This window comes from Desulfovibrio sp. GTC20076, assembly GCF_055385905.1.
The window spans coordinates 542,843-600,513 of the sequence record NZ_AP039366.1 but is presented as its reverse complement, the minus strand read 5'-3'; the positions used below and the strand labels follow the sequence as shown (position 1 = coordinate 600,513).

Below are 57,671 nucleotides of genomic sequence, written 5' to 3'. Positions count from 1 at the left end.
TTGATCATCCCTGCCCACCAGCACAATATCGTTGGGCCACTTGAGCAGTACGGGCCAGCCAAGAAGCCGCAGGCTGCCCGCCAGCAGAAAGGCCGCGGCCGGGGCCGCCGCCGAACCGTCAAAAGGCGCCTCCAGCGGCAGGCGCAACGCCGCGTAAACATTACCCGGCGGCGAGTGCCAGGTGCGGCGCAACTGCCCCCGCCCGGCTGTCTGTGCGGCGCACTGCACACTGTCCCAGGGGGCCAGACGCCCTGCGGCAGCCATGTGCATGGCCGTATCAAGGCAGGACCCCAGGCAGCCGAACCGCCAGATCGACGGTTCGTGAAAAAGCAGTGGCGAAGCAGGGTTGGCGCTTCCCTCACATGTCTGGCTATGGCATACTTCAGCCATGGAACTCTACCTCGTTGGCGGCGCTGTGCGCGACATGCTGCTCGGGCGTACGCCCGTGGAACTGGACTTCGCCTTTACCGGCAGCATGAAAAATTTTCTGGCCCGCCATCCGGATGCCAGGCTCGTGGGCAAAAGTGTGCATGTCTGCCTGTGGCGCGGCAGGGAATGTATGCCCCTGCGCGGCGGAGACATCGAAGAAGACCTTGCGGCCCGCGACCTTACCATCAATGCCCTGGCGCTCGACAACGTGGGCAGGCTGCACATGCACCCGCAGGCCCTTGAGGACCTGCGGCAGCAGATACTGCGCCCCGCCTCGCCTGCGGCCTTTGCGGCAGACCCCACTCGCATATTCCGGCTGGCGCGCTTTGCCGCGGCATGGCCCGGCTGGCGCATTGACCGGAGTGCTTTTGAGCAGATGCGCGCCCTTTCTGCTCAAACACTTGCCGCACTACCCGCGGAACGTGTGGGACGCGAAACCCTCAAGGCTCTTGCAGCGCCAGCTCCTGCGCGTTTTTTCCGGGTGCTGGCCCAGGGCCATGCCCTGACCCCCTGGTTCACGGAGCTGGCAACCGCTGCAGGCATACCCGCCGGACCAAGGCGCTGGCACAGCAATTCTGTTCTGGGACACAGTCTGCGCATTATGGATCTTGTGACCGGAGATCCCGTGGCAGCCTGGATGGCCCTTTGCCACGATCTCGGCAAAATCCGGACAGATCCTGCGCTACTGCCGCACCACTACGGCCATGAGCAGCGCGGCGTTGCCCTGGCTGCGGGGCTGGCCCGCCGCCTGCGTATGCCCGCGCGTTTTGCCAGGGCCGGAACACTGGCCGCCGCCGAGCATATGAAAGGCGGCATGTATGCGGATCTGCGGCCCGGCACGAGACGCGACCTGCTCTGGCGCGTTCATGCGACAGACCTTGATTCCTCTTTCTGGCGGCTGGTGGATGCGGATCGGGGCAGCCCCGTCAGCACCGTTGCCCTGGCACACCTGGCCGTTCTGCTTACTGTAAAACTGCCCGAAGACTGGCGCGACAAGGGAAAGCTTTCAGCAAAAAAACTACGCGACCTGCATTGCCAGGCCCTGGCAGAACAGCGTTAGGGTTCTCTGCGTTCGCGAATATATGCTCACAAAAAACCTGGGCGTTCACTGCGGCACATGACCACAAAACAGACAGTGAGACTACCTGTTTCACCCCCAGAACCGTTGACGGCGGCTTCGCGTTAGGCTTCTGTGACGGGCGCCTGCCGCAGCCGTCAAAACAACTCTCAACACATTGCTCCGGTGCTTGCTCTGGCTTGCCGTTTTGCGGCAGCCAAAAGCCGCCTGCGGCAGATGTACGGGCATGCCTGTTTACATATTCCAAAACATTTCAGCAAGATGCATGGTATCACAGCCCTTAGGTACTCCGACACGCCTCTTCGTCACACAAGGCTGCCCAGGCAGCCTCCATATGGCGCTCACAAAGAGCATCCATAACCGGGCCGTGGTCCAGGCCTCGCAAATGGCCCATACCGTGAGCCAAAAGCCGCACGGCATGTTCGGCCGGGTCCTGCCCGTACAGCAGACATTCCCGCCGCAGTGTATCCAGGGAAAGCAGCAGAGCGCCGGGAGAACCGGACCCGCCGGGAAAAGAAAGAATATTGGTGGGTCCCGTACAGCCGAGATGCCCGGCATTGGCCCTTGCTACTGACGCATCATCCAGCAGATACAGCTCCACCCCTTCAGGGGCCTGCGCCTCACCCGGCGCAGACGGCACAGTCAGCATGGCATGCAGGGCGGTACGCATCTGACGCCAGTGCAGCGGCGCAAGCGCGCATCCTGACGGATAGCGGCGAAAAACACGCACGGCTTCCGGATGCGGCTTCACCGCGTGCCATTGCCCGAAGGCCCGTTGCGGGAAATTCCGGCCACCGGACCGTCCTCTTCCGTTGTATCTGTCACGGCGAGTTTTTCTGCAGCAGGCATACCAGCCGCATCAGGTGCTTCACGCAAACCCGGCGCATGTTCCCCTGCGGCCGCAGGCAACGCGCCCGGTGCTTCCGCCACCCTGCCCGCGTCTGCCGCAACCGGCCCACCGGAGAGACTGCCGGAGGCAACGCTGTCCGCGCTGGCACGGGAATGCTGCCGCGTCTGGCCCGCCGGGGCCGCTGCCGACGTGGCGGGCTGCCCCCCCTTGCCCTCTGCCCGGCCTTCGGGCCTGCCCGCAGCCTTGGCTACGTCACGTATCTTGGCGTCAGGATAGGCTATGCGCTGGTGAAAAATGCCTGTAAGGATGCGCTGGAAATTCTCGCTGAGATAATGCAGGTCCTTGAAGGTCAGTTCGGATTCATCCAGCTGCCCTTCCGAAAAAATACCCTTGATGATGGTATCGATATGGCTTTTGATGCGGGCCGGAGTGGGGTCGGTAAGCGTACGGCTGGATGCTTCTACCGAGTCGGCCAGCATGAGGATGGCGGCTTCCTTGGTTTGCGGGCGCGGTCCCACATAGCTGTAGTCAGATTCTCTGGGTTTTTCGCCCATATTGAGGGCTTTCTGGTAAAAGAAGCGGATAAGCCGTGTGCCGTGATGCTGGCTGATAATATCCGCAATGTCCTGTCCGAGCTTGTAGCGTTCGGCCAGTTCCGTGCCTTTTTTGACGTGCGACAGCAAAATAAGCGCGCTCATGGAAGGCGCGAGCTTGTCGTGCTTGTTAGGACCGCCAAACTGGTTTTCAATGAAGTATTCGGGGTAGGACAGTTTGCCCACGTCATGATACAGGGCCGCCACCTTGCACAGCAGGCTGTTGGCCCCGATGGCCTTTGCGCCCGCTTCCACCATATTGGAAACCACCAGCGAATGGTGATAGGTGCCGGGAACCGTGACCATAAGCTCCTGCATAAGAGGCTGCTCAAGGCTCATAAGCTCCATAAGACGAAAGCGTGTACTGTAGCCGAAACTGAGTTCCAGTACCGGGCTGACGGCAAAAAGCAGAATAAGCGACAAAAGGCTGTTGATGGCCACGGCCGCAAGCTGCATGGGCAGTTCCGCCGGAACGGTTTGTGAAAGCAGGGCCGTACCCAGCCAGATAAGCGATTGCCCTATGGTCAGGGGAATGACGCTCCACACCACGTCCTGCCGACTTTGGGCATTGGTCACAAGCCATGTAGCCAGCATGCCGCCCAGGAACTGGTAAAGGAAGTAGTAAAACCCTTCCTGAAACATGAGCATGGTAAAGAAAGACAGCAGAAGGCCCATGGTGCAGTAACGTCTGGCAGCAAAAACCATGGCTACCAGCCCCACTGCCCCGGCTACGGGAAAGCCCAGGCTCAGCGTCTTGAGAAACGTTACGCTGTCCATGCGCAAGCCAAGCACATAGACAATTTTGGCCCCGGCGCTGAATAGGAGCAGCACCAGTGAAATGAGCAGCATGTCCTTGCAGCGTAGCGGTGTGCCGGGCTTGCCGCTGGGAGCCACAAAAAAGCCCACCGCCAGCAGCAGGGCGCAAATAAACGTCCCCGCGGCCGCGCACCAGTGCATGGGATCTGAAGCTGATTTGTACAGGGTCTGCAGCTTTATCTGCTGTTCGCGGCTTACGCGCTCGCCCTTGCGCAGCAGCAGTTCACCCTTGAGAATCTGGTAGTACACGGGTTCCACCATTCCCATAACGGCGTTGCCGCGCTTTTGCGTAGATTCGCGGTTAAGCGTGAGCGAGGCGGGCATGGTGGCGGACAGCAGGATATTGATGGCCCTGCGGGACTGCGGGTTCAGGGTAGGAACCTGACGGATGACGGAAGAAATTTCTGCAAGAAAAGACTGTACGTCAGGCAGGTTGGAAATCTCCGGGCGCAGCATCTCCGTGTTATTGTCAAGATTGCGTATGATAACGCCGCTACGGCCCACCCGAGCGGAACGGATGTCGCCCACAAGCCCTTCGGCCATGTGTTCGCGAATACTGGGCAGCAGGATTTTCAGCAGATATTCCTGCACCTGCGGCTGCGCCAGTTCGGGCAGGACCTCATCGGCCACGGGCGGCGTCAGTTCATCGGCCAGCCTTTGCAGGGGGCCGGCCTGGGTCCTGTAGTCCACGCCGTTATTGATGCTGCGCAGGACCTCCACAATACGGTTCTGAAAGGCTACATACGGCTCAAGGCTCAGATCGTACACCGGAGGCTGCAGAAACAGCACCTGCTTGCGGCGGGCCTTGGTGGCCTGCGTATCTTCTACCAGCAGGTCCCGGTCGGCAATGACATCCGAGTCCGCCACCTGACCGGCCACATAAATTCTGGGGACAACTTCAAAGTTGGCTCCCGCCAGAAGCGAAAGAGCCAGAAGAGTAAGAATGAGGGCCGCAAGCCCCCATCCACAATGATGCCGCGCCCTCAGCGCCTGAACAAGTGCCAGGAAGCTAGCTGGTCTGGCCGTCTTTTTCTGCGTTATCATAAGCGTTTACTATGGCTCCCACCAGGGGATGGCGCACAACGTCCGCTTTGCTGAAGCGGTGTACGGCAAGGCCCGGCACATGGGGAAGAATGTTCAGCGCATGGATAAGGCCCGACCGTGGGCGCTGGCCGCCGGGTTGAACCGGCAGGTCAATCTGGGTGGTGTCACCCGTGACCACCATGCGCGAACCGAAGCCCATGCGGGTGAGAAACATCTTCATCTGTTCCCGAGTGGTATTCTGGGCTTCATCCAGAATAATGAACGCATCGTTCAGGGTACGCCCGCGCATGAAAGCAAGGGGGGCCACCTCGATGGAGCCGACCTCCAGCATGGAGGCCACCTTGGGCTGCGGCATCATATCATGAAGGGCATCATACAGGGGGCGAAGGTACGGGTTTACCTTGTCCGCCAGATCGCCCGGCAAAAATCCCAGCCGCTCTCCGGCTTCCACCGCCGGGCGCGTGAGCACGATGCGCTTGACCTTGTGCTGCTGAAACATGGAAAGGGCCATGGCAACGGCCAGATACGTCTTGCCCGTGCCTGCCGGTCCTACGGCAAATACCAGCTCATGACGCCGCAGGAGATCAAGATATGTGCGCTGTGACACATTGCGGGCAGTCACTGTTTTGCGGGGGGTGTTTACAAAAACCGCATCGCGGAAAATCTGGGCCAGATTCAGCCCGGGATCAGCCCGAAGCATCTCGTACGCCCGCGTAATGTCCTGCTGGCTCAGGATGGTGCCACCGCCCAACAGTCCGTAAAGTTGTACAAAAACGTTGCACAGAATCTGTCGCACATGCTCGTCAGGGCTTTCAATGATAACGCTGGCCCCCCGGCTGGACACATGCGCACCGCTGGCCACAGCCAGCAAATCCAGATGCGCATTATGCGGCCCAAAAAGCTGATTTGCCAGGGCGGGATCGTCGAACTCAACGGTTTCGAGCGTGGAAGAATGTACTGCCATGTTCGCTCTCTAGCCTATTTTATGTGGCCTGTCCATCTTGGGAACGGTTTGTTTCATGAGTATTTTTTCAGCATACGAACACAATAACATACTGATGAACAAGGTAAAAAATATGAATTATATTTTATGGACCATATTTTGCATAAAAGCAGGCGCAGATATTTTCAAAGCAATTTTTGCCGGGAGGACTCATGAGCATATCCAGCGTTAACAGCTACAGCACGGCCATGCTGCAGTGGCAGGGCCAGCAGTTGAAAAGCACGGGCAACTCCTCCGGCAGCGCGTCCAATTCCCTGAACAAGCTGTTCAGCCCCGAGGTATCCATGACCAATCAGGTCGCCAGTATGGTCGAACTGACCAAGTACGCGATGGAATCTATGGGCCTTCCTGCTGACAGCCGGGTTACATTCAACCAGATAACCAAATACCGTGAACAGTTACTGACGACATTCAATGAAAATGTCAAAAACGGTTTCGCCGGCATGGCCGTCAGCGACCCCGAGGATATTACCTTTACCCTCAATGCAGACGGCAGCCTGAGCGCGGCAAGCCCCAATGCCTCAGACCAGAAAAATGCCCAGGCGTGGCTGGACGTCAACCCCTCGCTCGGCATGGAACTGCGCTCAAACCTGGCCGCCTCGGGCCTTGCCGCAAACACCACGGTGAGCATGAAACTGAGCGACACCGGTAAACTCAAGATCGTCAACACAGCCCAGACCGCCACACAGGCCGCCCTTGACGCCAACAGCGAACAGAGCGCCAGGCTGCGCTCGGCCCTCGTTGGCATGGGGGTGGACCTCGCCACACCCATGACGTTTGTTCTCGACAGCGAGGGCAAGCTCGTGGTCAGCGGCGAACACACGCAGGCTGACGAAATCAACAAGTGGCTGGCAGAAAATACCGGTCTGGCCGAAAATCTGGCCGGCCAGCTAAAAAAACAGGGGGTAGATGCCTCCGCAGCCAGCCTCAGGATGGGGCAGGCAGGCAATGTTCAGGTCGCCATCAACAATGGCGAGCTTGGCGACATACAGGCTGCTCTTGACAAAAGCGACCTGGGGAACACCCTTTCCAAAGGATTGAAAAATCTAGGCATTTCACCAGACGTGCAGTTCACGCTTCAGGTCAATGCCAACGGCAGCGTTACCGTTATCAGCGACAGCCCGGACAAGGCCAAGATACAGAAATTTTTTGACGATAATCCAGCGCTGGTCAAGCAGTATCAGCAGGTAGAAGCTCTTTCCGGCCTTGACGATGCCCGCAAGGCCATGCAGGCGTCGCCATCAGAAATGCGCAAACGCATACAGATAGAATCAATGGCCGCATGGTGGGCCGGATCCGGCAACGCCAGCTCGTATTTCGGGAATTATTCCAACGGCAATATGAGCGTCCTGGCAGGACTCAATCTCAACATCTGACCTGCTCGCGGGGGCAGCGCCTATGGAGACTCCACGCCAGGCTTTCAGCCTGGCGTTTTCTGTTTATCACCCGCTGCCGCCAGGCTGCCCATGCCCGCACAGACGGGCGGCAAGCGGCAAACATACTGCGCGCGACACGCTTAATCCGGAATAAATACACGTAGTTTAAACAATATTTTCATAATTTGTTGACAAGGCGTTCATTATTTATAAAACTAATCAGGTTATACGGGGCGGTAACTTCTGCGTTTTCTCATCATAATGCCTTGCCTGTCCTGATGTTATGCGGCAGGCTGCATACCCCGTACAAACAGCCGGGCCACACGGCCATGCCACGCAACACGCTGCCACGGCGGCGCGATGCAGGGGGCGTATTCTCATTTTTGCAGGGTACGCAGCCGCACAAATAAAAAGCTTCTGCGGCAAGCTCCGCCAGCACCTCGCGCACCCGCCGGGCTGGCGGTTGAAAACTCTCAAGGCACACAACTTTTCCCGCAAGGGATTTTTGGGGACGTTTATCGAAACAAATCCAAAATGTTGCTCCCAAGCAATGCCACTTTTTAGGAGGAAACCATGACCCTGAAGAAAACCCTTTTGTCCGCTCTGGCGGCCCTGCTTCTTCTTGCCACGGCCCACACTGCTCCGCAGGCTGAAGAACTGACCGGAACGCTGAAAAAAATCAAAGAAACCGGCGTTATCACTGTGGGGCATCGGGAATCCTCCGTGCCATTTTCTTACTATGACCTGCAACAGAACGTCATAGGCTACTCACAAGACTACTCCAACAAGATTGTTGACGCCGTAAAAAAACAGCTCAACATGCCCAACCTGAAAGTGCGCTTTGTACCCATTACATCGCAAAACCGCATTCCCCTTCTCCAGAACGGCACCTACGATTTCGAATGTGGCTCTACCACCAACAATGCCGACCGCCAGCAGCAAGTCGATTTTTCCAACACCCTCTTCATTGTGGGTACCCGCCTGCTGACCCACAAGGATTCGGGCATCAAGGACTTTGACGACCTCAAGGGCAAAAATGTTGCCGTTACCGCCGGAACCACCTCGGAAATGCTGCTGAACAAGATGAATGACGAGAAAAAACTCGGCATCAGCATCATCAGCACCAAGGACCACGGCGACTCCTTCCGTACCGTGGAATCCGGCCGTGCCGTAGCCTTTTTCATTGACGACGCCCTTCTGGCCGGCGAGCGGGCCAAAGCCAAAAAACCCGCCGAATGGGTTATCGTAGGAACTCCGCAAAGCTTTGAAGCTTACGGCTGCATGCTGCGCAAAGGCGATGCCGCTTTCAAAAAACTGGCTGACGATGCCATTGCCGAACTGCAACTGAACGGCGAAGCTGAAAAGTCCTACACCCGCTGGTTCAAGCAGCCCATCCCCCCCAAGGGCATGAACATGGATTTTGACATGTCCGACGAAATGAAGACCCTCTTCAAGGCCCCCAACGACAAGGCCCTGAATTAACTGTTTCTGTTTTGAAATGCGAAGCGCCAGCAGAACACTCGCTGGCGCTTCGCCGTCAGACCAGCCCGCGCTATGAGGCACCATGAAATACGTATTATCTTTATGGATGGATTTTTCTGATGCAGGCTAACTGGAACTGGGGCATATTTTTTGAGCAGGCTCCGTTCGGAAACGTCACCTACCTTAACTGGTTGATAGACGGCTTTCTGACCACTGCGGCTCTTTTTGTCTGTGCCTGGATTGTAGCCTTTATTGTAGGCTCATTTTTTGGAATTCTGCGCACTTTGCCCAGCAAGGCCCTGCGGACTGTGGGCGCTACCTATGTCGCCATTTTTCGTAACATTCCGCTTATCGTCCAGTTTTTCATCTGGTATCTGGCCGCTCCCGACCTTTTACCCCGCGATATCAGCGTATGGTTCAAGTCTGAGCTGAACCCCAACGCCCAGTTTTTCATTCTCTCAACCTGCGCGTTGGGCCTGTTCACGGGCGCGCGCGTATGCGAACAGGTACGTTCGGGCATTCTGGCCCTGTCACGAGGGCAGCGCTATGCCGGACTGGCACTGGGCCTTACCCTGCCGCAGACCTACGTTCACGTGCTGCTTCCCAATGCTTACCGCATCATCACACCGCCGTTGACCTCCGAAATGCTCAATATGGTCAAAAACACGGCCGTGGCCTCTACCATAGGCCTTGTGGAACTGACTTCGCAGGCCAATCGCCTGCTTGAGTTTTCCGGTTTTGCCTATGAGTCCTTCATTGCGGTCACGCTGGCGTATGTGTTTTTGAACTTTATCGTCATGCGGGCCATGAAGATGCTTGAAAAGAAAATGCGGCTGCCCTCCACCGGCATGGGAGGCAAAAATGCTTGATTTTGACTGGAGCATCATTGAACAAAGCCTGCCGCTGCTGCAAAAGGGCATTCTGGTAACGCTCAAGATAACGATCACGTCCATCATTCTGGGCATGGTGCTCGGCACACTTCTGGCTGTGGCCCGCATTTCCATCTATGCGCCCTTGCGCTGGCTTGCAGCGGCCTATGTCAACTGCTTCCGCTCCATCCCCCTGGTTATGGTGTTGTTGTGGTTTTATCTTATCGTACCGCAGTTTTTAACGAAATTTCTTAATCTGTCTCCTCTGACCGATATCCGCCTTGTTTCCGCCATGGTGGCCTTTACCGCTTTTGAGGCCGCGTATTATTCTGAAATCATCCGGGCGGGCATGAACAGCGTCTCCAGAGGGCAAAACTACGCGGCCCTTGCCCTCGGCATGACCAAGTCGCAAACGCTCATCTATGTCATTCTGCCGCAGGCTTTCCGCGTCATGACGCCCCTGCTGCTCACACAGGGCGTGATTTTGTTTCAGGACACGGCCCTTGTATACATCATAGGCCTTGCGGACTTTTTCCGCACTGCCACCAACATAGGCAAGACCACCGGCTATGAAATAGAAATGGTGCTCTTTGCGGGCGCCGGCTACTTTGTTGTCTGCTTCTGCGTTTCCCTGGCCGTAACCGTGGTAAAAAAGAGACTCAAGCTATGAATATACCCACCGAAGAAGCAATGATCGTCCTGAACAACGTATCCAAATGGTACGGTGATTTTAACGTGCTGCGGGACTGCACAACCAGCATCCACAAAGGCGAGGTGGTGGTGGTGTGCGGGCCTTCCGGCTCGGGCAAATCCACGCTGATCAAGACCGTCAACGGCCTGGAACCTGTGCAGGGCGGACAGATATTCGTCAACGGAATAGAGGTCACCAGCAAGAGCACAAACCTTGCGGCACTGCGCAGCCGTGTTGGTATGGTCTTTCAGCATTTTGAGCTTTTTCCGCACCTGAACATCATCCACAACCTGATTCTGGCCCAGGAAAAAGTGCTCAAAAGAAATCACGAAGAAGCCAGGGAAAAGGCCCTCACCCTTCTGCGCCGCGTTGGCCTTGACCAGCATACGGAAAAATATCCCGCGCAGCTTTCCGGCGGGCAGCAGCAGCGTGTAGCCATCGCGCGCGCTTTGTGCATGGACCCTGTGGCCATGCTTTTTGACGAGCCGACTTCGGCTCTTGATCCTGAAATGATTAATGAAGTACTGGATGTTATGGTTGAGCTTGCCTATGAAGGCATGACCATGATGGTGGTGACGCACGAAATGGGCTTTGCCCGCAAGGTTGCCCACAGGGTGCTCTTTATGGAAGAAGGGCTTATTCTTGAAGACACGCCCAAAGAACAGTTCTTTGACAGCCCGCAAACCCAGCGTGCCAAAGATTTTCTTGCCAGCATCATCTCACATTAGTGTACGTTTCACATCCGGGTATGCTTGCCTTGCCGCTGTTCGGCGGTGGAACATACGCCCGCAGTTTGCCGTAGGTCAAATGCCGTAACGAGCACCCATGCCGCCACTCATGCCCGCCATACGGTGCAAGGAAGAACCAAAGGCCGCCCACAGGGGCGGCCTTTTTCATTCATGCCTTACGGGCGTGTGGGTTCAGGCAGTCTTGCGGCAGCCTGCCGTCCAGCGCATCAAAAATTTTGTGTGCACAAGCCTCCCCCATATCTATCAGGGAATCCGGCGTGGCTACGCCGCGATGTGGCGTCATCAGCACATTGGGCAGCATGCGCAGCCCCGGATGCGCATGCGGTTCACGCTCAAAAACATCCAGCCCTGCGCCGCCAGGGCGGCCTCCTTCAAGAGCTTCCACCAGGGCCTCTTCATCCACCACCGCCCCGCGTGCGGTATTGACGAGCACGGCATGCGGCGGCATCAACGCCAGATCCGCCGCCGCCATATAATGCCGCGTTTCAGGCGTCAGCGGGATATGCAGGCTCACGAAATCCGATGATGCCAGCAATTCTTTCTTGTCCAGATAACGCGCCCCCGTGGCGGACTCAAATATTTCATTTCTGCGTCGGCCGGTATAGGCAAGGCGCATGCCGAACCCCTGTGCGCGCCGCGCCACTGCCAGGGCTATACGCCCACTGCCCACAAGCCCAAGCACCTTGCCGCTCACGCGCAGCCCCATATGCATGGCCACGCCCCAGGGGGCCACGCCATTGCGCACACTGAGATCGCAATCGCGCAATCTGCGGGCCACCCCCAGCATGAGCGCCATGGCCAGATCCGCCGTGTCCGCAGTGACGGCATCGGGATTGTGCGTCACCCATATACCGCGGCGGGTAGCTTCCTCCACGGGAATATGGTCATACCCTACCCCATAGCTGCAAATAACCTTGCAGGAAGACGCCAGAGCGTCCAAGGCCTCAGGCCCAAGACGCACCGAGGTGGCGATAACAGCATCAGCCCCGCGCAGGGCCTCCACAAGATCTTCACCGCGAAGGCCATTTTCCGGCCCCACGTCTACATGGCAACGTGAGCGCAGCAGGGTGAGAGCTTCAGGCAAAAGGGCACGGGTCACGTATACACGGGCTTTGGTCATGAGTACTCCCGTAGCATTTTAGGTATTGCAACGTTGCAAGTGTGTATCCGCAAGGTTTGTAAGACGCCTGTGCAATATATTCCTGCACAGGCAACCTGCGGCTATGTCTTTATGGCGGACACCGGCCACGCAATTTTCGGTGTAATCACAACACAAAACCGCTCCGCAGGATGGATTTGTCCAGCAGCGGACCAACGACCTGGCAGCAAGATTTTTTCGTACATGCATGCGGCCGCAGCCCACCGTTATTTCATGAAAAGCGTCTGGAAAATGCACAAAAATGGTAACGGAAAACCGCTCCCAAAGGCGTAAGCTGTTTTACCGCATCAGGCAAAACGTCATGATTTTCTTGTGCCGACAGGCGCAGAAGCAATACGCGCTCAGAAGAAAACAGTTGAAACGAAAACCAGTTCACGCGGGCAGAGAGAGGACCAGACGAAGAGATATGACGGGCTTGCCTGCCGGAAGCGCACGGCATTGCTTCCTGCGGCATTCACACGCACAAAAATATCGTATTGCTGCCATCAGATACACAGATTTTCGGGCATAGATGCTCGGGCGCAGGTCTTTGAATATACAGGTCTTCGGGCAAGGGCTGCAGCCGCAGCGCCTTTGCATGTGGCCTTGTCTGGCCTACGCAATCTTCAGGCAACCGTAACACAGAATCAGCCTGTTACATGAAATCCCGCCGCCACGGCAGCAGATGTTTTTTTGCCGGGCGCAACTAACAGGAGCAACCTTTGAGCGGTCTGCCTTTCATGCCCTCCATATCGGCGGCCATCTTGTTTTTGAGGGCCTTGGCCCGTTCCGTATCCAGCATGATCATGTCTACCTGGCGGGTATGAATGAGCAGATAGCCAAGCAGGCGGGTGCGCATCAGGGTTTCTGTAGCGTCGTATCCTTCGGCCACGGCAAAAACAGAGTCGTCCTTCACGTCCGCCCTGAAGCCATGATGTTCCAGAAGATCCGCCACCATGCGGGCGCGCAACTGCCGCCGCTTGCGGTCAGCAGCCCCCCCCTTGAACTGGAAACTCACGAAATTTTCGTGGCTTTCTTCGCCTGCCAGAGATTCCACAGTACAGAAGTGGTACCCGTAGCGAGCCTGTAATATCATATAGTTATCTGAAATGATAAAAAAATTCTTGTTTGCCATAGTATTAGGCGCAGTGCTTTCAAGCTCCGGATTCATAGCGCTTTCAAGCATTACCGTCATGAAGCCCGAAGCGCTGGCCGCTGGAGGCCCTGCCCACGGCACTGCCACCATACCGTCCCAGAGGGCAAGCATGGGCGCGCTGGCAATAATATCCAGATCCACCACCGGCCCGGGCACACGACGTTTGAAACCGCCGCCCATATCCACAATCCAGTACTGCAGTTTGGCCCCGGCACGCAGCTGCTTGCCCATGCGCCTGCTGACTCCCGCCTCTTCCTCTTCAAACATGAGGCGGACGGATTTTTCATGGCAGAACCGGGTAATGTCGTGCAGGGTGCGGCAGTATGCCGGGGCAAATTCCGGCGCATCCGGGTGCAGCAGATTGAGGGGAACCATAAGCTGGCTCAGGGCCTGAAGGCGCTGGTGTACCGGACTGCCGGCCATCAGGTTGGGCGGCTCCGCCTCGCTGGATACAAGCTGCGGTTGCCGCCCGGCGAAGACGGCGCAGCGGGCCGCATCCAGCGTGACTTCTCCGGTATTGTCCAACAACAGGCGGGCATCAGGCAGGCTGAAGAGTGCGGGCAAACGGTATTCGCGCGCCACCGAGGCCAGATGCCCGGCCATGCCCCCGGCTTCGCTGACAAGGCCCGAAGCCCGTGAAAGCAGGGGTGCCCAACGGGGCAAGGCACGTTCCACCACCAGAATGCCGCCCTTGGGAAACGAGAGCATGTCCGCCTCTTTGCGGGCCACAAAGGCAGGGCCTATGCCCACGCCGGGACTTACGGCCACGCCCCCCGCCGCAAGCACCTGCAGGCCGGAGGGCAGGTCGTCCAGGGCAAAGGCTTCGCCGCCCTGCTCTCCAGTGCGCTGCGGCTCCGCATGGCTCTGCTCCGTAGCGGAATCGGCCTCGTGCAGGGGGCGGCTCTGCAAAACGACAATGCGGCCGTCTTCCGCGTCAAGCGCCCACTCCACATCCTGCGGCTCAGTATAATAACTCTCCAGCGCAAGGGCCACCTTGGCAAGCTCCGCAGCCTGACTGTCGGTAAGGCTTGGGGGGGTACCCTCGGGACCGGCCAGACGTTTACGGATAAACTTGGGGGGGATTTCCCGGCTGAAAACATACACGTCAGGCGTTACCGCCCCGTCCACCACAGCCTGAGGCAGGCCGGCCACCGCATTGAGCAGTATCTGTTCACGGCCGCGACTGGCGGCCACGGGATCACGGCTGTATGCCACCCCGCCCGCTGCAGCGGGGACCATTGCCAGAACCCCCACGCACATGGGCGCGGCATCATCGGGAATGCCATGATGGTAGCGGTAGCTCATGGCAGTGACCGCATACTTGCTGGCAATGATCTCTTTCCATACTTCGCAGGCTTCTTCAGGAGGCACGTTGAGTTCCGACCTGTACTGGCCCGCAAAGGTAACACCAAGAGAGTCTTCGCCCACCGCGCTGCTGCGCAGGGCCAGCTTGAGACCGGGACCAGCCTTGGCACGCATGATAGCCACAGCTTCAGTAATGGCATTTTCAAGTTCGGGGGGCAGCGGCGCCGTGAGTACGGCCTTTTGCAGGGCGGCAGCCAGACTGAAGACCTGATCAAGGCTCTGCATGTCTGTGGCCTGAATAAGCCGGTTCAGCTCACTCTGCAGGCCGTTATATTCCATAAAACGATAGTAGGCGCTGACTGTCACGGCAAAGCCGTCAGGCACGGAAAGGCCGGCATTGGCGGCCACTTCGCCCAGATTTGCCATTTTGCCCCCCACAAGAGTGAGGTCACTCAGGCTTATCTGGTCAAGATGCAGGATAAGGGGGCCGTCCTGATGTGGAGGTTCTTCCAGCAGAGCTTCCATCTGGCCGCGGATACGGCCGAAAGGCTCAAGCAGCCCGGCATAGGCGTTGCCGGAAAGAGCGTTCAGTTCGCGCACCATCTGAAAAACAGCGGTAACGGCCCGAGTGCTGACGGCATGCACATAATCCATGCCGAAAGGTTTTGCGCCGTTCAGGCGGTCTTCCACCTCGCTCATGGCTTCAAGGGCGCGCTTGTTGGCAGAAAGCAGACGGCGGAAGCGCGCGCAACGCTCACGCAGGCGCGTCTTCAGCTCTTCCTCCCGGGCCAATTCCTCAGGATCTGGCTCCCCGGGCTGGTCCCGCCCTATCCAGTGCCGCAAATATTTGAGGAGCGCCATCTTACACAGCGGAGCGAACCGCTTCCTCCATCTTGATGATAAGCTCGCTGATGGCTACGGGCTTGAGCATGTAATCATACGCGCCAAGGTCAAGCCCCTCCACAGCCACCCCCATGCAGGCATGGCCCGTCAGCAGTATGACGGGCAGACCGGGAGATTTCTGCTTCATGTGCCGCAGGGTTTCAAGGCCGTCCATGCCGGGCATGCGCACGTCCATCACCACAATATTGAAAGGTTCACCGCCGGAAGCGAGGTTTTCTTCCACCATATTCAGCGCGGTCTGCCCATCGGGGGCAGTGACCACTTCCATGCCGCGCCGGGCAAGGCGTTTTTGCATAAGTTCAAGAAATTCCAGTTCGTCGTCCACAAACAGTGCGCGCATGGGGCCTCCTCGGTTTCAGGCAATGTCTCGGCCAGGCCAAGCCAGGGCCGATACCGATGACGTGTCTCGTGCAGCAAGTGACGCCGGAGCGTATAGTTAGGGCAGGCCCAAGGCCGCCCTCGGCCATCATCAGATTACTTCATTCGCCGGTACGTGCCTCAGGCTGGCAGACCGTCTTCCGGCGGAAGCTGCGGCGGTTCGGCGGGCAGGGTTATGCTGAAGGTGGTTCCTTCTCCCAGCCGGCTCTGCACCTCAATGCGGCCGCCCAGCTTTTCAAGTATGGTATAACAGATAGCCAGCCCAAGGCCCGTACCCTCGCCCACCTTCTTGGTAGTAAAAAAAGGATCAAAAATACGGGTTACGGTTTCCTGATCCATACCGGGACCGCTATCGGTAAACAGTATGCGAACACCCTTCTTCCAGGCAAGGGTGCGAATGGTCAGAGAGCCGTTTTTGCCGATGGCATCAATGGCGTTGTCGATAATATTGATAAAAATCTGCTCAAGCTGCGCGGGATCTGACAGGATAACCGGCACCTGCGGATCATACTCTCTGATAATGTCAATATTGCGATTGGTGGCTTCTGTTTTAAGCATTTCAGCAGCCTGATCCGTCAGGGAGTTGATCAGTATTTCCGTACGGCCGGGGTTCATGCGGCGGCCAAAGCCGAGCATGCGCTGGGTTATGCCTTTGGCGCGCTTGACATGCTGGTCAATTTTTTCTGTACTTTCCAGTATTTCTTGATAATTTTTCATTGCTTCGGGTTTTTCATCGTCCAGCAGGTCACGTATCCAGCCCGCATTTTCCTGAATGAGCATAAGGGGATTGTTTACCTCATGGGCCACCCCGGCGGCCATTTTGCCAAGGGCCGCCATTTTGCTGGACTGAAGCATGCGGGCATCGATATGGGCCTGTTTCTGGTCAGACTCTTCAAGCGAAGCCACGAGCCGCCGGGTGCAGAGTTCGGCCCCCATACAGATAAGCCCGCTGCCCAGAATCATGAAAAAAACAATCAGCGCTTTGAGTTGCCGTAACGGTTGGAGGCTGTCACGCACATCATCAAGCACCACAAGCGCCCAGGGCATGGACTCCAGAGGCATCATGGCGGCCAGCATTTCCTGCCCTTTGGATGTGGTCAGATGCTGGGTGGACACATTTTTGCGGGTCATATCCGGCAGTGGCACACCAAACCGCGCCATGCTTTTGCCGTGATAGCGCGAATCCGTCTGAAGCTCGCCTCTGGCATTGACCAGAAAGGCATCGCTGTGCGGACCGGAATACACGCGACGCAGCAAGGCCCCCATAGCGTCCATATCAATGGTAGCCCGTACTATGTAGCTGCGCCCCCCCTCGTGCCGCAGCACCGCTATGATGAAATGAGGCTCGTTCCTGTAGCCCATAAACACATCACTCACATACACACCCTTGCGCAGCACCTCTCTGAACCAGGGAGTGTCGGAGTAATTGTTGTCGCTGAGGTCATATGGTCCCACATAGGAGACATGGCGGCCGTCCATGCCGATGACACCCACATCCACAAAGGAGCGGCTGTTGTTCTGCATGATGCTGAAGATATCGCTCAGACGCGCGGAATTGCTCAATTCTGCATAAGGATGGGTGAAGGCCAGATTTTTTATCTGGGCGATGCGCTCCACCATAAATGTATCCAGCGCGCGGTGTTTGCTGCTGGCTACAGCCTCGATGCCCGCGCTGATCTTTTCGTCATAGATGGCGCTCAGCCTGTCCAGGCAGAACAACCCCAGAGCCACCAGCGGCGTGAGCGCCATAAGCAGCAGCGTAACGAGCAGGCGGCGATAGATGACCTTGTACCCGCGATGGGGCGCGGGAGCGACTGCGGACATGGCTATGATTCCTCCACGCCGGTTGCGGCCTGCGGCAATTTTTCGCCCTTGAACAGCATACGGCAGTGTTCGAGCATTTCCTCCCGCCGGGCGGCCACCTGGGCCGCATCCTGCATGATCATATCCAGCTGGCGGGTATGGATGGTCATATATCCCGCCACTGCCAGCAAAAATTCACCTTCTTCACGATCCATACCCTTGAGGGTGGCGCTGACCGCATCATTGCGCACCATGGGGGCAAAGCCGAATTCCCACAAAATTTCAGCCACAAAACGCACGCGCAGGATGCGCCGCTCAATATTGGCCGCGCCACCCCGCAGGTGAAAGGTAAGATAATTCTCAGGGGTGCGCTCGCCAAGACGCGCCTCTACAGAGACAAAATGAAAGCCAAAACGCGAATGCAGGCTGCAATAGTCGCGCGAGATCATAAAGTAGTTTTTTTCAGAAAAGTAGGCAGTCTGTGCGGCCGGATCCAGGTTGGGGTTGGCCGTGGCCTCAAACAGCACCGAAAGAAACCCCTTGCCGTCCACGGGCGGCGGCCCCTGCCAGGCGTAGGCGTTCATGCCATGCCAGAGCGCACGCATGGGTACCGAAGATATCTGCTCAATATCAATGACCGGCCCGGGAGGGGTAACCGCAAAGCCGTCACTGAGGTTCACCACCCAGAACTGCTTGAGCACCTTGTCGCGCAACTGCTTTACACGTTGCGGCGCGTACTTTTTCTCCGCCCCGAGGCTGAACATGGCGCTCACGGCCCTTTCATGGCAGTAGCGGGCAATATCGTGGTATGTCTGACAGTTGGAAGCCCTGAATTCGGGACTGTCAACATCCATCGTCAAAGGCAGTATGCGGGCCGAGGCCTTTTGCAGGATGCGGTACACGGGGCTGCCGGGCATATAGTCCCGCCCGGGCGGCACGTTGGGCAACAGGGATTCCAGCCTGTCAACATAGACCTGGCAGATGTCCGAGCACAGGGTAATCCGTTGCCCGCTTTTCAGTATTTCCGTGGCATTGTCCAGCCCGAAAATGGCCGGTTTGCCAAATTCGCGCGCCAGCGATGCCAGCCGTGAACCGGGCAGGCCTTCTTCGGCGATAATGCCCGCGGCGCGGTCCATCAAGGCGCCCCAGCGGTAATTATCGTCAGGCACCACAAGAATGCCGCCCGCGGGAAAACGCCTGGCCTCTTCCCATCGCCGCGCTACGCAAACCGGCCCCGCCACCCGGCCGGGGCTGACCGTATAGCCCCCCGTAAGCCGCAGATTACTGCGCACATCAGCGGTTACCGGCGGCATGTCCACCGCATCCACAGGCAGGGGAATGGGCCGTGCCAGCAAAAGGCGCAGATGCCCCTGCGGCGTGCGCACCCACGAAAGAGAAACAGGCCAGCCGAAATCGGCCTCAAGATCAAGGGCCAGCGCGGCCACTTCTCTGGCGGTATCGGCTTCAAGCAGAGGACGAGCCGTTCCGGGAGGCCCCACAAGACTGATGACATCATACGGCGGCCGCCTGTCCACAGTGGCATGGTCTGCGGGCAGAACAGAATAGTCCAGTTCCTGCGGCAAACCGCGGCAGGCATAAACGTGGGCATGGTCGCCGTGCGCCTTCACCGGGCTGCACGAATGGGCAAGCCCGCCCCAGGAGCCGTCCTCCACTGCCATACAGGTAACACACACACCGGCGCCAGCCTCGGTAAGGCCCCGGGCGCGCCGGTACACAAGGGCCTGAGCGCGCTGCTTGCGGGCCAGGGTCAGCTGAACAGCGTGGAGCACTTCTTCGTCCGTGGCTTCCAGCGGCACTGACGGCCCCCAGAGCACAAGGCCGGGGTCATCGCTGCCCTGGGCCTCGGGCGGCCACAAGCGCCCGCGCAGTACAAGCCGCATCCCCTCGGGACAGGACGCCCTCAAACGGGCGACAGCAGTCAGAATTTCCGCCGCCAGATCCTGGGGCATGGGGGTATCTTCCACCAGCTGGCCGAGGCTGCGCGAAAGCTTGGCAAGATGCTTGGGGGCAAGGCCCCCGGCAGCCTGTATGCGCCGGTTGATCTCGCTCTGAAGGTCGCCGCTCTGGAAAAAATGCTGGCAGCCCACGGCAGTAACCACAAAACCTCTGGGTATCAGGCCCGGCAGGCGGCGGCGCACGTCTTCCAGCCGCAGGGTTACAGGGTCAACCAGCGGAGAACGTCCCTCGCCGCTGAGCGCCCCCATATCGGTTTCATCCGGTCCGAGCGGCAGCACAAGCGGCCCCAGAAGACAGGACTCCGGCTCGTACACGTCATCCGCCACCATTTTCTGCAGTTCGGCAAATCTTGCGTACAGGGCTTCGCAGGGGGCGGGATCAAGCCGTTCCAACTGCTTGATACACTGAAACGCCTGTGTGGCCATACTGGTACACAGGGCGCGCACCCTATAAAGTCCGAAGGGATGGTCGCAGCACAGGGTGTATTCAAGGGCGGTCATGGTTTCCTGAAAAGTGTTCCATGCCGTGAGGAAAAGCTTGAAAGAATGATGCCGCAGGGCAAAGAAACGCTCGGCCTCGCTGTCTGAAGCCGAGGCTCCGGCTGCGGCCCGTCGGGCGGTCCGCGAAAAAAAGCCCAAAAGGCGTGAGAGTGGCATGACGGCTCCAGAACTCATGACAACGCCCCGGTTTTCTATGACCTGGGACCTGTGCCGCCAGCGGCATAGCCGCCGGACCGTGAGCGCAAAAATGTGTCGCGCCGGGCGGTTACGTCCATTGGCGCTATTGTTACACAGCGGTAACACAGGCAGCACGCCATACGCAACAGCGAAAAAGCCTGACAGGACGCTCGGCAATATGAACCACAGCGTCAAGTTACCACAGCCCCCTCCTACCTTCAAGCAGCATGTGACATAATTCTCAAATATAAACCAGAAGCTTCCAGGGCTGTGAGATTGCCAGGAGATTTTTGACAAATCTGCCGCTTCACAGGCCGCGGTGCGCCGCCAACCGGCCATGACAGTGTTGTGGACAGCGCCGGGTTGTGGAGCGCAACAGAAAAATTCCGCCGGCCGGGCGGCCGCGGTGAGGGGAAAGGGCTAGAAAAGATTACCTTTGCGAATATATTTTCACAAAGGTTAAGACACGCTAGCGAACGTCTGCTCACGCAGCCGTCAGAGCAATTTAAAGCTGAATTGCCCTAGCTGCGCAACGGAGCCACTCCGCCCTGCCCTTGCGGCATGCCGGGCGCAGCCTGCGCCATAGGGGATGCTGCGGCTTCGGCCAGTTGGGCAAGCGTACGCAGTTGCTGCATGCTTGGTTCCAGAAACTGCGGGTCGCCCACGTCCTGTCGCAAGAAAGAATTGATGGCGGGCATGCTTTCAATGGCGGCGTCAATCTCGGCATTGGTTCCCCTGGCGTAGGCCCCGATGTTGACCATATCCTCCACTTTGCGAAAGGTGCTCATATTACGCGTAACCACCCGCCCAGACAGAACATCCTGCCGATCGCAGATATCCGACCGCAAACGGCTGATGGAGCGCAGCACGTCAATGGCAGGAAAATGCCCCTGGTCCGCCAGATCGCGGGTGAGCACAATGTGACCGTCCAGAATGGACCGCACGGCGTCGGCAATGGGTTCGTTAAAGTCATCGCCGTCCACCAGCACTGTATAAATACCCGTAATGGTTCCCCTGGCGGACCGCCCGGCCCGTTCCAGCAGCTTGGGCAGCTGAGCGAAAACCGTGGGGGTATAGCCCTTGGTGGTCGGTGGCTCGCCCACAGCCAGCCCTACTTCGCGCGCGGCCATGGCAAAGCGGGTTACAGAGTCCATCATGAGCAGTACGTCCATGCCCTTGTCGCGGAAATATTCGGCAACTCCCGTAGCTGCATAGGCCGCGCGCATACGTACCAGAGGGGACTGGTCGGATGTGGCGATGACCAGAACAGAACGCGCCATGCCCTCCGGCCCGAGGTCCCGTTCCATAAATTCCACCACTTCACGGCCACGTTCGCCAATGAGGGCGATAACGTTGACATCAGCGCGGGTATAGCGGGCCATCATGCCCATAAGCGTAGATTTGCCCACGCCGGAACCGGCCATAATGCCCACACGCTGCCCCTTGCCGAGTGTGAGCAGACTGTTGACCGAGCGGACGCCCACATCAAGAATATCCGTAATGCGCGGGCGCTGTAGCGGGCTTGGCGGGTCGGCGTAGATGGGAACAAGCTCGGGATGCCACTGCTGGCGGGCCACGGCGGCCCATTCCGGCACATACGGCTCCTGTTCCTGCACCTGACGGGCAAAGTCGGCCTTGGCATTATCACCCATAGGCAACGGCGAAGAATACAGTTCAGCGCTGATCGGCGGGCCTGCGTCCAGCGGCGTGCCGAAAGCGTCAAAGGCCCGCCCAAGCAATCCCGGCCCGGCCGGAAAAACCGGCGGCAGGCTGGTGTTGCGGATGCGGCTGCCCGGGCGGATGCCGCGCATATCGCCGTAAGGCATGAACAACAGATTGCCGTCACGAAAACCTACCACCTCGGCGGCGATGCCTTCATCGCCGCCATCGGGCAGCATGTGGCACACGGCCCCCAAAGGAGCGCGCAGACCGCTGCCTTCTGCCACAAGGCCCACGACCTTGTTGACCTTGCCGTACAGACGCACGGGATTGCTTGTTTGCAGTAATTTGATGCAGGCTTGCGGGTCCAGCTTCATAACACAACCATGCTGTCAGCGGCCTTTGCCCGCGCCGGGCAGGAAACCGCCCTGGGAAAAAACATCATGATCGGCCAGACCTGACTGGCCTGACTGACCTGATTGGCCTGGCTGGCCGGAAACCGCACCACCCTCTTCGTCATCAAGCGGAAAAAGCTCGTCTTCCAGCTCCGCCAGCGTGGGATTTGCCGGACGCGCTCCAGGCTGTGCGACGGCAGGATTGACAGTCTGCGGCGCAACGCCAGCAGATTGTGCGCCGTGATTGCCCATGCCGTTGGTTTTACCCGCGGATTCATGCCCTGCAGGCATGTCTGGCAGCGCTGCGGGAGCGGCTCCAGGTGCTTCGCCCGCCGGAATTTTCTCCGAAAAAGCGTCCATCGCCGGAGTCTTCTGGTGTTCCGTATATGTTTCCGCGTCAATCCCACCCGGGGCTGACGGTGTGCCTTCCGGAGCGGAGGCGGGCGTGTCAGGCATGCCGTATTCACCGGCAGCCGCTTCGCCCGCCGGAGACCGGGCGGGGTCGCCCGACTCCGGAGCATGAACGAAACCTCCGTGCTCCGAGTCCGAGGCTGCCGCAGCAGGGGGTGTAGCCTCCGTACCAGGCATGCCCGCACCCCCAGCAGTGGCGCCGGCGGCGTTCTGCATATAGGCATCTTCCGGGGCAGCAGCGGCAAGGTCTGCCTGCGTGCCGTCGTCTTCCGCCAGCATGGCCCGGCTGCCGGGCACGGCCCCTTCAGGGTCCGCCGCCAGCGCAGGCTCATCCGCCGCATGGGAATGTTCAGACCCCTCACCGGAATGGTCAGCCCCCATACCGCTGGAAACATCACCGGAGATGTCTGCCGGCAATCCTGCATTCAGAGGATCGGCCGCTTCAGACGATAACGTCTCGTGTGAGCCTTCGTATGAAGCCTGAGCCGCCTCTTTTACCGGGGCGTTTTCCTGCGCCGCCTGCGGGATCAGGTCTGTCTGACCGGCGGACGCGGCAGGATATTCCGGCGCGGGAGCCATAGCGGCTATGCGCTCGGCCTCTTGCTGCACCATCCGGCTGACGGCCTCTCCATCGCTTTCTTCTTTCCGGTCAGGCCCGAGGGTCAGATGGGATAAAATACCGTTGACCAGTTCTGCGTAATGTTCCCGGCGACAGTCTACGCTGCCGCTGACGCTTTCAGCCACCAGCCCGCCACGTTCAACAGACTCATCGCCGTTGACGACCCATTGCTGCAACTCGGGCACACGCTCACGGGCAGCCATGAACATGTCGCCCACGGTGCCTTCGTCATCGGGATGCACGCGTACGGTGATGGAGGCGCGGTCTTCCAACAGGTTGAGCGCCTCAAAGACCAGGGCCTGCAAGATGCGTTTATGCTCTTCTTCCAGCACCCAGCCCGTACCTGCCGTAACGGCCTCCTGCGTCAGCAGGGCAAGTTCTTCACGCCAGGCGTCGCATATGTTGCGGCGCTGGGCATCCAGCGCATAAAGCACACTGCCGAGTGCCTGCCCCATTTCGGCGCGAAACTCTTTAAGCTCCTGCCCGGCCTGATCCATACCTGCCTGAAATCCCTCGCCATGGGCTGCGTCGAGCACGGCTTGCGCCTGCTCTCGCAGCGCTTGCGCCTTGCCCAGCTCGGCTCCGGCCTGATTTCTTTCTTCCTGCGCCTGGGCCTTGAGTGTTTCGCTGTCGCCAATGAGCCGCTGCTTCAGGTCCTGCGCCTCGGCGCGCGCCTCGTCGAGCACCCTTTGGCGTTCGGCGTAGGCTGCCCCCAGTATTTCACGCGCCCTTTCCTCGGCCTTGGCCCGCACCCGCGCAAAATAATCTTCCTGTTCCTGCTGTTGCGCACGCTCACGGCGCAGGGGTTCCTGCATGGCGTCAAGCTGCTCCACGGTGGCTTCGCGCTCACCCATGAAGACAGTACCCCATTTTTTGCGCAACTGATCTGACGCCATGACGTTTTCCGGGTTAGAATTTTTCAGTGCAGGTCTGCAGCGGCCGCCAGACCAGCCGGCACAGCAAGGCTGTTACCCCTGGATACGGGGCACCTGCCGCAGCCCTATACAAAGACCTCGCCAGCACCCCTGCTGATGACAAGCTTGTTTTCCGCCTCAAGGCGACGCACAACCTTTACGATATTCTGCTGCGCGGCCTCTACGTCTGAAAGCTTGGTCGGCCCCATATATTCCAGTTCTTCGCGAATCATGTTGCCCGCGCGTTCGGACATATTCTTGAAGAACTTTTCCTTGAGGTCGTCACTGGAGCCACGCAGGGCCAGGGTAAGGTCTTCGTTGGAAATTTCCTTGAGCATCTCGCGCACGCCGCGGTCGTCAATATTTTTGCAGTCTTCAAAGACGAACATGAGGTTGCGGATATCTTCGGCCATCTGGGCGGAATCTTCTTCGATTTCGGACAGCACTTCTTCTTCGGTGGCGCGGTCCACGGCATTGAGAATTTCAGCCACAGACTGTACGCCGCCCACCTTTTTGCCTTCCTTGCCGCCCATGGCGATCAGCTGGCTTGTAAGCACCTTGTCCACTTCCATAAGCATGTCTTCCGGCACGGCCTCAAGCCGGGCCAGACGCATGAGCACCTCGGCGCGCACACCGGCGGGCAGGCTTGTCAATAAATTGGCGGCCTGATCAGGATGCAGATGCCCAAGAATGAGCGCCAGGGTCTGCGGGTGCTCGTTGCGTAAAATTTGTGAAAGAAGGCGAGGGCTTACCTGCTCAAGCTCGCGAAATGGCGCGGGGCCGGTTTCAAGGCTGAGCGAGTCCATAATGTACTTGGCGGTCTCGGGGTCGAGGTTCTTGACCAGCAGACGTTTGAGCGTATCGCTGCCGCCCGCTATCATATCCACCCCTTCCACCAGAGATTCGTGAAACTCGCGCAGGACGTCTTCCACAATTTCACGCGGCACGGGTTCCAAGTCCACAATGGCTTTGGAGATCTCGGCTATTTCCTGCCTGTCCATGCGCTTGAACACGTCGGCCGTGAATTTGTCGCCCATGGCGAGCAGCAGCACGGCGATGCGCTGTTTGCCGGTCAACTCCATCCTTATGCTCCTTCACCCCGCCCCCGAGGGCACAGAGGGGTTTTAGTCCTTGTCTGAAAGCCAGCGCTTGATAAGCCGCACGGCCTGATCCATATGCTGCTCGGTAATACGGAACAGCCGCAACTTCAATTCTTCCACCCGCTGATTGGTTTCTTTCTGCGCCAGACGCAGCGCCTTGAGCCGTGACAGGGCCGGTGTAGAACCGCCGCCCTGCCCTGACGAAAGGCCCATCCGCGGGGGGCTAGGCTTTAACTGCTTCATCGTTCTTCATCCAACCGCGCACCAGGGTAACCACCTGTTCCATATGATTGTCGGACAGGGTAAAGATGTGCGCTTTCAGGGCTTCAATGTCCTTGAACACCAGATCGTCCTCGTCGTCTTCCTGCGGCACCTCGTCTTCTGTTCTGGCGGCTTCTTCCAGCGCCTCGTACAGAGCGAGCTGCTCTTCGGCGGCGGGCAGGCCTTCCAGGCCTTCCACCATTTCACCGGCCTCAACCTTGGGCCGGATAAGAGCCAGCACCACAGGCCGCACTATAAGCATCAGGAACAGGAAGGCCAGCAGGGCATTAAGCAGGGGCTTGCCCAGACGTTCGGCATAGTCAGCCAGCATGTCGGCAAAATTCGGGTCCCTGGGCGGCTCGGAGTCGGTAAAGGGCGCGGAGCTGACCTCCAGCGCGTCGCCCCGGCCCGTATCCAGCCCCACGGCATTATGAACAAGCTGACGCACCTGTTCAAGCTCTTCGCTTTTGCGCGGCATAAACGTCCACGCGCCATCGGCCTTTACATACGTGCCATCAATGAGGACTGCAACCGTCAGGCGGCGCAATTCTCCCACGTTGGACACGATCTGCTGTTCTTCCTTGTTGATTTCGTAGTTGGTGGTGCGGGCTTCACGGGTTCCGCTCTGGTCAGAGACAGAACCGGTGATGCCGTCGCCGCGAAAATTCACATCTGGCGAACCTGCCTCAAGGTTGGCGCGCCCCTGCTGGCTTTCTTCGCTGCGGTATTCGCTGCGCACAGCCGTTCTTTCGGGGTCGAACAGTTCGCGGCGTATGGTTTTCTGGCTGAAGTCCATATCAGCGTTGACCTTGGCAATGACGCGGCCAGGGCCAAAAAGGGGCTGGAGCATTTCTTCAATACGGCGTTCAAGATTGCGTTGCACGGTCTGACGGTATTCCATCTGCGTGGTGGTAATGCCCGCCAGGCTGTCTTCCTCCGGCTGGTAGAGCACCTTGCCGCTGGTATCGGTAATGGAAACATGCCCCCTGTCCAGGCCTTCCACAGACATGAGCATCATATTGAGGATGGCGTTGATTTCTTTCTGGTCAACCTTGATGTTGGGGCGAATAAGCTTGAGCACCACCGAAGCCGAAGGCGACTGGCGCTCTTCGACAAAAAGGCTGCGGCGGGGGATGACCAGATGCACTCGCGCACTTTCCACACTGGGAAATTCGCTGATCGTGCGGGCCAGTTCGCCCTGAAGGGCGCGGGTATAGTTTATTTTCTGCACAAAGTCTGTCTGACCGACCTTGACCTTGTCAAAAATTTCAAAACCGATTCCCTGCCCCACCAGACCGCCTTCGCCCGCGATCTTGATGCGCTGGTCGTATACCACTTCCTGCGGAACCATGATGGTGGCTCCGTTATCAGTAATGCGGTAGGCCACCTTGTCGGACTGCAGGGCCTTGACCACCACGCTGGCGTCTTCGGGGCCAAGATTGGAATAAAGAACGCGGTACTCGGGGCGGCCCATCCAGATGGAAAGCCCAATAATACCGGCCAGCAGAGCCACGGCCCCGCCTGCGGCGGCCATGCGTTGTAGCTGGCTCATCTTTGCCCATACTGCTTTGAAAGAATTGATAAACTGTTGGATGAATGCAGGCATGGTCCGCTCCTGTGCGCTCCGGCGCCGGTTTTCCGGCACAAGGCCGGGCTTGCCTTGCCGTAGCAACATTCATGCCTAATCATATAGTATTGTAATAACATACTATATTTTAAAGGCATTTTGTAAGTACCTGAAATTCAAATTTATGACGCCTTAAAAAGGTCTCCCCCCGTACGGCAAAGCCATGCAGGGGGAGACTGTTCAGGAGCCTGAAAAAAATACTGTATCCGGTCAATGGGTTATGGTAGTTCTGGAGATGTATTGCCCCTGGAACAGGCAACGCTTGAAATGGCTGCCTGACCACTATCTTTCCTGCTGTCTTCGCCCGTAATTCTTTTGTCGCAACGGCCGAAGCAAGGTTGCCTTGCAAACACTTCGCGATGTGGGTTTGTCTCAAATCCACGCAGCGTGTTCCAGATTTTTCAAGGTTGAGCCGCTCTAGAACTGCATCTTGGAAATTTCCTTGTAGGCTTCCAGCACCTTACCGCGCACGGCGGTAGTCAGCTTCATGGCAAGGCTGGATTTCTGCATGGTTATCATGAGTTCCTGCACGTTCTGGGTGCGGCCCGAAGCAAATTCGCTGATGGCTTCATCCTTGACGCCCTGCAACTGGTTTACCTTGTTCAGTGAATCCCTGAGGGTTCCGGTAAAGCTGCTCTCGGAAGTTACCGGGGTATGCGCCTTGCCGGGAAACTGCACCATGTCCACCTGGGCGCCGAAATTTTCGCCGGTATCCACCTTGCTGCGGGCAAGGCTCTGATCCAGGGTGCGGGAAAAAAGCGTTTTGCCGCTGACAGACGAACCCTGCTGCAGGCTGCCCTCTACCCTGTTGAAATGCTGCATGGCCTCACTGTACGCGCGCATGCCCACTGACTGTATGCTCATGGCCTTCTCCTGAATTGCCTCAGCGGCTCCGCCCGGTCAGATGGGCGGTAAAAATCTTATTTGCCGATTTCAAGGGCTTTTACATACATGCCCTTGATGGCGTCCACAGTGGTGACGTTGGCCTCAAAGTTGCGTTGCGCCGTCATGAGGTTGGCCATTTCTTCCACCACATTGATGTCGGGGTACATTACATAGCCTTCGGCGTTGGCATCGGGATTGCCCGGTTCATACACCCGCTTGAAGGGGCGGTTATCCATAGTTACGGCCATCACGCGCACCCCCTTGACCGCACGGTCAAGCGCCGAGCGCATATGGACGGAAAAAGGATCATCCACGTCAGCCGTCTGCTGCACCACGCTGCGCCGCCGGTATGGCCCGCCCAAGGGCGTACGTGTGGTTTTGGCATTAGCCAGGTTCATGGATATGGTATTGATACGCGTACGGTCGGCTGCAAGCCCCGATGCGCTTATGTCAAATGCTGTCATGAAGTCCATGGCGTTCTCCTGATCTCAAATCAATGCTGTCCCGCCGGGCTGGCTACGAAAATGCTGTTCCCGTCCGGCAGGCTGCCTGCCCTGAATACGCGTTGTTACTGTACGCCGAAGCAGGCAGAAAGCAGCGCGGGCAGAAATGGAAAAATATTGCGGCAGCAGGCCCGCTATGCCTGCTTGCCGTCTTGTATGACTGTGTGGATACCTTCGAACGTTTTGGTAAGAACCTGCGCAAGGGCCGTAAACTGCAACTGGTTTTTGGAGTGCTTGGCCATTTCCTTGTCAAGATTCACCCGGTCTTCACCGTGAATGAGCCGGGGCTTGAAGGCTTCTGACCATTCGGGCCTGAAACTTGAAGGATCAAAGGTCGAAGGTATGTGTTCCGCGCTGGTACGGCTCATCTGCCCTTCCATATCCTGCCCGAGGGCAGTCTGAAGCTCTTTTTCAAAGCTCAATTCACGCGGTTTGTAATTGGGGGTGTCAATGTTGGCCAGGTTGCCGGCAATGATGTTCTGCCGGTCAAGCTGCATGTTCATGACCGTACCAACAAGGCCGATCTGGCTGCTGAACAAACTTTTCATAGATCCTCCCGCAGTCCTTCTGGATTGCTTGGCAGTCATAAAGCAACATTTGTTCCAAATACATATTATCAATATAAAACGTAATGTTAACAAATAAAAATGCATCAAAAAACAAACCGGTCCCGAATTTCGCCACTTTATTGACGTGACGAAAACCGAAACCGGAGAACACGAAGCCGCAGTGAATGCTGTTTTCAGGGCATCTCGCCACCCTGGCGATAATATGCCAGCAGAGCATCATTTTTTGCCAGCCCCGAGGCCCAAAACCTTTCTGACGGCAAAAGCAGTACGCGGGAGTCAAAAAACATCAAGGCAGATACGAAGTCCGCACAGGGCGCGACCAGCGCAGGCACAAGAGAAAAAACACCGGTCCCGCCAATCCGCATGCCTGCTGCCACGAACTCACAATACGGTACGGCGCGGCTATTCCCAGGCCCTGGAAAACTCCCTGTCTGCAAAAGCTTCGGCCAGACCAGTCATCTGCTTCAGCCGCAGGACTTCGTCAGGGTCCATGCCCAGCTCCCGGCCAATACGCTCGCTGCTCCAGTTATAGCCTTTCAGGGCAGTCACCAGCTTTGCCGTCAGCTCGACCTTGTGCGCGCCTCTGGCCATGTTATGCCGGACCGTGGACGTAATCCTGTCTTCAAAAGGCTTGTCCAGCTCAACGATGAAAAGATATCCCGAAAGGGCCTCGCGAACTTCGGGCGCATTTTTTGCGACGCTGCGGCGATGAAAGCCGTCCACAATCTGAAAGGCGCCCCTGCTGCCCCGGGCCACAACCACAGGCATGGTCTGGCCGTCTTTAGCCATGGACAGGCGCAGCAAACGCATTTCAGGCGGCGCGACCTTGTTGGGGTTGTAATCGTTGCCTTTAACCTTGTCCACGCGCACCAACTGAGGGCGCGCGGCCGGATGAGGCGTATCCAGATACCGGGCGGCCATATCCACAAGACGGTTATATACTTTCACCCGCTGGTCAAAACGGCGGGTATCAGACAGCAGCGCGTCTTCCAGAGAATTTATCCATTGCTCAAGTTCCATTGGACTCCCCTAACCATAACACATATTGAACAAATCGGCCTCTGGGGTTCCCGTGCGGCATAAAGCCCAGCGGCGCATAGCGTGATTCCAGCCATATATAGTCTGTAAGCCATACGGACCGGGCATGGTGCCGCCGCGCATACTCAATGCAGTGACGCAAGACTGTTTCCAGAAGCATGCCGTCCCCAGCCGGGCTGTACAGATGGCGTAGCAATCCCCTTTCACCCTGCAACCGTATGGACCCGAAAGCGTGCACCGTGTGCCGCTCGGCCGCCACATACCACACCTGCCCGGGACGGCTTGAAATCGCGCAGCCCAGGGCATCCCTTGTGGTGGCGCAGGCGCAAAACTCTCCTATCCTGCCAAACAGCTGTGCATTTTTTTCAGGCTCGCTCTCATGAACAAATTTTTCGATGCGCATAACCGCCCTACCTCCCCACACGCAGCACCCACTCCAACTGCTTTTCCATTTCCCTTTTTGTCTGACTGAAAGAAAGGCCTTTGCACCAGTAGTCATTTTTTAAAAGCACCTTGCAGATCCGCCGCCAGCTCGGCGCTTTGCGGGCGGCCTCCAGCCGCGGCTCCGCTTCATCCGGGATAACCGCAACACCGTGTTCGCGCCACCAGCGCACAAAACTGTGAATCTTGTTGCGGTAATGATCCGCCGTACTGTCAGGCATGGAAGACAGAAGAAATTCGCAGTAGCTTTGCCATGTATGGCCTTCCGGAAGGCTTATGTGATAATTGCCCATCACATTGCCGGAAGTTGCGGCGTGCCGGTTGCCGAAGTTCGCCCCCTGCACCCGGCTGACAAGCCGCGCCCACGTCTCCGGCTCCAGAATCTTGAAAAGCCAGAGGCTCTTTCGCTGGTCATCGCCAAATGGCTGGCAAAGGCGCATTTGTGCAAGACTAAGCCCCGCCATATGCATAAGGTCGTAGATATGGTTATAGTCCCACTGCATCCGCCCGTGAGCCGTCCAGATATCTTCTGTCCGCCAGTCATATATCGGATAGGCGTTGACAAGCCCGGTTCCAGAAACCGTAGTCCACCCATGACGATTCCAGCGCCGCTTGGTCCACGACTTGATGGTGCGAAAACGGTTCAGGCTTTCATCACTTCGAATGCCCACAAGGCAGGCGCAGGGGTTTCCCTGAGAAAAATGCTGCCCGAACAAAGGCACAAACTCTTCAAACTCCATCCCGCGCCGGAACCATGAAAAATGTTTTTCATCACTGATAACTCCCGGATGCCGGGGAAGTTCACGTATCCATTCCGCACGGGCTTCGGGATCCCAGCAGAGCCAGTGCGGCTGGGTCTGGCTTACGGCATTGCGCAGATGCAGGGGCAGGCAAATCCAGTGTGGCCTGATTTCCGGCCGGGTCATGATTCTGGCGACAAAATCGGCAGTGTGCCTATACCAGGCCTCAAGATCTATGTGCAGCACATCAAGCGGAAGCCTTTTTTTTCTTCGCGCCACTTCCAGAGCCAGATGAACAAGGCAGCCCGAATCTTTACCGCCTGAAAATGATACATATACCCGCTCAAAATTTTCAAATATCGCTTCGATCCTCTGGACGGCAGCAGTAAACACATCGATATCGCGATATTTTTTCTTCATGATAAAAAAGCTTCTACCTTGCCGTAATGAAACAAATTTGAGTTCATAATGCTCATAGTTTCTCCAGTTTTTGACGGCATTACATCTGGCATCGCATAAAAAAACATGAACGATGTTATTTATCTCGCCCCTTGCAGTATGCTAACAACGCGATCCCCTGGCAGTCAAACAGTCAGGCAGAAAAAAATCCATCACATCCCGCATATACACAAAATATACAGTCATTAATTGCAGAAAATTTCAGAAAACAAGTACACTGCCCAGATGCCAGTACAGGCATGTGTTACAGGGTATCCCTGCATGGCACCTGGGTTTTGAATCAGCGACACGCTGCATCATATGGATATTTTTGTGTGGAAAGACGCTTTCTGCTTCACAGCGGGGACGGCTGAAACTTTTCAGCTCAAATCTGCGCAGCCTGAACAGCCAGCCCGGAAGATACGGCACAGTGAGGCTTGCCCGGCAGGAGGAAGGGAAGACATGAGATACGCGGGCGCCCAGCACCCGCACGTTGTGCAGATGGAAGGGCTGCCTCCATCTGCACAACGCACTTTCAGGCGTTACGCCCGTTTCATATTCTGAATCAGCGTATTGAGGTTCTGGGCCTGGGCTGCCAGGTCAGACACGGCTCTGGCAGCTTCGCCCATAGCATCGGCGGTCTGCCGTGCCATGTCGTTGACCTGAACTATGGACAGGTTGATTTCCTCGCTGGCGGCGGACTGCTCCTCGCTGGCTGTGGCAATGGCATGCACCTGATCCGCTGTGGCGTCCACAGTAGCCACGATTTCCTGAAGGGCCTGGCCGGACATATCGGCCAGTTCCGTCGTCCGATTGATCTGCTCCACAGCGTTTTCCGCACTGGCTGTGCTTTTTTGCGTGCTGTCCTGAATGGCCTTGATGACGCTGCTCACGTCCAGGGTGGAAGCCATTGTCTTTTCCGCCAGCTTGCGCACCTCGTCAGCCACCACAGCAAAGCCGCGCCCGGCTTCGCCCGCGCGGGCGGCTTCAATGGCGGCATTCAGGGCCAGCAGGTTGGTCTGGTCAGCAATATCCGAAATGACGCCCATAATACGTGTGATATCGCGGGTGTGTTCGTTAAGTTGCGTCATATCTTCCTTGAGCTGCCCGGAAATATGCCGCACGCCTTCAATGCTCTGCAATGACTGCGCAACAATACTGGAGCCGTGCTGGGCTTTTTCTCTGGTTTCGGCAGAAGCAATGGAAGCCGCCCCGGCGTTACGGGCAACCTCCTGCACGGTAGCGTTCATTTCGTTCATGGCAGTAGCCGCCTCGGACAAACGCTGGGCAGATTCTGCCGCGCCGCGGTCAGATTGCTCAATCTGGGCCGAAAGCTCCGTAGAAGCTGAAGAAAGCACAGAAGCCACTTCTTCCAGCTGCTCCGCGGCAGCCAGCATGCCGTCACGCCGGGCTCCTTCGGCGGCTCTGCGGGCTTCTTCGGCCTCGTGCATGGCCTGGCGCGCCTCTTCAGTGGCCTTTTGGGCTTCCTGCGCCCGTTGTTCGCTTTCTGAAAGAAATTTTTGCAGATTCTCCGTCATGATGCCCACGCCCCTGGACAGCCCCCCGATTTCGTCAGTACGGGCAACGCATTTTTCATGAACAGCCCGTTGCTGGTCGCTCATCTCAAATTGCCCCTCGGCAACACGCCCCACAAAGGCCTCTTCATTTTTCAGAGCCGTGGTGATGCTTCGCGCCACAGTAAAAACTATCAGCCCCACCACCAGGACAATAGCTAGCATGAGCATCAGATTGCCGCGCAACAGCACAGCGGCGGGCGCAAGAACCTCGCTACGCTCCATACTCAGCACGACAAGCCAATCCATGTCAGGAATTTCCTGAAAATACGCCAGTTTTTCTTTTCCATCCCAAGTGTAGGACAGATTGCCATTACGCTTTTCAAGTATCTGCCGGACCCAGTCCAGGTTGCCGTCTTCGTCGCCAACATAGTCCTTGTTGGGATGCATCAGTAACAGACCGCTGCCGTCATAGACAAAACTTGTGCCGGTCTGCCCCAGCCTGACGGCATCCACTGTTTCAGCGCTGAACATAGTGAGGTCGACCGTGCCGTAGACCACTCCCAGAACCTTGCCGTCATTCATGACCGGCGCAGCCATCACTGTGGTGACCGCGCCTGAAACCTTGCTGCGCGCATTCAGCACGCTGCTTTTACCCTGCATGGCCGCCTTGAAATACGGACGTTCAGAAAGATTGGTATTAATTCCAGCAGGATTGCTGTGCCCCACGACCACCCCCTCGGGTGAAAGCAGACCCACTGCAGCCAGCAAGGGAAAATCTTCGGCAATGCTTTTCAGGCTTGCCTGCATGGCAGGGCGCAGGGCATCTTTTTCCCATTCGGATCCGGCTTTGAGGAAATTGCTGATGCGGGATGCATGCCCGGCATTATCCAGCACTTTATGCAGCAACCCGGCCACACTGCCAAGCTGCCCGGCCTGGCTGCGTGTCACCGCGGCAAGTTCATCGTCTATCTGTACGGCCAGCGCCCTCTCCCCGCGCGTGTAGCTGAACCAGGTTACGGTGCAAAGGCCCAGAAGCGTCGGCAGCAAGATCAGCAGCAGCATTTTGGGCAACAAGCGCAATTTCATACTATTCCTCTCTTTTCCTTAAAAAACTCCTGTCTGATTTTCTGCATACCAGGTATGGAAAAAGTCAGAGAGGCTGTTCTGAAAAGCTGTACAGCAATGCAGGAGTGTCATGAATGTTTTTATTTTATTTATCGACACATCGTTGGAAAAAAATATGCCTTTTGAATCATAATTATGGATGAAGAATGCATTTGTTTCAAGTATTACAAATTACAAGAATAACAGCCATGCCTGATAGACTGCCTTATAAAGGAAAAAAATCACACCAACTTCAATACTTTTGATTACTCACATATTATTTCATTCTTTTTTCAAAAAATAGATTAGACTTTAAAAAAACATTGCATTGCACAAGAGAGCAAATAGATAAAAATTGATAATAATGACCCTTCACGCAGGGCAAAAAAATATACTGTCCTGTTCACACGACAAACAGGACAGTATATCAATGTGCCCGGCGGTGTTGCCGGGCTGGCGGCATGGCGGAAACAGGTTCTAGATGCGCATCTGGCTGTCGGTAACACCCAAAGCCCGCAGATGCAGATAAACCTCTGCGCAGGCCGCAGCATCAGAACCCGCATGATGGTGTTCCAGGGCAATGCCGAAATGCTCGCACACATGATTCAGCTTTTTGGAGGGCAAAGGCAGGCTGCGGCGCGCGCCCTTGAGCGTACAGAGAAAATGCTGCTCCGGCACACCCGCCCCCGCCTCACGGCAGCAGGCCAGCAGCACACGCCGGTCAAAAGAGGCATTATGCGCCAGCAGCACGCCTGCCCCTTTCATGAACGATTCCATTTGAGGCCATACGTCGCCAAAAACAGGGGCATTTTTAAGCATGGGCCAGGTAAGACCATGAATTTCTGTAAAAAGCACCCGCGAAGAAGGCGGCCGCACAAGACTGTAAAACTGCTCTGTAACGCGGCCGTCTTCAATGCGTGCAAGGCCCACAGCACAAGCGCTGTGGGCCGCATATCCGGATGTTTCAAAATCTATGGCCACGCAGGACGGGGCGGAAACGTCAGACAAGGTTACTCCACGTTGTTTTCGGCATTGCGTGCGGCTTCACCAAGGCGGGCCATGATATAGTCGCGCATGTGAGCATCGTCGCTTTCAAGATTGAAGCAGCGGGCATCTTCATTCATCAGCCCATCGGGAACAAAGTCGCCCAGGTCTTCAGCATCGGTAATCATGTTGTTGTAAAAGCATACGGAGAGCCAGCGGTTATCCGGCTCATCGTCCACAACATCAACCAGAACAAAAAGCTCACGCCGGGTCTGGGCCGCATGCCTGGCACGCAGGGAATAGCTGATGCCGGGACGCCCCTTGAAGGTGAAACTCATGCCGCTGTGCGCGGCCAGAAAATCCATATAGGAAACAAAAGCTGCCTTGGCATTCTGCGGATCTGTTTTCCAGCAATCAAGAAATTCGCGCAGTTCCTGTGAACCGGTAACGTTCATATGCGTTCCCCTTTTTATCTGCCCCACTGCCAGGGCGGGGTACCTATATTCAGGCCCCATATGCCCCGTTTGTCCACAACGGCCTGATGCTCCTGGATCATCCAGCGACGGCAGAAGATAGCCTTGCATGTCTGCCTGTCAACCCAGGCCAGGCCTTCCACAACCAGTTGATAATTGACCGATGTGCCGCCAACCTGCACAAGAGCGCTCACCGTGCCCGATTCGCTTCTGCCCACAGGTTCGAATGTCACCTTTGTGCCGCGTGGCATGATTCTGGCCAGGCGTTGCAGGGCTTCAGCCCCGAAAGGCTGGCTCAGGGACGGCGCGTCTATGCCGTAAAAACGCAGCACCGTATCGGCCTCGTCACTGTTGCGTGTACTGCTGACGGAAATGGTATTGCCGTCTTCAACACGCACCACCCACGCCTCCCCTGCAAAAACGGCAGAAGCGGCACATACAAGGCAACACGCCAGACACAAACAGAACGTCCGAAACATCGTGCACACCCCAATGCAGAGACAAAACCCCAAACCGGGGCCTTGTCTGCCATAACGGCCAGAACAGCCTTGCTTTACCACTGTTATGACGGCTGCGTGGGCAGGCGTCCGCCACCAATGGGGACACACGCCGAGGCCCGCCCCTGCAAATCTTGAGAAAACATATCCTCAAGATAACATGCTCTATATAACGCTGAAGAATGCCCGTGCCGCAAGCCTTTTGTCAAGGCGCGGCACGGGCATTCATCGGAGTCTTCCTCTACCCCGGCAGGAGCGGGCAGGCCTTATATCACGCTATCCCCAGACGGACCGGCCGATCTGGTAGGCCGCCATGGCCACCACATAGGCCACCGCCGTATTGAAGACAACGCTGAATACCAGCCAGCCCCAGCTCCCCGCCTCCTGCTTGATGACCACAAGCGCCACAAAGCAGGGAGAGTACATGAGCACAAAAAGCATCAACGAAAGGGCCGTGGCCTTGGACCAGTTGGCATCGCTCTTCAGCCGTTCGGCCAGAGGAGCGGCGTCTTCGGGGTCCTGTTCACCAATGGCGTAGGCGGTTCCCAGGGTAGACACAATGGCCTCTTTGGCGGCAATGCCCGCAAGCAGGGCAATGTCTGTACGCCAGTCGAAGCCCACAGGCCGGGTAGCTGGCTCCACAGCCTTGCCCAGGCGACCGGCAACGGAATAGGCCAGTTCTTCTTCACCCAGTTCGTCACGCACTCCGGCCAGCTCTTCCTCAAGGGCGGTGCGCTCATCGGCTCCTTCAGGCAGAGCGGCAATCTGGCTTTCAATCTGCTCTATCTTCTGTTCAAAAGGCGCGGCCATGTCTTCGGGCAGTTCGGGAAATGTCATGCCCGCCCAGATGATGATGGATATGGCCACCAGCACCGTACCGGCCTTCTTGAGATACATCCAGGCGCGCTCCCAGCAGTGCAGCAACAGGCTGAACAGGGTGGGCATACGGTAGGGGGGCAGTTCCATAACAAATGGCGTTGCTTCGCCCTTGACGATGGACGAGCGCAGCAGGCGCGCCACGAGCAGGGCCATGACCCATCCGGCCAGCATGATCAAAAACATGACCGTGGCCGCCTGCTCGGGAAAGAATGTTCCCGCCAGCAGCAAAAAGACAGGCAGCTTGGCTCCGCAGGACATGTAGGGCAGGGTCAGCAGGGTCGCCAGTTTTTCCTTGGGGCTGCGCAGGGTACGGGTGGCCATGGCACCGGGAATGGCGCAGCCGCCCGCAATGCCACCGGAAATGATGTAAGGCATGACCGAAGCACCGTGCAGGCCGAAAAAGCGGAAAATACGGTCCATCATATAGGCCACGCGAGCCATGTAGCCGCTGTCTTCCATAAAGGAAATCAGGGCGAACATGATAAGGATCAGCGGCACAAAGCTTACGACCCCGCCCACACCGGCAATGATGCCGTCCACCACCAGAGAGCGTGCCAGGCCTTCCGGCATGACCTCGCCCAAAAATTCGCCAAGCCAGGCAAAACCGTCTTCAACCCATCCCTGTGGATACGCGCCCACCTCAAACGTCACGTAAAACATGAGGTAAAGCACTCCGATCATGAGCAGCGGGCCGAACAGGGCATTAGTAAGCACCTTGTCCAGCTTGTCGGAAAGAGCCAGGCGGTCCTTGCCGGGATCCTGATGAAAAACGCCGTCGCGCAGGATGCTGCGGATGTAGCCGTAGCGGTGATCTGTAATGAGTGATTCAAGGTTGGCGTTAAGCGTGGCGCGCACGTGATCCGCTGTTTTTCTGCACAAGGCCGCAAGCTCATCGGCCGTTTTGGCATCGGCCGCGCGGACTTCGGCCATGATGACATCATCACCCTCCAGCAGTTTGAGGGCTACCCAGCTGGGCAGGTAGCGGTCAGTCAGCAGATCTGCGGCAGTGATGCGCTTTTCAAGTTCAAACAGGGCCTCATCCAGCTCCATGCCGTAAGAAATACGCATAGGTTGGCGCTTGCCGTTTCTGGCAAGCTCAACGGCGGCCTTCATGCCTTCTTTAAGCCCCTCGCCGGTACGCGCCACCATAGGCAATACAGGAACCCCCAAAAGGGTTCCCAGGCGCTCCATGTCGATATGCACCCCGGAAGCGCGCGCTTCGTCCATCATGTTGCAGCAGAGCACCAGCGGCGTGCCCATTTCAAGCATCTGCACAGTAAGCAGCAGATTGCGCTCCAGGGCAGAGGCGTCCACAATGTCTATAACTGCCTGTACATTGTCGCCGGCCAGTTCCTGCCGGGCCACGCGCTCTTCCTGCGAATAGGCGGTCAACGAATAGGTTCCGGGCAGGTCCACCACCGTGACGTGCGTGCCGTCCACGTTGATATGACCTTCCTTCTTGTCAACCGTGACACCCGGATAGTTGCCCACATGCTGCCGCGCCCCGGTATAGCCGTTAAACACCGTGGTCTTGCCGCAGTTGGGGTTGCCCGCCAGGGCAATTCGCAAGCCGTGGCCGTGCTCATGTCTGTGGGCGTGGCCGCCTTTGTGACCATGCTCGTGCTCGTGGCCGTGCGCATGCCCGTGACCGCTTACGCCATTGCCGGAATTTTTCATTTCGCTCATTAAAACGCCCTCCCCGCTCCGCAAAAGACGCAAAAGCGCCCCTGCAGCTCATCAGCCATGACCGTGCCGGAAAAATTGCTCATGCTAGCCGTCCTGAAAATTCTAAGTATGGCGACTCCGGGAGCTTCCCATACCCGGTGACCGGCCGGGTGCCTATGCTGCCGCCCTTGAAAGAAAAGTCTGTATACCCTTGGAAAAGAAATGAAAATGAATTCCAAAGTCCTAGCGGGTTTATATGTTTGCCCCTAAAATGTCAAGTTGAGCCAAGGTATTTTTGTGTTTCGCACTCTCTATCCTACTACTTATAAACAATATTTTTATCACAAAAAACTTGCCCGGCTGTGGAAGAAATCTTCCGACAGCCGGGCAATGCATTGGAGTCATAAGGACTCTCCCTATGGATGGTGCAGCGTTAACCAAGGTTCGCTTTCGCTATGACAGAAAGCCGCAAGCCCTGCTCGAAAACCATTCAGCCATTTGATGGTCCGCAAGGTCGCCGGTTTGAGCTGCCTGCTCTGGCGGCCATAGGAGTTTGTCAGGTTCAGACTAGGAGCTACGCAGACATTCTCGCAGGGAAGACACGCCGCATGAGTGAACCATCTGCAGGGGAATATTGCGCGAACGGGCCACCTGCACGGCCTTGCGCTTGGCTTCATGCGAAATCTTGTTGGTAAAAACGATCATGGCATCGGGATTGCCGATCTTGTCGGTAAAATTACGCTCATTACGGCTGATGCATTTAAGAGAGTGACCCTTTTCCTTGGCTGCGGCAATGTAATCTTTGTGCAGCCTGTCCATACCGCCTATAAGTGTAACGCACATACTTTCGCTCCTTGTCATGTTACCGCCTGAGCGGCAACCGCTGTTGGGGTGAATCGCGTAATCTGGTTATAATTGAAATTGAATTTCAAAGTCAAGAAGTTTTTTATTCCCATCTTCACTTTTATCCTAAAAAATCCGCGCGAATCGCGCCAAACCTACGTTCCCTATCAAATTACCATGAATTATTAAAAAACAGGGCCTCCTTTCGGCCCAGAAAGGAAGCCCTGCAATTGCCGGCACGGGCCGGTAAGCGTAAAGATAATCTCTTGCCTTTGAAAATGCATCTTCTCAAAGGCAAGGCACGTCCGCTCCGGCGCTTGACAGCACAAACAAACTGTACCCGCCCCTTCGCGGCAGAGCCCTTTGCGCGTCGCCGTAGCAACAGAGTGTAAGACTGCTCTATTTCCAGCGGGCCATAAACTCTTCGGCGCTGTGGCCTTCTTCAAGGTGGTTGAGCAGGGCACTGCCGAAAACCGCGGCATCCGGCCTGGCGTCCGGCGGAAGTTCCCTGAGCTGCCCCGGCTCACGCAGGCCGAAGCCTAAAGCCAAGGGAAGGCTGAAGACAGAACGCGCCCGCCGCATGGTATCGGCCACCTGCGGAGCTACATCTCCCCGTTCTCCGGTAATGCCCATAACCGAAACCACATACACATAGCCCTCGCCTTCTTCGGCATACAGGGCCATGCGCTCCGCACTGGTATTGGGTCCCACCAGCGGGATAAGGGCGATGCCCTCTTTCTTCAGGGCACGATGCAGCGGCCCGGACTCTTCATGGGGCAGGTCGGGCACGATGAAGCCATGCACACCGCCCCGGGCTGCATCCTGCGCCAGTTTTTCGTAGCCATACTGCAAAAAGGGATTCAGATATCCCATCAACACAAGCCCGGCCTTGACAAGGCCCTTGCGCTGGGCAAGCTCCGCAAGAATGCCGCGCAGGTTTACCCCGTCGCTGAGCGCCCGCCGCGAAGCCTCTTCCACCACCGGGCCGTCGGCAACGGGATCAGAAAACGGCACGCCTATTTCAATAATATCCGCTCCGTTTTCATCCAGCTCCATCAATGTGGGCCAAAATGTTGCGCGGTCGGGAAAGCCCGCGGTCAAAAAAGGAATAAGGGCCGGGCGTCCGGCGGCATTGGCCGCACGTATCTTTTCTTCAAGCAGGTTCATGACTACACCTCGTCCTGCCCCAGGGCAAAACCCAGGGCCTTGTTGATAATGCCAAGATCCTTGTCACCGCGGCCCGAAAGGTTGACCACCACCTGCTGGCCGGGCTTGAACTCATGCGGATGATCCAGCACCCAGGCCAGCGCATGTGAAGATTCCAGGGCAGGCAGGATGCCCTCGGCGCGGCATAGTCGCTGAAAGGCCGCAAGTGCGTTGCCGTCTTTAACCATGCCGTAGTGGACGCGGCCCGTTTTGTGCAGCCAGGAGTGCTCGGGACCAACGCCCGGATAATCCAGACCGGCGGAAATGGAATGTGAAGGCTCCACCTGGCCGTCATCATTCTGCAAAAGCATGCTGTACGCGCCGTGCAGCACACCGGGAACGCCGAGGTTGAGCGGCGCGGAGTTGAAGCAGCCCGGCTCGCCGGTACCTGCTGCCTCTACGCCCACAATGCGCACTGCGGCATCGTCGAGAAAAGGATAAAACATGCCGATGGCATTGGACCCGCCGCCCACGCAAGCCACTATGGCATCAGGCAGCCTGCCAGTTTTTTCCAGCATCTGGGCGCGTGTTTCGCGCCCTATGACGCTTTGCAGCTCACGCACCAACAGCGGAAAAGGATGTGGCCCTGCAGCTGTTCCAAAGCAGTAATGAGTTGTTTTCTGGCTGCCTATCCAGGCGCGCAGGGCTTCGTTAATGGCGTCCTTGAGGGTGCGCGTACCGCTTTCCACCGCGTGCACGGTGGCCCCGAGCAGCTTCATGCGCATGACGTTGGGGGCTTGCCGCTCCACATCTTCCGCACCCATATAAATGGTGCATTCCATACCCAGGCGGGCCGCGGAGGCCGCGGTGGCAACACCGTGCTGCCCGGCTCCGGTTTCAGCCACCAGGGCCGTCTTGCCCATATGCCTGGCAAGCAGCGCCTGCCCCAGGGTATTGTTGATCTTGTGCGCCCCTGTATGCAACAGGTCCTCACGCTTGAGCCAGAGGTCAAAGCCCAGTTCCCGCGACAGGGTCGGGCAATGGGTCAGCGGTGTCTCACGCCCGGCATAATTGCGCAGGAGGCTTTCCAGTTCAGCCTGAAAGGCCTCTGTGGGATAAATGTCGTGCATGGCCGCCTCGACCTCCATAAGCGGCGGCATGAGCAATTCGGGCACAAAGCAGCCGCCGAATTCACCAAAATATCTGTTCTTCATGACAAGTACCTATTGCCTTTCTGTTTTGCGGCTACCGCGAGGGCGGCCGCCAGCTTTTGCGCATTTTTCTGCCCCGGCGCATCCTCCACGCCGGAATTGAAATCCACTCCATCCGGGGAGCATCTGCTCAGGGCCAGCCCCACGTTTTCCGCGCTCAGGCCGCCGGCCAGAAGCCAAGGGCGCGGCGACGGCAGATGGTTCAGATCTTCCCAATCAAGACGCACGCCACTGCCCCCGCCAGCCAGACCCGCATCCAGCAGGTAGCAGGCGCAGGCGTCGGCGTGATTCTGCAATTCATTATACAGCAAGGCCCTGTGGCAATAGCGCGCGGGCCAGATGACACGGATCACCCGCTGTGCACCCACGGCCCTGGCACAGGCCGCATCCTGCCGGCCGTGCAGTTGGGCCATGTCCAGCCGGGCCTCGGCCATGATGCGGCATATTTCTTCAGCGTCCTGCTCCACAAAAACACCCACGCGCAGCATGTTGCCGCTCTCCATCGAGGCGGCCTGAGCCGGACTGACGCACCGGGGGCTGACCGGATGAAAAATAAATCCGCACATGCTTGCCCCAAAAGAGACGGCCAGGTCCACATCCGCCTGCCGTGTGAGGCCGCAAACCTTAATAAGCATGGCCTTTTTTCTCCCCTGCCGTACAGGACGCGGCATCACCGGCGGCTTGCGCCTGCTCAAGCAGGCGGGTCAGCGTCAGCCCCGGCGTGCCGCCAGCCATAAGGGCGCTGCCCACCAGCACCGCGGCAAAGCCCGCCCGGGCCGAGTCCAGCAAGTGCCCTCCGCTGTCTATGCCGCTGGCAGCTATCCATATTTCATCTTTTTGCGGGGGGCAGGCCCGGATAAGGTCCAGGGGGGCCTTGCGGTCGGTCACGAGGCTGCCCAGATCCCGCGCATTGACCTGAATAATGCGTGCCCCGCTCTGCCGGGCAAGGTCCAGGTCTTCCCTGTCAAACACCTCCACCACAGCCTGCATCCCGAGGCTTTCGGCCTGTTCCCGCAAGGACCGCAATGTGCGGGCATCCGGTGTGAGCCGCACGATGAGCAGCAGGGCCGAGGCCGGAGTAGCCGCCGTGGCCGCCACCTGAAGCGGGTCAAAGATGAAGTCCTTGCGCAAGAGGGGCGGCTGATGCTTCGCGTACAGGGCCGGATCTGCCGCCTTGTGCAGGTAGCTTATATCGCCGTGAAAATACGTCTCTTCCGTCAGGATGGACAGGCAGCCTGCCCCTGAGGCGGCATACTGGCGTACGGCCTCTTCGATGCCGATGTTTTCGCAGATGACCCCGCGCGAAGGCGAGGCCCGCTTGTATTCGGCCACCACGGCCAGCGAATATTCCCCCAGGCGCACGGCAGGCACGGAGCGGCCGCACAGGGCCGCCGAAAACTCCGGCCGCGGCACATCAAGCGGCGCGGGGATTTTACCCTGCTCCGCCAATCGGCGCAGGCCCTCAACTTCGGCCGTCTTGGCCTTGATGAAACGCTCAAGCAGCATGCAGCACCTTCCTGCCAAAGCCTCCGCTTACGGCTTCGCGCGCGCGCGCCATGCACAGGGCCATGTCCATGTTTTCTTCCAGCAGGTACACCGCCAGCCCCACATTGAGGGCCACCATGTCCAGCATGGCGCGCGGGCCTTCACCATCGAGTATCCCCCTGAGCACGGCCACGGCCTCATCCTTGCCGTCCACGGCCAGATCTTCCACGGTGCACGGCAGGATGCCGAAATCGCGGGGGTCAAGCGTCATAGGTGTCACAGAGCCGGCATGCAGCAAGGCCATGCGCGCGGGACCAATGGGTGTGATCTCGTCATAGTCGCCCGCGCCGCAAACCACGGCCGCCCGGTACAACGGTCCCTGAAGCAGGGTTTCGGCCACAAGATCCACCAGTTCCGGCCGGGCCACCCCCATGAGCAGATGGCTGGGCCGGGCGGGATTGATCATGGGGCCCAGTATGTTGAAGAGTGTGCGCACCCCCAGTTCCTTGCGCACAGGACCGATATTGGCAAAGGAGGGATGAAAGTGCGGCGCGAACAAAAAGGCAAAATTGCGCTTTTTGACCATTTCGGCCACCGAGGCGGGGTTTTCGTCCAGCGCGATACCGAGAGCTTCAAGGGCGTCGGCGCTGCCGCATTTTGAAGAAACGGCGCGGCCGCCGTGTTTGACCACCTTGTAGCCCATGCCCGCCAGAACAAGCGATGTGGCCGTGGAGCAGTTAAAAGAGTTGCGCCCGTCGCCGCCTGTACCCACCACGTCAATGGTCGTACCCGAAACGCCGTCCACGCGCACGGCACGAGCAAGGGCGGCGCGTGTGGCGTGAGCCAGTTCCAGAGCGCTTTCACCTTTCATGCGCAGCCCCATGAGAAAGCTCCCGGCCTGGGCCGAAGTCATTTTCCCGTCCATAAGGGCGGCAAAACCTGCGGCAGCCATCTCAGCGCTGAGGTCTTCTCTACGGGCCAGTCGCTCGAGAATATCCGCAAAGTTGGATGCTGGCCCACCGGCATCCATGATCATCTGCGGAAAATTGCCCAGCAGGCGCAGCCCTTCGGGCGTGAGTACCGACTCGGGATGAAACTGCACCCCCACCCAGGGGCGGTCATTATAACGCAGGGCCATAACCTCGCCTTCGGGGCCACGGGCTGTGACGGTAAAACGCGGATTTTCGGCATCTTCGTCGGCACGTACCACAAGGGAATGGTAACGCCCTACCCGCATGGGATTGGGCAGGCCGGAGAACAGGCCCGTGCCGTCATGCACTATTTCAGACTGCTTGCCGTGCATGATGCAGGGGCCAACTTCCACCCGCGCCCCGGCGTGCAGGCCAAGCAACTGATGCCCCAGGCACACGCCAAGCACCGGAATACGCGGATCAAGACGCCCGAGAAATTCGGGGCAAAAACCCGCTTTGGAAGGATGCCCCGGCCCGGGAGAAATACAGACCAGGGCAAGGTCCGGATTTTCAGCCATGCCAAGCACTGCGGGGTCGTCGTTGGTCATAACTACAGGCTTGTGCCCCAGGGCGTGAAAGGCCTGTACCAGATTATATGTAAAAGAATCGTAATTATCTATAAGAAGAAACATACTCTTCGTCCTCCGTTCGCAGGGCAAGGCGCATAATGGCTGACTTATTGCAAACTTCTTTCCATTCCATATCCGGGTCCGAATCATGAACGATTCCTCCGCCCGCCTGCCAGAAGAGCCTGTTGTCACGCAGCCACATGCTGCGAATGGTAATGCCCATATCCAGGTTCACACTGTCCCTGTCCAGTCCGAGCCAGCCGATGCATCCCGCGTAGGGACCGCGGCTGCGCCCCTCAAGCTCGCGGATGATCTGCATGGCCCGTATTTTGGGCGCGCCCGATACCGTGCCCGCCGGAAAAGTGGCGGCCAGCACATCCAGGGCGTCCAGCCCCACATCCAGACGGGCTGTAACCCGGCTTGTAAGATGCATGACGTGGGAGTAACGCTCCACTTCCATATAGCGTTCAAGCGTTACCGTGCCGGGCCGTGCCACGCGGCCAAGATCGTTGCGGCCAAGATCTACCAGCATGACATGCTCGGCGCGTTCCTTGGGGTCGTCCCGCAGTTCGGCCGCCAGACGTGCGTCCTCCAGATCATCGGCCCCGCGCTTGCGTGTACCCGCGATGGGCGAAAGCTGCAGGCAGCCCGCGGTGCAGCGCACCATCACTTCAGGCGAAGAGCCGAAGAGCGTCAGCTCCGGAAAGCGCATGTAAAACATGTAGGGAGACGCGTTAAAGCGCCGCATACGCCGGTACAGTTCAAAAGGATTGCCCATAAACGGCGTGGAAAAACGCACCGAGGGCACGACTTGTATGGCCTCGCCCTGACGCAGCATTTCCTTGATGCGGCGCACAAAGCTCTTGTACCCCTCTTCATCAGGTTCGGACCGCACCATACCGGGATCAATGGCCGGACCGGAAGCCCTGGCCGCGTTCACCTCCAAGGGCTGGCGGCCGCTGTTCAGGGGCCGGTGGTCGCCAAGGCTCACCTGGCACAGCCGGTTGTACAGGTGATCGAAAACCAGCACGGTGGCAGGCAGGATGAGCAGGCAGTCTGCTTCGTTTTCCGGCATGGTGGATGCCAGCACCGGATTGAACAGCCCCGCCATGCCAAACCCCAGATACCCGTACAGGGCGCGGGTAATGGGCGGCAGATTTGCGGCATTTTCAGGCGGCTGCACCTCCAGGGCTGCCATGAGCGCACGCAGGCCCTCTACAAAAGGGCGGCCTTCAAAAACCATAAGCGCGGCAAGCCTCTGGTCTTTCACACCCAGGGCCAGCCTGCCTTCGCGGCAGGCGATGAAAAGAGCCGGATCGCAGGCAAGAATACTGTAGCGCCCCCAGCGGCCGTCCACCTCGGCGCTTTCCAGCAAAATGCCGTTACCGGCGCCCACCATGCCCATAAACAGGCTGATGGGGGTATCCATGTCCGCCGGCAGCCACCGGGCGGACTGTCGCAACGTGAGCAAATGCAACCTGTCACCGTTCTCTTTCATCTGCCGTATCCTCGAGTTGTAGAACAAAAAAAAAGCGCCGCCTCCCAAGGGAGACGGCGCCTGCATACAGCTATACCTACGTACCGGAACTATTTAGCCCGCACGTCTCCCCCACGCAGTCTTATGCGCCACCACCAGCCCTGATAGCTGCAAGAAATGGTGTTGGAGAAAGTGCTCATACAAATACGTTCCTCTAGAATTTTTTAAAACGTTACACAGCGTCCGCGCCTCTGTCAACAACAAACTGCGCGCGCAGCAGGGATAAAGACAGTGCACGACCTTCAAAGACAGCCTTTCAACTGCAGCGCCTGTAAAAAAAGTACATGGCCCCGGCCCTTTTCACACAGCGCGCATGCCACAGGGCATTGGCGTGAACAGGGCCAGGGCCGCTGTTGTTTACCTGAGCGGGCATGCCGCCACAAACCCTATTTGCCGAACAGTATTTCCTGATAATTGGGCAAAGCCCACAGATCATCGGCAACGCGCGTTTCGAGCATATCGGCATGGCGGCGTACTTCGTTCATGCACGGCAGCACCTCGTTGCAGTAACGGCGGGCGGCTTCCATGCCCAGGCCCTGCGCGTCCACCTCGGTCAAAACGCTTTCAAGGGTCATAGTGGCGGCCTGCATTTGCCGCAACTGCCCGGTCACTTCTTCAAGGGTGAAGATTTTCGGCTCCATGCCGATAGCCTGCATGCTGGCCGCCGTAGACGCCAGTTCGCCCTGATAGCGCATGGCTGCGGGAAAAATGACGGTACGGGCTATGCGTATGGTCAGGTTGGCCTCGGTACGCACGGTCTTGCAATACTGCTCCAGATAGATGTCCTGCCGGGCCTTGAGTTCTGCCCGGTTAAGCACCTCGGCCTTTTCGTAGATCTCAACCACTTCAGGGCGAGTAAGCTCGGGCAGCGCTTCGGGCGTGGTGCGCAGGTTGGGCAGGCCGCGCCGCACGGCTTCCTTGTGCCAGATTTCAGAATAGCCGTCGCCGTTAAAGATAACGGCGCTGTGCTCTTCAATGACATGGCTGATAAACGATTCCAGAGCGGTTCTGAAATCGCGCCCCTGCGCCAGTTCCTTTTCCAGCCAGTCGGCGGCAAATCCCAGCGAGTCGGCCATCATGACGTTGAGCGCCGTGATGGAGCCAGCGGCAGACTGGCTGGAGCCGAGCGCGCGGAATTCAAAGCGGTTGCCCGTAAAGGCCACAGGGCTTGTACGGTTGCGGTCGCCCGGGTCAGCCGGCAGGGGCGGCAGGGTATCCACGCCGAGATTGAGCGCGCCGCGCTTTTTGCCATTGACGGCATCGTCAACCCGCCCGGCGCGGAAGGCCTCGAAAACCTCGGTAAGCATGTCGCCAAGGAAGATGGACATGATGGCCGGGGGAGCCTCATTGGCGCCCAGGCGGTGATCATTGCTGGCGCTGGCTACGGTGGCGCGCAAAAGACCGCCGAACTTGTGCACGCTGCGGATCATGGCCGCGCAGAACACCAGAAACTTGGCGTTGGCATACGGCGTTTCGCCCGGTTCAAAAAGAGAACCCAGATCGGCATTGCCGATGGAATAGTTCACGTGCTTGCCTGACCCGTTCACTCCGGCAAAGGGCTTTTCGTGCAGCAGGCATTTGAGGCCGTAACGCTTGGCCACGTTACGCAGGGTGGACATAATAATATGGTTATGGTCCACGGCCACATTGCTGACCTCATAAAGAGGCGCGATTTCATACTGGCTCGGGGCGGCCTCGTTGTGGCGGCAACGCACTGGCACCCCCAGCTTGTAAAGCTCGCGCTCCACTTCCATCATATAGGAAAGTACGCGCTGGGGGATCACGCCGAAATACTGGTCGCTGAATTCCTGCCCTTTGGCCGGGCGTGCGCCAAAAAGAGTGCGTCCGGCGATCTGGATATCGGGACGGGCAAAGTTAAAATTGTGATCAATGGAAAAATACTCCTGCTCAAGCCCGGCATAGGCCACTACGGGCAGTTCCGTCTCAATACCGAAAAGGCTCAGCACCCTCTTGGCTTCGCGATTGAGGGCCTGGCTTGAACGCAGCAGCGGAGTTTTCTTGTCCAGGGCCACACCAGTCCATGAAAGGAACATAGTGGGGATGCACAAAAAGGTTCCGTTGGGATTTTCCATGATATACGCGGGGCTTGTGACATCCCAAGCGGTGTAGCCGCGCGCCTCGAACGTGGAGCGCAGGCCGCCGGAAGGAAAGGACGAAGCGTCCGGTTCGCCCCGGATGAGCATGGAGCCTGAAAATTCCGCAATCACCCCGCCTGCGCCGTCAGGCATGAGAAAGCTATCATGCTTTTCAGCCGTTTGCCCGGTAAGCGGATAGAAAATGTGGGTAAAGTGAGTTGCCCCTTTTTCAATGGCCCAGTCTTTCATGACCGCCGCCACGGTATCGGCTATGGACGGGTCCATACGCTGGCCGAATTCAATGGTTTTGCGCAGCGAGCGATACACGGCCTTGGGCAGGCGCTCCCGCATGACGCGATCATTGAACACGTTGCAACCGAAGATGTCCGTGGGCCGTGTATCGGCGAAATTGAGAGGAGCCGCTTCGGGTTTGTAGGTGGTGATGGCCTGGATGGCGCTGTGTCTGGCGGTTTTGCTGCTCATTACAAACCTCGCGTCAGAAAAAGGGGTGACGCACCAAAATTCGTTGGAAAACGCTTGCTGCCGGCGGCGTCCGGGCGGCCCGTGCCGCCACATGCCGGAAAGCCCTGAAAAAGGCCGGCAGACATCTGCCCGCCGGCCCGGCGTCTGCTAGTTGACGCTGACAATCTCTATTTCAAAGGTGAGAGCCTTGCCAGCCAGCGGATGGTTGGCGTCAAGGGTCACTTCATCAGCGGTCACTTCGGTGATGGTCACGTCCATCTGGCCCTGCTCGTTGGAAAGCTGCAACGGCACGCCCACGTTGAGGGGAATGTGGTCCGGCACCTGGGCGCGGGCCACGGTAAAGACCAGTTCCGGATCGGTTTCGCCATAGGCTTCGGCCGGAGGAATGGTTACGGTAACGCTTTCTCCGGCCTCACGGCCGTCAACCGCGGCCTCGAAACCGGGAATGAGCATGCCCTGGCCCATGACGAACTCAAGGGGATCGCGCTCACGCGAAGAGTCGAACACCGTGCCGTCATCCAGGGTTCCCGTATAGTGCGCGCGCACTGTGTCGCCTTTTTTGATGGGCATAAATACTCCAGGGGTCTTGCGGACGTTTGGGCGGGCGCCCTGCCGCGTGGTGCAATGCTCGCGCCCCTGCGGCACAAGCGCAAAAAACGCCCGCAGTGAAAAAAGAAACCAAAACACGGCACGCTTTTTATGTCAATGTGACAGTGTATACCCGGGCGGCAGCCAGACCACGGGCTTGACAGCGTACACCATGACCACGATAATTGTTACTTACCCAAAACGTAGATTGCCGCCCCGCGCGGGCACACCAGAAATTTTTTGAGGCATCCCCGAGGTACCCATGTCCGACATCCGCTCCAGCTACACTGACCAGCTCCAGTTTTACGGCCGTCATACCCCGCGCGAACTGGCCGAAACCTTCGGCACTCCCCTCTATGTCTATAACGAAAACGTCCTGCGCCAGCGCTGCCGAGACCTCATGGGCCTTTCAAGCCATCCCGGCTTCGGGGTCAACTATTCCGTCAAGGCCAATTCCAATCCCGTGCTGCTGCGCATGGCGCGCGAAGAAGGCCTGGTAGTAGACGCCATGAGTCCCGGCGAGCTGCACATGGACCTGCTTGCCGGATTTACGCCCGGGCAGATTCTTTATATCTCCAATAACAATTCTGTGGAAGAACTACAGAATGCCCTCAAGCACGGGCTGCTCATCAGCGTGGACTCCGTCGCGCAACTGGACGATCTCGGCCGTATCAACAAGGGCGGCAAGGTCATGATTCGCTTCAACCCCGGCATTGGCGCAGGGCATCACGCCAAGGTCGTCACTGCGGGCAAGGAAACCAAGTTCGGTGTCAATCCAGAACAGATGGACGACGTTTTTGCCCTGCTGCAAAAGCACGACATGACACTGGCGGGCATAAACCAGCACATCGGCTCCCTGTTTATGGAGGCCGGAGGCTACCTGGATGCAGCCGAGGTGTTGCTGCGCCTGGCAGAACAACTGCCCCAGGGCGCGCTGCAAAACCTTGAAATCATCGACTTCGGCGGCGGCTTCGGCATCCCATACCGCAAGTATGAAGGCCAGCCCCGCCTGGATACAGGCGAACTGGGCAGCCGCCTGCACGCACTCATCAGCGCATGGGCCGAAAAAACAGGCTATACGGGCCGCTTTCTCATTGAGCCGGGCCGCTACGTGGCTGCCGAATGCGGTGTGCTGCTGGGCCGCGTGCACGCCGTGAAGAACAACAGCGAAAAGCGCTATGCGGGTACGGACCTTGGCTTCAATGTGCTTGTGCGCCCGGCCATGTACGATTCTTTCCACGATGTGGAAATCTACGGCGAAAACAGTCACGAAAAGCGTGAAACCATGGTGCAGACCGTGGTGGGAAATATCTGCGAAAGCGGCGACATCCTGGCCAAAGACCGTGAATTGCCGGAAATTGTGGAAGGCGATGTGCTCGGCATACTTGACGCCGGCGCATATGGCTTTACCATGAGTTCCAACTATAATCAGCGCCTCCGCCCGGCGGAAGTGCTGATTCAGAGTGACGGCACGGCACGGCTCATCCGCCGGCGCGAATCGCCTGACGATCTGGCCCGCTGCCTTGAAGGGCTTATATAGGCGCGGTCGCGCGAGATGAAACCCCGGTTCCCTGCCGGGACGCGGCATACCGCCCAAGGATACGACGCACCCCTGCGCACCCCGAGCGAACCTGCCGCTGTCAAGGACCGCCGTGCGGCCATGAAATGGCGCCCTTATCCTGCCACATATAACTTCGTGACGGACTGCCGTAACGGAACTGTGATTCTGCCGTGATCGAACAACGCGGCCTGTCCGCTCCTCAGCTTCGGCCAACCCCCGACCTGAGCACCTCACCCCGCGCCGTATGGCGTCTCACATGGCCCCAGATGCTCATGATGTACCTTGTGTTCTTCATGGGTTTTGTGGCCGTATGGGTAGCGGGACAAATAAGCGCCGAAGTACAGGCCGCCCTGGGCATGGTCAACCAGTGCGGCATCTTTCTCATGGTGGTTGCCATGGCCATTTCCAGCGGAGCCACCGCCGCCGTGAGCCAGTCGCTGGGCGCACTCAAGGTGGCTCGCGCGCAGCGCTATGTGGCAACCACGGTCATAGGCTGCTTTGGCCTTGGCTTTGTCATGGCCCTGCTGGGCTGGCGCTTTGGCGATGCCATTCTGGGCATGCTCATGGTTCCGGACAGCATCATGCCTGTGACAAAAGAACTCTGGCAGGTCAGCATGCTGGCCCTGCCCGCCCAATACGTATACGCTGCCACGGGCGTCATGTTTCGCGCTACGCGCCAGGTCATTCCGCCGTTATGGGTGGCGGCCGTGGTGTGCGCAGCCAATCTGCTGGCCTGTCTCGGCTTCGGCCTGGGCTGGTTCGGGCTGCCCAACTGGGGTTACATGGGCCTTGCATGGGCCACGGTGGGCGCACAATGCCTCGGTGCGGTATGCAACTGCGCCCTGCTTGCCCATTCGGGCTACCTGCAACGCCGCACCCTGCCTACCCCGCGCTGGCTCAAGGCTGGCCTGCCCTATCTTGTCAAGGTGGCCCTGCCCGCAGGAGCCGCGCAGATCGTCTGGCAGTCCGGCTACCTGACCCTTTTCGTACTGGTAGCCTCATTGCCTTTTGACAGCGTGAACGCCCTGGCCGGACTTACCGCCGGCCTGCGGGTCGAAGCGCTTCTTTTTTTGCCGGGCATGGCCTTTAACATGAGTGTCGCCGTGCTTGTAGGCAACAGCCTTGGCGCGGGCAAGCCCGCCGAAGCCAAGAAAGTTGCCCTGTTTATGGTCGGCGCGGCTGCCCTGGCCATGAGCCTTATGGCAGCCCTGCTCTGGCCGTTCAGGCAGGAGATCGCCCTTATGCTTTCACAGGAGCCTGGCACACAGGCCCAGATTGTGAATTACCTGACCTTTAACCTGCTTTCCACGCCCTTTTCCATTGCCAGCACCGTCATGGGCGGCGTAATGACCGGGGCGGGAGCTACCAAGTACAATCTGATGATTTTTGGCGGCACCTTCTGGCTGGTGCGCCTTCCCCTGGGCTGGCTGCTCGGACATATGCTGTGGGGTACGGCCTCGGGCGTTTTTGTGGCCATGCTCGTTTCCCAATGCCTGCAGACCAGCATCATGCTTTACGTGGTGCTGCGCCGCGACTGGATGCGCTTTGCCATGAGCAGGATCCGCCAGCCGCACCCTGCCTGACGGCCCGCAGAACCCTTGTGCTTTCCGCGCGGGCCTTTCCAAGGAGAACAACCGTGAGTAAAAAATTCATTCCCGTAAGCCTGGACGACAGCCAGCGCTACTATGACATCTGGCAACGCACCCCCCAGCGCTCGCTGGACTACACTCTTGCCAACCTCTGGGGCTGGCAGGAATACTACGGTCTTGAATGGTGCTTTGAAGACAGTATGTGCTGGATACGCCAGACCCGTCCTTATGAAGTATGCTGGGCCCCCGTGGGTGACTGGAATGCTGTGGACTGGAAAAGCCTTTTGCCCTGCTCGTTCAATGAAACCGCCCATGAAGTGGTGCGTGTACCCGAAGAATTGCTTCATGTCTGGCAGGAACGCCTGCCCGGCCTGGTAGACGCCGAAGAAGACAGGGGGCAATGGGAATACCTGTACAAGCAGGAAGAGCTTGCCGACCTGCCTGGCAACCGTTTTCATAAAAAACGTAATCACTACAACAGCTACATCAAAAACTACGGCGAACCAGACTATCACGACCTGGACGACCGCATGATCGAAGACGTGCTGGCCGTACAGGACGACTGGTGCCAGTGGCACGAATGCGAAGACTCCCCATCGCTGCGTGCCGAAAATGAGGCTATCAACCGTGTACTCAGCCACTGGAACAGCTTTCGCAGCCTTGTAGGCGGGTCGCTGTATGTGGATGGCAAGATGGTAGCTTTCAGCGTGGGCGAAAACCTTGACGGCACAAGCCTTGGAGTGCATTACGAAAAAGGCCTCAGCGGCTTCAAGGGCGTATACCAGACCATCAACTGCACGTTTGCCCGCCGCGCCGGAACCGGATTCACCTATATCAACCGCGCACAGGACCTGGACGAAGAAGGCTTGCGTCAGGCCAAAATGACCTACATGCCCACAGATTTTCTGCGCAAATACAAGGTACGCATCCGCAAGGCATAAGCTTTTGCACTGCATGCCCACATGCAGCGGCGGAACGGCCCGGGCAGGCCCCTGGTCGTTCCGCTTTCATTTTTCCCCGGGAACCGGCATGAGCCACTCGACCCCGGCCCGCGCTTCTGGCATTCTGGCCGTGAGGGGTTTCGTCAACTGCGGAAAAGAAGAAAAAGATGATCCTGAAAACATTTCTGCTGTTTGTGGTCACGGCTGTTGCCGAAATCGTGGGCTGCTACCTGCCTTATGTCTGGCTGCGCAAGGGCGGCTCTCCCTGGCTTCTGGTCCCGGCGGCTCTGAGCCTGGCCGCCTTTGCCTGGCTTTTGACCATGCACCCTGCCGCCAGTGGGCGGGTATATGCTGCTTATGGGTGCGTGTATGTGGCAACTGCCCTGGCGTGGCTCAAATTTGTAGATGGCGTGAACCTTTCCACCACCGACATGATAGGCGGCGGCGTGGCTCTGGCCGGGATGCTTATCATTGTTTCCGGCTGGGGCAGCCCGGCCTGACCCCATACGCACAACACAAAAAGGGGCGCGAAGGTGGCAACCTTCACGCCCCTGAAAAAATACAAACGGCAAACCAATCGGCAAACTGCGCTGCATTTTCAGAAAAACTGGCGTCACCAACGGGATTTGAACCCGTCTTAGCGGCTTGAGAGGCCGCCGTCCTAACCGGATAGACGATGGTGACAGCGAGATTTCTTTTAAGGAGGGCACGCTGCGATGTCAATACCGCAACGGCCGGCAACAGCGAAAAGCTGTGAAAAACAATATATTGGCATTTATATATTTGAAGTGCTATTTTAAATAAACGGCCCGTACCTGAGGCCGGTTTCCGGAGGATCATGCCCATGCTTTCCCGCCTTCGCCTGCTTCTGCCGGCACTCACCTTGCTGCTTCTGGCCGCCTGCGGCGGCAAAAACGTCCCACCCCGCGACGGTCATACCCCGGACTGGATGGGAACCATTGCAGACCTGCGCCAGTTTCCCCAGAATCTTGAAGTTTACGCCCAGAATGCCGGACCGGACAGGCGCCTCATCTCCCAGACCGAGCAGGATCGTCAGGTCGCGCGCTTTGACCGCATATTTTTCGGCCCGTGGGACATGCGCAAGACATCCATGCGCAAGCGTGATGTGGCGGCCATTTTCGGCAAGGCCAGGGGTTACAGACAGGGCAGCGAACGCTGGACCCAGACGGAATGGGACGCCATAGCCCGCAATGCCGACCTCAAAAATTTTCCCTCACGCGCCCAGGCGGCCATCACCGTGCGCAATGCCGACCTGCGTGAAATGCCCACACACCAGACGCGCTTTTCCGAACCTACCCCGGACCCGCGCGCAAATCCGTTCGACTACTTCCAGTATTCCCTGCTTCCCCTGGGAACGCCTGTGCTCATTGCCCATACCTCGCGCGACGGACGCTGGCATTTTGTAGAATGCCCCATAGCCGGAGGATGGGTCGACGCCGATGACCTTGCCCTTGTGGACGAAGGCTTTGCTGCTGCATACCGAAATTCGAGGTTTGCCGCCATTGTCAAAGACAATGTGCATCTTGGCGGCGCGAACGGCATCACCGGCCCCGCCGACGGGCAGAGTGTAAGCATAGGTGCCATATTGCCCCTGCCGGGCGGCGCCGCCGACATCAATCCCGTGGGCCTGCTTGCCCCGGTAAAGGGCGGCAACGGCATGGCAGCCACCACCCCCGTGACGGTTGCTCCGGGTGATGCCGCGCTTCGCCCGCTTCCGCTGACACCGGCCAACGTAGCCCGCGTGGGCAACGTCATGATGGGCCAGCGCTACGGCTGGGGCGGCATGTTCGGCGAAAGGGACTGCTCTGCCCTTACACGTGATCTTTTTACACCTTTCGGCCTCTGGCTGCCCCGCAACTCCGTGGCCCAGGCCCGCACCGGCGCGATCAGCTCCCTTGAAGGCATGAGTGCCAAAGAAAAAGAAGAGGCAATCCTGCGCAACGGCGTACCTTTTCTGAGCCTTGTGGGCATGCGCGGCCACATCACCCTGTATGTGGGCAAGTATCGCGGCCGCCCCGCCATTTTCCATAATGTGTGGGGAGTGCGCACCATTGACGGCCCGGATAACAATGCCCGCTTTGTCATCGGCAGGGCCGTGGTTACGTCCATCACGCCCGGTGACGAACTGAAAAACCTCTATCGCGGCACCACCTTTGTAGACCGGCTGCGCACCCTCTCAACCCCGGCGGACACACTCCAGTGAGCAGGCTGCAACTGAAAATAACAGCCGGGCAAGCGGGCAAGCGCCTTGACCGCATACTGGGTGCCACGGTTCCGGAACTTTCACGGGCAGCCCTGCAAAAGGTCGTGCAGGCCGGTTGCTGTACCGTGGACGGACTGCCGGAAAAACGCCCCGCAGCCAAAATGCGCATGGGGCAGACCGTGACTCTGGACTTGCCGGAACATCCGGACCGCCTTCAGCCCGAAGAAGGGCATCTGGAACTGCTCTGGCAGGATGATCACCTTGTGGTCTGCAACAAACCCGCGGGGCTTACGGTTCATCCGTGCCCGTCCTGCCCGGAACAGACGCTGGTGCAGCGCCTTCTGGGGCGCTTTCCGCAACTGTCCAGACTTGAAGGGCAGCGACCCGGCATTGTGCACCGCCTGGACAAGGATACCAGCGGCCTTCTTGTAGTCGCCCTTACAGAAGCCGACTGCCTGGCTCTGGCTGCAGCTTTTGCCGAGCGCCAGGTTCACAAGGAATATCTGGCCCTTGTAAGCGGCCTGCCGCCGCTTGAAGGCCAGTGCCGTGAGCCGTTGGGGCGGCACCCCACAGCCAAAATAAAAATGGCCGTGGTCCCGGAAGACCAGGGCGGCAGAAATGCGTTCACAGAATGGCGCAGACTCTGGAACACGGACGACGGCAGCGTATCGCTGCTGGCCGTGCGCATTCATACAGGGCGTACCCATCAGATACGGGTGCATATGACACATCTGGGGTACCCCCTGCTAGGCGACAGACTTTACGCTCCCAAAGCTGTGCAGAACATGGCTCCCCGCCAGATGCTGCACGCATGGCGGCTGGGTTTCACCCACCCTGCAAGCGGCGAAGACATGCGTTTTACCTGCCCGCCGCCGCACGACATGCCGGATGCCGCTCTGGCCGCCATGCAGCGAATGCAGCGGCTGGTAATCACGGGCAATCCGGGCAGCGGCAAATCGACGCTGTCGGCCAGCCTGGCCGCGCTGGGTGTGCCTGTCATCAGCGCCGATGACGTGGTGGCAGATCTTTACGCTCCGGGAGGCGCTGGCAGCCAGTGGATCGGCCGGCTGCGCGGCGGCCTGCTTGGGGCCGACGGCGCTGTGAGCAGAAGCGCCCTCATGGCCGCCATGCGGGAAGACCCCGTTCTCCGTCGTGATGTGGAACAGACGGTTCACGCCCTGACACAGCAACGCATCGCTGACTTCTGGCAGCAGCATGAAAATGCAGGAATCCCCTTGGCCGCCGCCGAAATTCCGCTTTATTTCGAGTGCGGCTGGCAGCATGTTTTCAGGCCTGTACCGCTCAGCGTGGGCGTACATTGCCCCCTGCCCCTACGCAGCGCGCGCACGGCAGAACACCGGGGCTGGAATCAGGAAAAAATGGCCGCCCTC

The 57,671-nt window shown here is 58.2% G+C and carries 45 protein-coding genes and 1 tRNA gene (2 of these 46 running past the window's edge); 12 read left to right on the top strand and 34 right to left on the bottom strand.

From position 1 onward, the window contains the following. On the bottom strand, window positions 1-390 hold the beginning of the coding sequence (locus tag ACZ495_RS02675) for a biotin--[acetyl-CoA-carboxylase] ligase (protein ID WP_012625179.1). The gene continues 444 nt to the left of window position 1, outside the view; 390 of the gene's 834 nt are visible here — the first part of the coding sequence; it begins with the start codon at window positions 388-390; the stop codon falls past the left edge of the window. On the opposite strand from ACZ495_RS02675, the gene ACZ495_RS02670 reads away from it, so the two are divergent. Beyond that, window positions 389-1,489 (top strand): polynucleotide adenylyltransferase, encoded by a 1,101-nt coding sequence (locus ACZ495_RS02670; RefSeq protein ID WP_041724160.1) that lies wholly within the window; start codon window positions 389-391, stop codon window positions 1,487-1,489. The two genes, ACZ495_RS02675 and ACZ495_RS02670, sit on opposite strands and share 2 nt — an antisense overlap. 298 nt (window positions 1,490-1,787) lie before the next feature. Here the strand turns inward: ACZ495_RS02670 and ACZ495_RS02665 are convergent, their stop codons facing one another. The 3 genes from ACZ495_RS02665 to ACZ495_RS02655 form a co-directional block, all read right to left on the bottom strand. Beyond that, window positions 1,788-2,177: an rRNA maturation RNAse YbeY gene (locus ACZ495_RS02665; protein WP_081428327.1), complete on the bottom strand. Its 390-nt coding sequence runs from the start codon at window positions 2,175-2,177 to the stop codon at window positions 1,788-1,790. Window positions 2,178-2,254: 77 nt separating this feature from the next. After that, window positions 2,255-4,810 carry an HD family phosphohydrolase gene (locus tag ACZ495_RS02660; protein ID WP_464262560.1) on the bottom strand — a complete coding sequence of 852 codons (2,556 nt, stop codon included), beginning with the start codon at window positions 4,808-4,810 and terminating at the stop codon, window positions 2,255-2,257. Continuing rightward, window positions 4,776-5,774, bottom strand: a complete 999-nt coding sequence (locus tag ACZ495_RS02655) for a PhoH family protein (protein ID WP_012625183.1) — start codon at window positions 5,772-5,774, stop codon at window positions 4,776-4,778. The genes ACZ495_RS02660 and ACZ495_RS02655 overlap by 35 nt, the downstream gene beginning before the upstream one ends. A gap of 191 nt (window positions 5,775-5,965) precedes the next feature. Here ACZ495_RS02655 and ACZ495_RS02650 point away from each other — a divergent pair, with 191 nt between their 5' ends. The 5 genes from ACZ495_RS02650 to ACZ495_RS02630 all read left to right on the top strand — a co-directional run bounded on the left by ACZ495_RS02650 (window position 5,966) and on the right by ACZ495_RS02630 (window position 10,959). Continuing rightward, complete coding sequence (locus ACZ495_RS02650) at window positions 5,966-7,189, top strand: hypothetical protein (protein ID WP_407844223.1); 1,224 nt, start codon at window positions 5,966-5,968, stop codon at window positions 7,187-7,189. Between the two features lie 573 nt (window positions 7,190-7,762). Next, the gene (locus ACZ495_RS02645; RefSeq protein ID WP_012625185.1) at window positions 7,763-8,671 is read left to right on the top strand and encodes a glutamate/aspartate ABC transporter substrate-binding protein; all 909 of its coding nucleotides are present in this window, start codon (window positions 7,763-7,765) and stop codon (window positions 8,669-8,671) included. 119 nt (window positions 8,672-8,790) lie between these two features. Continuing rightward, complete coding sequence (locus ACZ495_RS02640; protein ID WP_012625186.1) at window positions 8,791-9,540, top strand: amino acid ABC transporter permease; 750 nt, start codon at window positions 8,791-8,793, stop codon at window positions 9,538-9,540. Next, window positions 9,533-10,210 (top strand): glutamate/aspartate ABC transporter permease GltK, encoded by a 678-nt coding sequence (gltK, locus tag ACZ495_RS02635; RefSeq protein WP_012625187.1) that lies wholly within the window; start codon window positions 9,533-9,535, stop codon window positions 10,208-10,210. The genes ACZ495_RS02640 and gltK overlap by 8 nt, the downstream gene beginning before the upstream one ends. Window positions 10,211-10,230: 20 nt before the next feature. Further along, on the top strand, window positions 10,231-10,959 hold the full coding sequence (locus tag ACZ495_RS02630) for an amino acid ABC transporter ATP-binding protein (RefSeq protein WP_012625188.1): 729 nt from the start codon (window positions 10,231-10,233) through the stop codon (window positions 10,957-10,959). Between the two features lie 169 nt (window positions 10,960-11,128). Here the strand turns inward: ACZ495_RS02630 and ACZ495_RS02625 are convergent, their stop codons facing one another. The 29 genes from ACZ495_RS02625 to ACZ495_RS02485 form a co-directional block, all read right to left on the bottom strand. Further along, complete coding sequence (locus tag ACZ495_RS02625; protein WP_464262559.1) at window positions 11,129-12,100, bottom strand: 2-hydroxyacid dehydrogenase; 972 nt, start codon at window positions 12,098-12,100, stop codon at window positions 11,129-11,131. 724 nt (window positions 12,101-12,824) lie between these two features. Further along, entirely contained in the window at window positions 12,825-15,440 is a 2,616-nt protein-coding gene (locus ACZ495_RS02620; protein ID WP_464262558.1) for a PEP/pyruvate-binding domain-containing protein, read from the bottom strand. A gap of 1 nt (window position 15,441) precedes the next feature. After that, window positions 15,442-15,822 (bottom strand): response regulator, encoded by a 381-nt coding sequence (locus ACZ495_RS02615; protein WP_012625191.1) that lies wholly within the window; start codon window positions 15,820-15,822, stop codon window positions 15,442-15,444. A 158-nt stretch (window positions 15,823-15,980) separates the two neighbouring features. Then, the gene (locus tag ACZ495_RS02610; protein WP_012625192.1) at window positions 15,981-17,684 is read right to left on the bottom strand and encodes a sensor histidine kinase; all 1,704 of its coding nucleotides are present in this window, start codon (window positions 17,682-17,684) and stop codon (window positions 15,981-15,983) included. Between the two features lie 2 nt (window positions 17,685-17,686). Next, window positions 17,687-20,296 (bottom strand): PEP/pyruvate-binding domain-containing protein, encoded by a 2,610-nt coding sequence (locus ACZ495_RS02605; protein WP_407844220.1) that lies wholly within the window; start codon window positions 20,294-20,296, stop codon window positions 17,687-17,689. Window positions 20,297-20,838: 542 nt separating this feature from the next. Continuing rightward, a complete protein-coding gene (locus tag ACZ495_RS02600) occupies window positions 20,839-22,353 on the bottom strand; it encodes a FliI/YscN family ATPase (protein WP_296983954.1) in 1,515 nt (504 codons plus the stop codon). Between the two features lie 15 nt (window positions 22,354-22,368). After that, window positions 22,369-24,297, bottom strand: coding sequence for a FliH/SctL family protein (locus tag ACZ495_RS02595; protein ID WP_464262557.1), 1,929 nt, complete (start codon window positions 24,295-24,297; stop codon window positions 22,369-22,371). Between the two features lie 104 nt (window positions 24,298-24,401). Beyond that, a complete protein-coding gene (gene fliG, locus ACZ495_RS02590; RefSeq protein WP_012625196.1) occupies window positions 24,402-25,397 on the bottom strand; it encodes a flagellar motor switch protein FliG in 996 nt (331 codons plus the stop codon). Window positions 25,398-25,439: 42 nt separating this feature from the next. Continuing rightward, window positions 25,440-25,658, bottom strand: a complete 219-nt coding sequence (locus tag ACZ495_RS02585) for a hypothetical protein (RefSeq protein WP_041724171.1) — start codon at window positions 25,656-25,658, stop codon at window positions 25,440-25,442. Next, entirely contained in the window at window positions 25,639-27,282 is a 1,644-nt protein-coding gene (gene fliF / locus ACZ495_RS02580; protein WP_072311844.1) for a flagellar basal-body MS-ring/collar protein FliF, read from the bottom strand. Before fliF ends, ACZ495_RS02585 begins: the two co-directional genes overlap by 20 nt. Before the next feature lie 438 nt (window positions 27,283-27,720). Beyond that, window positions 27,721-28,167 carry a flagellar hook-basal body complex protein FliE gene (gene fliE, locus ACZ495_RS02575; RefSeq protein WP_012625198.1) on the bottom strand — a complete coding sequence of 149 codons (447 nt, stop codon included), beginning with the start codon at window positions 28,165-28,167 and terminating at the stop codon, window positions 27,721-27,723. A 56-nt stretch (window positions 28,168-28,223) separates the two neighbouring features. Further along, the gene (gene flgC, locus ACZ495_RS02570) at window positions 28,224-28,661 is read right to left on the bottom strand and encodes a flagellar basal body rod protein FlgC (protein ID WP_012625199.1); all 438 of its coding nucleotides are present in this window, start codon (window positions 28,659-28,661) and stop codon (window positions 28,224-28,226) included. Window positions 28,662-28,825: 164 nt separating this feature from the next. Continuing rightward, a complete protein-coding gene (gene flgB, locus ACZ495_RS02565) occupies window positions 28,826-29,239 on the bottom strand; it encodes a flagellar basal body rod protein FlgB (protein ID WP_012625200.1) in 414 nt (137 codons plus the stop codon). Window positions 29,240-29,662: 423 nt separating this feature from the next. After that, window positions 29,663-30,280: an IbrB-like domain-containing protein gene (locus tag ACZ495_RS02560; RefSeq protein ID WP_012625201.1), complete on the bottom strand. Its 618-nt coding sequence runs from the start codon at window positions 30,278-30,280 to the stop codon at window positions 29,663-29,665. A 428-nt stretch (window positions 30,281-30,708) separates the two neighbouring features. Next, window positions 30,709-31,899, bottom strand: coding sequence for a phosphoadenosine phosphosulfate reductase (locus ACZ495_RS02555; RefSeq protein ID WP_072311846.1), 1,191 nt, complete (start codon window positions 31,897-31,899; stop codon window positions 30,709-30,711). Window positions 31,900-32,459: 560 nt separating this feature from the next. Further along, window positions 32,460-34,520, bottom strand: coding sequence for a methyl-accepting chemotaxis protein (locus ACZ495_RS02550; RefSeq protein WP_464262556.1), 2,061 nt, complete (start codon window positions 34,518-34,520; stop codon window positions 32,460-32,462). Window positions 34,521-35,015: 495 nt separating this feature from the next. Continuing rightward, on the bottom strand, window positions 35,016-35,546 hold the full coding sequence (locus ACZ495_RS02545; protein ID WP_012625206.1) for a 3'-5' exonuclease: 531 nt from the start codon (window positions 35,544-35,546) through the stop codon (window positions 35,016-35,018). Window positions 35,547-35,548: 2 nt separating this feature from the next. Continuing rightward, window positions 35,549-35,977 (bottom strand): hypothetical protein, encoded by a 429-nt coding sequence (locus ACZ495_RS02540; RefSeq protein WP_464262555.1) that lies wholly within the window; start codon window positions 35,975-35,977, stop codon window positions 35,549-35,551. A 14-nt stretch (window positions 35,978-35,991) separates the two neighbouring features. Continuing rightward, entirely contained in the window at window positions 35,992-36,396 is a 405-nt protein-coding gene (locus tag ACZ495_RS02535; protein ID WP_012625208.1) for a thermonuclease family protein, read from the bottom strand. A gap of 372 nt (window positions 36,397-36,768) precedes the next feature. Next, window positions 36,769-39,048 (bottom strand): ferrous iron transport protein B, encoded by a 2,280-nt coding sequence (gene feoB / locus ACZ495_RS02530; RefSeq protein WP_464262883.1) that lies wholly within the window; start codon window positions 39,046-39,048, stop codon window positions 36,769-36,771. Window positions 39,049-39,603: 555 nt separating this feature from the next. Then, the gene (locus ACZ495_RS02525; protein ID WP_012625210.1) at window positions 39,604-39,879 is read right to left on the bottom strand and encodes a DUF2325 domain-containing protein; all 276 of its coding nucleotides are present in this window, start codon (window positions 39,877-39,879) and stop codon (window positions 39,604-39,606) included. Between the two features lie 399 nt (window positions 39,880-40,278). After that, window positions 40,279-41,046: a tryptophan synthase subunit alpha gene (gene trpA, locus ACZ495_RS02520; RefSeq protein ID WP_012625211.1), complete on the bottom strand. Its 768-nt coding sequence runs from the start codon at window positions 41,044-41,046 to the stop codon at window positions 40,279-40,281. 2 nt (window positions 41,047-41,048) lie between these two features. Next, window positions 41,049-42,239, bottom strand: coding sequence for a tryptophan synthase subunit beta (gene trpB / locus ACZ495_RS02515; protein WP_072311613.1), 1,191 nt, complete (start codon window positions 42,237-42,239; stop codon window positions 41,049-41,051). After that, entirely contained in the window at window positions 42,236-42,871 is a 636-nt protein-coding gene (locus ACZ495_RS02510; protein ID WP_394027302.1) for a phosphoribosylanthranilate isomerase, read from the bottom strand. The genes trpB and ACZ495_RS02510 overlap by 4 nt, the downstream gene beginning before the upstream one ends. Next, window positions 42,861-43,742 (bottom strand): indole-3-glycerol-phosphate synthase, encoded by an 882-nt coding sequence (locus ACZ495_RS02505; protein WP_072311611.1) that lies wholly within the window; start codon window positions 43,740-43,742, stop codon window positions 42,861-42,863. The genes ACZ495_RS02510 and ACZ495_RS02505 overlap by 11 nt, the downstream gene beginning before the upstream one ends. Next, entirely contained in the window at window positions 43,732-45,324 is a 1,593-nt protein-coding gene (trpD, locus tag ACZ495_RS02500) for an anthranilate phosphoribosyltransferase (RefSeq protein ID WP_464262554.1), read from the bottom strand. Before trpD ends, ACZ495_RS02505 begins: the two co-directional genes overlap by 11 nt. Further along, a complete protein-coding gene (locus ACZ495_RS02495; protein WP_012625216.1) occupies window positions 45,305-46,759 on the bottom strand; it encodes an anthranilate synthase component I family protein in 1,455 nt (484 codons plus the stop codon). Before ACZ495_RS02495 ends, trpD begins: the two co-directional genes overlap by 20 nt. Before the next feature lie 425 nt (window positions 46,760-47,184). After that, window positions 47,185-49,377: a glutamine synthetase III family protein gene (locus ACZ495_RS02490; protein WP_012625217.1), complete on the bottom strand. Its 2,193-nt coding sequence runs from the start codon at window positions 49,375-49,377 to the stop codon at window positions 47,185-47,187. Window positions 49,378-49,524: 147 nt separating this feature from the next. Beyond that, window positions 49,525-49,947: an FKBP-type peptidyl-prolyl cis-trans isomerase gene (locus tag ACZ495_RS02485; protein ID WP_012625218.1), complete on the bottom strand. Its 423-nt coding sequence runs from the start codon at window positions 49,945-49,947 to the stop codon at window positions 49,525-49,527. 280 nt (window positions 49,948-50,227) lie between these two features. Here ACZ495_RS02485 and lysA point away from each other — a divergent pair, with 280 nt between their 5' ends. From lysA to ACZ495_RS02465, 4 genes are all read left to right on the top strand, one after another. Continuing rightward, entirely contained in the window at window positions 50,228-51,505 is a 1,278-nt protein-coding gene (gene lysA, locus ACZ495_RS02480) for a diaminopimelate decarboxylase (protein ID WP_072311608.1), read from the top strand. A gap of 191 nt (window positions 51,506-51,696) precedes the next feature. Next, window positions 51,697-53,109 (top strand): MATE family efflux transporter, encoded by a 1,413-nt coding sequence (locus tag ACZ495_RS02475; protein ID WP_232088692.1) that lies wholly within the window; start codon window positions 51,697-51,699, stop codon window positions 53,107-53,109. Window positions 53,110-53,162: 53 nt separating this feature from the next. Further along, complete coding sequence (locus ACZ495_RS02470; protein ID WP_012625221.1) at window positions 53,163-54,056, top strand: DUF2156 domain-containing protein; 894 nt, start codon at window positions 53,163-53,165, stop codon at window positions 54,054-54,056. Between the two features lie 167 nt (window positions 54,057-54,223). Then, window positions 54,224-54,556, top strand: coding sequence for a YnfA family protein (locus ACZ495_RS02465; protein WP_394027298.1), 333 nt, complete (start codon window positions 54,224-54,226; stop codon window positions 54,554-54,556). Window positions 54,557-54,664: 108 nt separating this feature from the next. Here ACZ495_RS02465 and ACZ495_RS02460 read toward each other — a convergent pair. Beyond that, a tRNA-Glu gene (locus ACZ495_RS02460) sits at window positions 54,665-54,740 on the bottom strand. A 154-nt stretch (window positions 54,741-54,894) separates the two neighbouring features. Between ACZ495_RS02460 and ACZ495_RS02455 the strand changes: the two genes are divergently transcribed. After that, a complete protein-coding gene (locus tag ACZ495_RS02455) occupies window positions 54,895-56,280 on the top strand; it encodes an NlpC/P60 family N-terminal domain-containing protein (protein WP_072311606.1) in 1,386 nt (461 codons plus the stop codon). Beyond that, window positions 56,277-57,671, top strand: the 5' portion of a protein-coding gene (locus ACZ495_RS02450) for a dephospho-CoA kinase (protein WP_012625224.1). 183 nt of this gene lie beyond the right edge of the window; only the first 1,395 of its 1,578 coding nucleotides appear in the window; it begins with the start codon at window positions 56,277-56,279; its stop codon lies beyond the right edge, outside the window. The genes ACZ495_RS02455 and ACZ495_RS02450 overlap by 4 nt, the downstream gene beginning before the upstream one ends.

Coding starts and splice junctions, on each gene's coding strand:
- fliF (WP_072311844.1), bottom strand. CDS start 27,282: ATGCCTGCATTCATCCAACAGTTTATCAATTCTTTCAAAGCAGTATGG.
- ACZ495_RS02455 (WP_072311606.1), top strand. CDS start 54,895: ATGCCCATGCTTTCCCGCCTTCGCCTGCTTCTGCCGGCACTCACCTTG.
- ACZ495_RS02555 (WP_072311846.1), bottom strand. CDS start 31,899: ATGAAGAAAAAATATCGCGATATCGATGTGTTTACTGCTGCCGTCCAG.
- ACZ495_RS02615 (WP_012625191.1), bottom strand. CDS start 15,822: ATGCGCGCACTGTTTGTGGACGACGAACTGGAATTTCTTGAACTTATG.
- ACZ495_RS02495 (WP_012625216.1), bottom strand. CDS start 46,759: ATGAAAGAGAACGGTGACAGGTTGCATTTGCTCACGTTGCGACAGTCC.
- ACZ495_RS02595 (WP_464262557.1), bottom strand. CDS start 24,297: ATGGCGTCAGATCAGTTGCGCAAAAAATGGGGTACTGTCTTCATGGGT.
- ACZ495_RS02490 (WP_012625217.1), bottom strand. CDS start 49,377: ATGAGCAGCAAAACCGCCAGACACAGCGCCATCCAGGCCATCACCACC.
- trpB (WP_072311613.1), bottom strand. CDS start 42,239: ATGAAGAACAGATATTTTGGTGAATTCGGCGGCTGCTTTGTGCCCGAA.
- ACZ495_RS02465 (WP_394027298.1), top strand. CDS start 54,224: ATGATCCTGAAAACATTTCTGCTGTTTGTGGTCACGGCTGTTGCCGAA.
- ACZ495_RS02665 (WP_081428327.1), bottom strand. CDS start 2,177: ATGCGTACCGCCCTGCATGCCATGCTGACTGTGCCGTCTGCGCCGGGT.
- lysA (WP_072311608.1), top strand. CDS start 50,228: ATGTCCGACATCCGCTCCAGCTACACTGACCAGCTCCAGTTTTACGGC.
- ACZ495_RS02540 (WP_464262555.1), bottom strand. CDS start 35,977: ATGAACGTTACCGGTTCACAGGAACTGCGCGAATTTCTTGATTGCTGG.
- ACZ495_RS02655 (WP_012625183.1), bottom strand. CDS start 5,774: ATGGCAGTACATTCTTCCACGCTCGAAACCGTTGAGTTCGACGATCCC.
- flgB (WP_012625200.1), bottom strand. CDS start 29,239: ATGAAAAGTTTGTTCAGCAGCCAGATCGGCCTTGTTGGTACGGTCATG.
- ACZ495_RS02620 (WP_464262558.1), bottom strand. CDS start 15,440: ATGGCGCTCCTCAAATATTTGCGGCACTGGATAGGGCGGGACCAGCCC.
- ACZ495_RS02525 (WP_012625210.1), bottom strand. CDS start 39,879: ATGTGCGTTACACTTATAGGCGGTATGGACAGGCTGCACAAAGATTAC.
- ACZ495_RS02610 (WP_012625192.1), bottom strand. CDS start 17,684: ATGTCCGCAGTCGCTCCCGCGCCCCATCGCGGGTACAAGGTCATCTAT.
- ACZ495_RS02650 (WP_407844223.1), top strand. CDS start 5,966: ATGAGCATATCCAGCGTTAACAGCTACAGCACGGCCATGCTGCAGTGG.
- fliG (WP_012625196.1), bottom strand. CDS start 25,397: ATGGAGTTGACCGGCAAACAGCGCATCGCCGTGCTGCTGCTCGCCATG.
- ACZ495_RS02510 (WP_394027302.1), bottom strand. CDS start 42,871: ATGCTTATTAAGGTTTGCGGCCTCACACGGCAGGCGGATGTGGACCTG.
- ACZ495_RS02600 (WP_296983954.1), bottom strand. CDS start 22,353: ATGAAGCTGGACCCGCAAGCCTGCATCAAATTACTGCAAACAAGCAAT.
- gltK (WP_012625187.1), top strand. CDS start 9,533: ATGCTTGATTTTGACTGGAGCATCATTGAACAAAGCCTGCCGCTGCTG.
- ACZ495_RS02560 (WP_012625201.1), bottom strand. CDS start 30,280: ATGGAACTTGAGCAATGGATAAATTCTCTGGAAGACGCGCTGCTGTCT.
- ACZ495_RS02585 (WP_041724171.1), bottom strand. CDS start 25,658: ATGAAGCAGTTAAAGCCTAGCCCCCCGCGGATGGGCCTTTCGTCAGGG.
- trpD (WP_464262554.1), bottom strand. CDS start 45,324: ATGTTTCTTCTTATAGATAATTACGATTCTTTTACATATAATCTGGTA.
- flgC (WP_012625199.1), bottom strand. CDS start 28,661: ATGGACTTCATGACAGCATTTGACATAAGCGCATCGGGGCTTGCAGCC.
- ACZ495_RS02630 (WP_012625188.1), top strand. CDS start 10,231: ATGATCGTCCTGAACAACGTATCCAAATGGTACGGTGATTTTAACGTG.
- ACZ495_RS02550 (WP_464262556.1), bottom strand. CDS start 34,520: ATGAAATTGCGCTTGTTGCCCAAAATGCTGCTGCTGATCTTGCTGCCG.
- ACZ495_RS02660 (WP_464262560.1), bottom strand. CDS start 4,810: ATGATAACGCAGAAAAAGACGGCCAGACCAGCTAGCTTCCTGGCACTT.
- feoB (WP_464262883.1), bottom strand. CDS start 39,048: ATGAAAAATTCCGGCAATGGCGTAAGCGGTCACGGGCATGCGCACGGC.
- ACZ495_RS02625 (WP_464262559.1), bottom strand. CDS start 12,100: ATGACCAAAGCCCGTGTATACGTGACCCGTGCCCTTTTGCCTGAAGCT.
- ACZ495_RS02505 (WP_072311611.1), bottom strand. CDS start 43,742: ATGCTGCTTGAGCGTTTCATCAAGGCCAAGACGGCCGAAGTTGAGGGC.
- fliE (WP_012625198.1), bottom strand. CDS start 28,167: ATGAGCATACAGTCAGTGGGCATGCGCGCGTACAGTGAGGCCATGCAG.
- trpA (WP_012625211.1), bottom strand. CDS start 41,046: ATGAACCTGCTTGAAGAAAAGATACGTGCGGCCAATGCCGCCGGACGC.
- ACZ495_RS02485 (WP_012625218.1), bottom strand. CDS start 49,947: ATGCCCATCAAAAAAGGCGACACAGTGCGCGCGCACTATACGGGAACC.
- ACZ495_RS02605 (WP_407844220.1), bottom strand. CDS start 20,296: ATGCCACTCTCACGCCTTTTGGGCTTTTTTTCGCGGACCGCCCGACGG.
- ACZ495_RS02645 (WP_012625185.1), top strand. CDS start 7,763: ATGACCCTGAAGAAAACCCTTTTGTCCGCTCTGGCGGCCCTGCTTCTT.
- ACZ495_RS02670 (WP_041724160.1), top strand. CDS start 389: ATGGAACTCTACCTCGTTGGCGGCGCTGTGCGCGACATGCTGCTCGGG.
- ACZ495_RS02640 (WP_012625186.1), top strand. CDS start 8,791: ATGCAGGCTAACTGGAACTGGGGCATATTTTTTGAGCAGGCTCCGTTC.